Below are 57,671 nucleotides of genomic sequence, written 5' to 3'. Positions count from 1 at the left end.
GCAGGCGCCCGACCTGACGCAGGCGCATCTCTCTCACTGGTCGGCCGCCGATCTGGCAAGCTATCTGAAGAGCGGTTCGCTGCCGGGCAAAGCCGTGGCGGCGGGCGAAATGGGCACCGCTGTCGAGAACTCTTTTTCCCGCCTGACCGACAGCGACCGAGCCTCAATAGCGCGCTATCTGATGACGCTGGGCCAGCCAGCCGCCGCGACGACCGTGCCGCGCGCTGCCCCGGCGCGCGCGCTGACACCCGTTGAAACCGGGCCCGCCGCCACGCTTCACGAAGCGATCGGCGGCGAGCGCATGAGCGGCGCACAGCTCTACAACGCGGCCTGCGCCAGCTGTCACGGCGCGGAAGGCGAAGGCAGCCGTGATACGCCGCCGACGTTTCCCAGGCTGACCGGCACCTCGGCGGTGATGAACCCTAATCCTGCCAACCTGATTATGACCGTGGCTGAGGGCGTCGACCGCACCACCGCGGCGGGCCACGCCTTTATGCCCGCCTTCTCCAGCCAGATGAGCCGCGCCGAGCTGACGCGCCTGCTGGATTATGTCTCAACGCAGTTCGGCGTCGCCGACCAGCACATCAGCGAAGAGCAGGTGACGCAAACCTTGCGGCATCCTCGTCATTCCCCCTGGCTGCAGCGCGCGCCCTGGATAGCAGCAGGCGCGATCCTGCTGCTCTGCCTGGCGCTGTGGCGCTATCGTTCCCATAAAAGGAGTCAACATGAAAATCGCCCTCTGTAGCACCCTCTGCGCGCTGGCCGCCTTGCTGAGCGCCACGGCCGGCGCCACGCAGACGCAAACCATCCTCGACGCGGGCGATGCGCAGCGCATTATCGCCCGCGCGCAGCAGCAGGCGCAGACGCTGAACGCGCAGGTCTGCGTCGCGGTGCTGGATCAGTCCGGTCAGCTGCTGGCGTTTACGCGTATGGATAACGCGCCGCCGGGCTGTATCGACTCCTCGATTAAAAAAGGACGGGCGGCAGCGCTCTATCGCACCGCTACCGACAAGTACATGGCGCGCGCCAACGGCGACGAGCCGGCGATCGCCACGCTGCCCAACGTGGTGCCGCTGGGTGGCGGCGCGGTGGTGAAAATCGCCGATCGCGTGGTGGGCGCGGTGGGTGTAAGCGGCACGGCAAACCCGGATGAGATCGCGATTGCCGCCGCGGGCAGCGACGCGCTGGCGCATCCTTAAGCTGCCTCGACGCCAGCCCGCCTGTGAAGGAGCCTGCAAGGCGGGCTGGCGCAGCGACATAAGGAAACCGCGCCCAGGGCGGTTAAAAAAATTCAAAAGGCAAACAGACGCTAAAATTGATAAGCTTGCTCGGCGCAGGGAGACTAACGGAAAGGTTGTCGGGCTAATGGCTTTGGCCAGCGCATAATAAAACAAGAGTGGCGTTTCAGCCTGACTTATAGATCCACCTCTAAAGATATGATGACAATATGAGCACAAACCACGACGACAAGCTGGCCAATATTCTGATGGGCGAAGCTATTATGGCGCTGTTAGAGCAGGGATCGCCGGTTTACGCTGAACAGGTAAAGGCAAAGTTACTGGCGATGGCGGCCTCAGAGCGCAGCGCCATTAGAAAACAGGCCTGCCTGCGCGCCATCGACGAGCTGCCCGGCGCCGACCCGCGTAACGCCGCGCCCGAAAGTGACAGCACCGTTCACTGACGCCGCAAGCCGTCAGGTCTACATTTTTTCCGCCACGAAGCGCGCCGCACCTTCATACTCTTTCTTTAATCGCGCATCTGCCGACTGCGCGGCATGCTGTTTCAGCTGCGCGCTGAGCGCGGCCAGTTCAAGGGGACGACCCGCCTGAAGCATTAACGCGGCCACCTGTCCGATGGCGGCGTGAATATCGTCCAGACTCTCTGTTTTTTCAGTGATCACAACGTCATCTTCCCTACGGGTCATTATGGCACTCTGTTCGTCATGTCCGGTGGATCAGGGGGTCGCCTTAATCAGCTTCTGCCGCAAGGTCGCGACTCTGCCGGTCAAATCGGACAGCTCCTCAATCGGCGTATCCATCACGGAAATCATATCCGCCGGCACGCCAGCGGCCGCGGTTTTAAGTTCTTGCCCCGCCTGCGTCAGGGTGATCAACACTCTGCGTTCGTCGTGGCCGACATCGCGGCGGCGCTCGATCAGCCCCGACTGCTCCAGCCGTTTCAGCAGCTGGCTGAGGGTGCCTGAATCAAGATGAACGCGCGCGCCCAGTGCCGACACGGTGACATTGTCGGTCTCCCACAGCGCCAGCAGCACCAGGTACTGAGGATAGGTCAGCCCCAGCGGTTTCAGCCGCGACTGGTAGAGTTTGGTCATCGCCAGCGACGCGGAGTAGAGTGCGAAACAGAGAAACTGATCCACTGTTACGGGCGCATTGCCTTCCTCGGCCCCGCCGCAGGTTTGCGGTAATTCTTCGTTCATGATGTCGCCATCTAATCTGGTTTCTGGAGAACGACGCAAAACGTGACGCGGCGCAATCCGTTTCGGCGGTGATAATATTGAATCAAATTAAATTGATGTCAACCTAATAGCGGGGAAAAGTCTGCGCTTGCAGCGGCAAGGGGCGATGCAGTGCGCACCGCCCCGCTGGTTTAGTCGATAAGCTTATCCAGCGACAGAGGCAGATCGCGCACGCGTTTGCCGGTGGCGTGATAGACCGCGTTGCTGATAGCCGCCGCCATGCCCACAATACCCAGCTCGCCGACCGCTTTACCACCCATCAGGGTGGCGTGGTGGTCAGGCTCGCCAACGTCGATGGTGACGATCTCCGGCACGTCGGCGTTTACCGCGATCAGGTAGTCAGCCAGGTTGTTGTTGATCACCCGCGCGTTGCGCGGATCGATCACCCCGCCCTCCAGCAGCGCCTGGCCCAGCCCCATCACCATGCCGCCGATCCACTGGCTGCGCGCCAGCTGCGGATTATAGAGGCGGCCGCTGTCAAAGGCGGAGACCATTCGCTTGACCCGCACGGTGCCGAAATCTTCGTCTACCCGCACTTCGACGAACTGCGCGCCCCAACTGTGGGCGGAAAACGCCTCTGGCCGCGTCATCTTCGACATCGAATGCACCGCCTCATCGCGATCCTCTTCGCTCTCATCCTGAGAGAAGGTGCCGGAGAGCACTGACAGGGTCAGCGAATCGTTCAGCTTCACCAGCTGGTCGTAGCGGACCGCGCGTTCGGGCTGATTTTTCACCACGACCGCGCCGTCGCGCAGCACCAGGCCGTCGCGCGCCGCCTGAAACAGCGGCGAACCGGGCGATTCGGTCGCCAGGGTAAAGAGCTTCTCGCGCATCGCCTCCGCCGTTTTGTGCACCGCCGCGGTGAGGTTGCCCGCCAGCTGCGAGCCGCCCGCCACGCCGGCGCGCGGCAGATCGGTGTCACCCAGCTCAACGCGAATGCTTCTGGAGGGGATCTGCAACACCTCGGCGGCGGTCTGCGCCAGAATGGTATAGGTGCCGGTGCCGATATCCGCGCCGGCGCTCTGCACCACCAGGCTGCCGTCACTGTGGAAAATCAGTTTCGCCTCAGCAGGCGAACGGCTGACCGGATAGGTGGCGGTCGCCATGCCCCAGCCGATCAGCTCGCGCCCTTCCCGCATCGAGCGTGGCGCCATGCTGCGTTTCTCCCAGCCAAACGCCTCGGCGGCGGCGGCGTAGGCCTCTTTCAGACGGCGCGTGCTCCAGGGCGCATTGAGCTGATAGTCGTGATCGGCCCAGTTGCGCAGGCGAAACTCCAGCGGGTCGATGCCTAGCTCACAGGCCATTTCGTCCATCGCCACCTCCAGCCCGAAGGCGCTCGGGTTTTCTCCCGGCGCGCGCATCCAGCCCGGCGTCACGGTGTTGATCGCCGCGACGTAGTGGCGCGAATAGACGTTCGGCACGGCGTAGAGCCGCCCCGTTACTTTATTGGTGCCCTCGGCGAAGGTATCGATCAAGGAGGTATCGCTCAGGCCGTCGTGGATAATCGCCAGGATTTTGCCGTCGCGCGTGGCGCCCATCTCCAGATTCTGGATGGTGGCCGGACGGCCGCCTAAGCCGGTGAAGGTCTGCGGGCGCGTCAGGGAGACTTTAATCGGCCGCCCCAGCGCGCGCGACGCGACGCAGGCAAGCGCCACGTGGGTATAAGGCACCGGCTTAGAGCCGAAGCCGCCGCCCACGTAGGGGGAAATAATGCGCACCTGGCCGACGTCGATGCCCAGCCACTCGGCGATCTCGGTCTGCGCGCCCATTACCCACTGGCTCGGCTCCCAGACCGTCATCTTCTCATCCTGCCAGCTGGCGATGCAGGCGTGCGGCTCCATCGGCACGTTATACTCGCGCGGCGTGGCGTAGCGCCCTTTAATTTTCACCTCTGCCTGCGCCATCGCCTGATGCGCGTCGCCGAGGTCGATATTAGTGGCGCTGTTCTCTTTGCGCTCGGCGCGCGGATCGTCCGGATAAATCAGCGCTTCGTCAGTCTCATATTCGGTCTCCACCAGGCTGGCGGCCCAGGTCGCTTGCTCAAAGGTTTCCGCCACCACCAGCCCGATGTTCTGGCCGTTATGGATGATCCTTTCATCCTGAATCGGCGTATAGGTAGACTGCGCCGCGCCGCCGTCGGCAATGCGGGTAGGTTTGTTGATCTTCAGGCTGTTGAGATGGGTGTAGACCGCCAGCACGCCCGGCGCCTGACGCGCCTTTTCCGTCTCCATGCGGATAATGCGGCCGCTGGCGACGGTGGACTGGATCACCACGCCGTGCACCACATTTTCCGGCTGGTGCTCCACAGCATAGGTGGCCTGTCCGGTCACCTTAACCGTGCCGTCGCCGCGCTCGCGCTTTTCGCCCAGCGCCTGATAACTTTTTTCTGCCGTATCCATTCACTGTCCTCTCTGTTCGGCCGGTTAAGCCATTCCGCCCGCTTTCATCAGCGCGCGAGCGATGGCGCGCGGCGCCAGCAGTTTTTTATGCTGATTTTGCGGCAGCAGCTCGGCGTCCTGCACCACCAGCTCGGCGGCGCGTCGCAGGATTGCCTCGTCGAACGGCTGGCCTCGCAGCGCCCCTTCCACGTGGCGCGCGCGCCAGGGTTTGGTGGCCACGCCGCCGACGGCGATGCGCAGATCGCGGATGCGATCCCCATCCAGCTCGATGCCGACGGCCGCGCTGGCGGCGGCGAACTCGTATGAGCTGCGGTCGCGCACTTTCAGATAATGGGAATGGTGCAGCGCAGGGGTAAGCGGCAGCTCCACCGCGACGATCATCTCATCCGCCGCCAGGTCATGCTCCAGATGCGGCGTCTGGCCTGGCAGCAGGTAGAACTCGTCAATGGGAATGCGGCGCTCGCGCTGCGCGGCGTTGCGCACGATCACCACCGCATCGAACGCGGTCAGCGCCACGGCCAGATCACCAGGATAGACCGCAATGCAGCTCTCGCTGGTGCCGAGAATGGCATGGTTGCCGTTGACGCCGTCGCGCGCGGCGCAGCCTGAGCCGGGCTGACGTTTATTACAGGCGGAGAAGGTGTGCGGATCGCGAAAATAGACGCAGCGGGTGCGCTGCAGCAGGTTGCCGCCAATGGACGCCATATTGCGCAGCTGAGGCGAGGCCGCCTGCCACAGGCTGTCGTAGATGGCGGGCGCGACGCGGCGGCATTCAGGGTGATTCTCCACCTCGCTCATGCGCGCCAGCGCGCCGATGCGCAGCGTCTCCTTGCTAAAGGCGATCTCGCGCATCTCTGTCAGCGCGTTGATGTCAATCAGCGCCGCGGGCTGTTCGACGTCGCACTTCATTAGATCGATCTGGGTGGTGCCGCCCGCCAGAAACCGGCTGCTGTCGCGCTGTTTCTGGCGCAGCGCCTCCTCCGCGCTGCCTGCGGCGACATAGTCGAAAGGATTCATGTCGCCTCCTTGCTGAGATCGGCCGCCGCCTGCTGAATGGCGTCGACGATGTTGGGATAGGCGCCGCAGCGGCAGAGATTGCCGCTCATATATTCGCGGATTTCGTCCGCGGAGCCGGCGTGGCCTTCGTCGATGCAGGCCACGGCGGACATAATCTGTCCCGGCGTGCAGTAGCCGCACTGAAAGGCGTCATGCTCCAGAAAGCGCGCCTGCACCGGATGCAGCGAGCCGTCCGGCTGCGCCAGCCCTTCGATGGTGGTGACCGACTGGCCGTTGGCCTGCGCCGCCAGCGTCAGGCAGCTCAGCACGCGTTTTCCGTTGATATGCACCGTACAGGCGCCGCACTGACCCTGGTCGCACCCTTTCTTGGTGCCGGTGAGCGTCAGATGCTCACGCAGCGCGTCAAGAAGCGTGACGCGGGGATCGACCAGCAGCGTATGCGGCTGCCCGTTGATCTCCAGTTGCAAACGTAAATTTTCAGACATAGCTCTTTTCCAGTATTTAACGGGGTTTAAAAGGGGACGTCATGCACGTTATGAGGGGATGAATTGTGGTGTGCAGTCGATTAAGTCTAGACGGCTAAGCGAAAGCGGGGTTGTCTGTTTCTGGAAATATGTTGCCTGTTTGTCGCGACAGGCGATTTTAGCGGCGGTTTGACGCCCGGTTTATTTTAACGATGCCTATAAATGGTCGGTAATTGATTCATTTTCATTCAGCAAGGCGATCATTTCCGCCACGCGCGCGTCCTGGTTTCCTTTTTGCCACGCCATGCTCAGCGGCAGTCCTTTAATAGCGGGCGGCAAGGTCAGCTGAATAAAGCGGACATTTTCGCTATTCATATCTTTATATAACGACGGCACGATGGCGACGCCCAGACCGGCGCCGACCAGACTTAAAATCGTCTGTTTTTCTTCGGCGAACTGCGCGATATGCGGCGTTAATCCCGCCTGTCTGAACAGACTCATCGTCAGCTCATGGCTGTGCGGACGAGCGCGACGCTCGGCCACGATCATCGGCTCATGCCTGAAATCCTCCACCGTCACCGCCGCATGACGCGCCAGCGCGTGGCTGACCGGCACCGCCAGCACGCAGCTTTCCTGAGCGATAAAGCGCACCTCGAGCGACGCGTCGAGACTGTGCGGCGCGCGAATAAAAATAAGGTCCAGCCAGCCCGACTTCAGTTTGGGAAGTAAATTAATGGTTTTGTCTTCGATAATATGAATATCCATCTGCGGGTGGCGCGGCACAAATAAGTTGAGCAGGGCGGGCACAATGCCGCGAGCGGCGCTGTCGATGGCGCCAATACGCAGCGTGCGGCGATCGTCTTTCAATCCGCCTTTAAAGCGTCGCGCCAGCGCATCGAATTGTTCGATTAACCGGCTCGCCTCTTCAAAAAAAATGGCGCCCTCTGCCGTTAATGCCACATTGCGCGTCGAGCGGTTGAGCAGGCGAATTCCCAGCTCCTCTTCCAGCAGCCGAATAAAGCGAGAAAGTGACGCAGGCATCATTTCCATTTTTTGCGCTGCCCGGCCGAAATGGAGCTCCTGACCGACCGCAACAAAACAACGTAGCTGATTTATATCCACTTTCTTCGCGCCTCTGCATTATTCAAATAGTTTATATAATCCAGCCGTAATGATCTGACCAGGCAAATCCGCATACTGAACCCGATTACAAAAAAATAACACCCTACACCAATCGGAGCATCTCACTATGACTAATCACCTCGAAAAAAGGGTGATGCGTAAAGTTACGCTGCGCATCGTGCCCTTTATCATGCTGCTCTACTTCATCGCCTTTCTCGATCGCGTCAATATTGGTTTTGCCGCGCTCACCATGAATCAGGATCTCGGTTTTTCGCCGCTGGTATTTGGCATCGGCGCGGGCATCTTTTTTCTCGGTTATTTTTTATTTGAAGTCCCCTCCAATTTAATTCTGCATAAAGTCGGCGCCCGTATCTGGATCGCCCGAGTGATGATCAGCTGGGGCATTGTTTCCGGCTGTATGGCGCTGGTACAGGGCACCAACAGTTTTTACGCGCTGCGCTTTCTGCTCGGCGTTGCGGAGGCGGGCTTTTTCCCCGGCATTATTCTCTATCTCAGCTACTGGTTTCCGGCGGCGAAGCGCGCGCAGGTGACCGCCATTTTTATGGCGGCGGCGCCGCTCTCCACCGCGCTCGGATCGCCGGTGTCCGCCGCGCTGCTGCAGATGCATGGCCTGCTCGGCTTTGCCGGCTGGCAGTGGATGTTCGTGCTGGAGGCGATCCCCGCGCTGCTGTTCGGCGTTGTGGTGCTGTTCTGGCTGACCGATCGTCCGGCGAAAGCGACATGGCTGACCGAGGAGGAGCGCGACTGGCTCAGCGCCACGCTACAGGCGGAAGAGGCGTCGCGCGCGGGGGCTGAGCACCACAGCAGCGCCTGGCGCGGGCTGGCGGATAAGCGCGTGCTGGCGCTGGCGCTGGTCTACTTCGGCACGTCGGCGGGCCTCTACACCCTTGGCATCTGGTCGCCGCAGATTATTCACAGCTTCGGCGCTTCGTCGCTGGAAACCGGTTTTCTCAACGCCTTCCCGGCGGTACTCGGGGTGATCGGCATGATCCTCTGGGCGCGCCATTCGGATCGCACCCGCGAACGCAGCTGGCACGTGATCGCCGCCTGTTTGCTGGCCGCCGCCGGGCTGGTGCTGGCGGGCCAGGTCACCACGCTGCTGGCGGTCATCCTCGCCCTGACGCTGGTCACCGTCGGCATCAGCGCGTCGAAACCGCCGCTGTGGAGCATGCCGACGCTGTTTCTGAGCGGGCCAGCCGCCGCGGCCGGCATCGCCGTCATCAACTCCATCGGCAACCTCGGCGGCTTTGTCGGCCCGCTGATGATCGGCGTTATCCGGCAGCAAACCGGCAGCTACGCCTGGGGACTCTATTTCGTCGCAGCGCTGCTGGCGCTGTCGGCACTGATTGTTCTTCTGCTCGCCGGCCAGGCAAAAAAGCCGCGTCCAGCAGAGATGCCCTATCCACATAGCCATTAATAATTCAGGAGAAACACCATGCGACACTACGCTATCGCCGCCATTCCCGCCGACGGCATCGGCCCGGAAGTGATCTCAGCCGGCATCGAGGTGCTTAAGGCGCTGACGCGGCAGGATCCGCAGCTGAAACTGACCTTTGAAACCTTTGACTGGGGGTCGGATTACTACAAGCAGCACGGCGTGATGATGCCGGAAACGGGCTTGCAAACGCTGAAAAATTTCGACGCGATCTACTTCGGCGCGGTCGGCGCGCCTGACGTGCCGGACCATATTACGCTCTGGGGATTGCGCCTGCCGATTTGTCAGGGTTTTGACCAGTACGCCAACGTGCGTCCAACGAAGATTCTGCCGGGCATTACGCCGCCGCTGCGCAACTGCGGGCCAGGGGATCTCGACTGGGTGATCGTGCGCGAGAACTCGGAAGGGGAATATTCCGGCAACGGCGGCCGCGCTCATCGCGGACTGCCGGAAGAGGTCGGCACGGAAGTGGCGATTTTTACCCGCGTCGGCGTCACGCGCATCATGCGCTATGCCTTCCGTCTGGCGCAGTCGCGTCCGCGCAAGCTGCTGACGGTAGTCACCAAATCCAACGCCCAGCGTCACGGCATGGTGATGTGGGACGAAATTGCCGCAGAGGTGGCGCAGGAGTTCCCTGACGTGAGCTGGGATAAAATGCTGGTCGACGCCATGACGCATCGTATGACGCTGCATCCGCAGAGTCTGGATACCATCGTCGCCACCAACCTCCACGCCGATATTCTTTCCGACCTTGCCGGCGCGCTGGCGGGCAGCCTGGGTGTTGCGCCGACCGCCAATATCGATCCCGAGCGGCGCTTTCCCTCTATGTTCGAGCCGATTCACGGCTCGGCGTTCGATATTACCGGCAAAGGCATCGCCAATCCGGTGGCGAGCTTCTGGACCGCGGCGCAGATGCTGGAGCACCTCGGCGAGCATGACGCCGCCGCGCTGATCATGGAGGGCGTGGAGTCGGTCTGCGTGCGCGGCATTTTGACGCCGGACGTCGGCGGCACGGCCAACACCGCCGAGGTGACGCGCGCCGTGGTGGCCTTTATCGAAGCGAAAGCGGCCGTCGCGGCCACGGCCTGACGCTAAACGTAAAAAAGGGAACCGGCCTGAGCGGCCGCTTCCCTTTCAGGCGATCTCCTCGACGCGGTACTCGCGGGCGATCGCCTGGGTTTGCTGGCCCCAGAGCGAGGCTTTGGTTCTCGCCTGATGAAGGTCAAACGCCTGCTGGCTGGCAAACAGCTCCTCAACCGTCCAGATAAGCGGATCGTCCGTCTCGTTGACCTCAAAAGAGAGGCATCCGCTCTCTTCCCTGGTGAGCCTGATATGTTCAGGCAGATAGCGGCGCACCTGTTCGGTCTCTTCCGCGTTGTGACACAGTAAACGGCCCGTGAGCTTAATCATTCCTTACCCTCAAATCGAAGATCCTGTGCTCAAAGTTATCTGATAAATCTTTAACCCGATAGATTTTTCAGCCTCCATTTTCGCGTCGTAGTCAGGTACGTAAATGCAGGCTTTTTCCTTCTTCTATACCTGGTAGCACGTCTACCGTCGCGCTGGCCGAGCGGCGGAGAATACTGAAACGTACCAGTGAGAGCCGACAGAAAGCCAGGCTGAAAGGTATCCGCTTTGGCCACAGGTGCACCATCGACAGAAGCAATGTACTGACGCTTCATCAGCAGAGCCACGGTGCGGCGGCAATACCCCGGCAGCCCGACCTTGCTTGCCTCACTGTCCGCAGAAATCCTGGGCGAAGCATAATGATTTGACGCTTTCCCTGTCCGTCATCAAGGTTTGTATAAATAAAAGTGCGTTACCCTGCGGCCTCTTTACTTTCAGACCCGACAGGAAGTCAGCATGATAATCAGCCCGCCGTTTGTCCGTCCCCGCAACGCCGGAGAAACTGACGCATCGTGGGTCAGCAGAATGATGCCCGTGGATATTAACCGGGATTTTCCGATCAACCGGCACGCGTCATGGCACGGCGGTGTGCATGTTCTTCACACCGACCGTCGCGAAGAAGGCTATGACCCCATAGAGTTTGTCCGGGCGATTGCAGACGGGGAAGTGGTTTCTTTTCGTTCTCCGTCCTCCACAGATAAACGCGATACGTTCCCGCTGAATTATGATGGCAGAACCGATGACGGCTATGTCCTGCTAAAGCATCAGACCGATATCGGGGAAAACTGCAGCGTTGTATATTACTCCCTGTACATGCATCTCATGGACCGACTGGACCCGGCCATCAGGGCTGGAGCAAAAGTCTGGCGCAAGGACCGCATCGGGCAAAGTGGCATGGTTAGCGAAACCAGTGGCTTTCATTTTCAGGTGTTCTGTGACGACGAGAACATGCTGAAGCTGACCGGGCGCACAACCCCCGAGCTGGATATCTCCCGTGACGGCAGAACCGACACCGTTTACGGCGACATCCATTTTTATCTGCCGCCTGGTACATGCTTTTACGCATCTGTGCCTGACGCGGCCTCACCGCACACAGACCACCTGAATGCCGTTCATACCAGTACGGAACCGCTGTTTGTCAGCATGACTTTCGGAAAGGGTGACTGCACGATGGTCACCCGCAGGCAGAACGCCATCACGGAGGTACTTTTCGACACGGTGGGAGAGCCACTAATCAATACTGATGCCAGCCCGGCAGACAATTCCATTGCCGAGACATATCTGAAATATGAATACAACCTGTACCGGACAGCTAAACGTCTGTACCCGCAGAATCCGTCTGCCGGGTTCGAGCTGCTCCGCTTCGGCCGGGTCATCAGCACCGGACATGAAACCCTGATGCCTGCTGATGCCCCCCTGTGGCGTACCGTCAGCTTTCCCGGCGGAACGGGCATGGTCAACCTGGCCTCTACCGACATCAAAAAATTCAGCGATGCCGACTTTCCGCACTGGACGGGGTGGCGAATGGTGGACGATGACACGGACAACAACAGCCAGTGTAACTCTCCCCTTATTGCCGGATTACGGGAAAACGGGGGCCTCAGCAACCTGAGCAGCCGCCTGGTCTGCCATTTCCCGATCGAATGGAATGCCGCCACCTTTGACCAGCGCTATGCCTGGCTCAGAACCGGTACCGCCGATGTCCCGCCCATGTCTGAAGAGGACTACGGCCGGCTGAAAAGCCATGCATCAGCGCTGTGCTTTGACACGGGCGCACCTGGCACCGGCAGGCTGTGGCATTTCCACCCTGTGGCTTTTATCACCCATTTTCGCAAGTGCTGCTGGCTCAGTAAATCTGAGCTGAAGCAGCTTGTTCCCCGGAACGCCTTAAGAACGGCCGGGCGAAATGATTACCGCTGGGAGCCCATCACCTGGCGGGACGGCGCAGGCAGCGTTGCGGACAACATCCGCACGCATATAAACAGGACAATGCAGAAACACCTGATAACCACCCCGCTGCGCATTGCCTGTTTTCTGGGGAACGGCATTCAGGAAACGGGCTGGCTCGGGTCGATGGAGGAAGGATACCGCTACACGGAAACAGACCCACGCACGCATCAGGTCATTCGACGCTACAACATCTGGTACTATCCGTGGTACGGGCGCGGCCTGTTACAGCTGACTAACCCTGAAAACTACTTTAATTATTTCAGCTTCAGGGGACGAATCTGCCCGGAAAATATCAGGACCTCCCTGATAAATGAATACAGCCGCCTGTATTCGCATCGGAACATTCGTTATACCGAAAATCATCTGTCTGATGCGGAAAATGATGTTCCTGAGGACATTATCCGGTGGCGGAATAACGTCAGCAGCGACCTGCACGAGGCGGCCAGCAGTGCCAGTTTTTATTGGGTTTCAATGAATATGGCGCATTATGCTGATGCGGAGCACGTACTGGAGCGTTGCAGTGTCATTCCCCGGCGCAGCGGGATAAAGATATACTACCGCAGCCCGGCTTTCTGGCGGGCCAGCGCCGCCGTTAACCTGCCAAACCAAGTTAACAACACTGAATATCAAGGGCTAAATGGTTTTGATACCCGCTGCTGCGTCTACGGCAGCGCGATAGCCGTCCTCACCGAGCAGAAATTCCCGGACAGACATAATAACCCTGTTAACGAAAAACCCGAATCAGACCAGCTAAGGAGAGGCTGATGAAAAAAATATTACTGCTGGCATTAATTCCTTTTTTTTCCTCAGGGAAAATAACACCGGGGATTACTACACCGGATCAATTCAATGAAAAATCATTTAATCAAATTATATCAAGTAATTATCTAGCAAGTACATCAGGATGCAAGGTGATTTCATTAAAAATGTTTCACCCTCCTGAACGTAAAGAATATCCACAATCTGATGCCTGGCTCTGTCTGTATGCTGTAGATGTGCTTCATGACGGATACGGACCAAATAGATCGCTTGCTGAAAGAGTTTATTTTGATAAAAAAGCAGGAATTTGGAAAAAGAAAAAATACAACCGAAATAGAGAAGAAAACCAACGATCACTGAAAGTTTATGGCATCAAAAGCTTGAGCGAATTGAAGCCTTTGGATCTGTATAATATCCAGTCCGTCAATGCCAAGGGTTATGCGGTTATTGACAGCAATATTCCATTATGGGAAAAAAAGGAAGGGGTGAAGAAGAAAGTATCATTCTGCCTGATACAGAAGAAGAGCTATTTTGCTTTGTGTGGTTCAGGATCGATGATCGACCTGGTAGACGGAAAAGAAGTCGATTTCACGCCCTACATGCTCAAATCCCTTGAAACGGTCGAGATTGGGTTACCTGAAAAATAAAATAATTGAGGGTAACTGGAATTCCTCACAAGCCTAATTTAGAAGCCTATGAAAAGCCAGAGTTCTCATAAGAAAAAGCATTTAAAAAGTTGTTTCTTAGTTTACCACAATCACTCAGTCTGCGTTTTCGTTCTATTGACCCTAGACCCCGAGTTCAGGCCTGCTTTACCAGAAAGAAAGATCCATCTATGAGTCAGACCAGCTAAGGAGAGCTTGATGAAAAAATTATTACTGCTGATGGCAATCCCTTTTTGTTCCTCTGGAAAAATTATACCGGAAATTAACACTCCAGACAGCTTCAGTAAATTATCTTTCGACCAGTTAACATTACACAGAGGCAACTACCTGGCAGATGCAGTTGACTGCAAAATAATTTCACTAAAATTGTTTCACCCAGCCGATAATAATAAATACCCACCATCTACATCCTGGCTTTGTCTTTTCGCTGTGGATGCTTTCAGCAACGGATACGGACCGGGGCAGGTCCTTCCTGAAAAGATTTATTTTGATAAAAAAACAGGATTGTGGAAAAAGAAAAGTTATACCCTGAACAGGGAAAGCAAACAGCGTTCCCTTGAATTTTATGGCATCAAAAGCCTGAGTGAGTTACAGCCTCTGGACCTGTATAATATCCAGTCCGTCAACGCCTGTGGCTATGCTGTAGTAAACCGTAATATTCCCCTGCGGGAAAAACAGAAAGGGGTAAAGAAAAAACTGTCATTTTGCCTGATACAAAACCAGAGCTATTCTGCTTTCTGCGGTTTTGGTTCAATAGTTAACCTCATCGACGGGAAAGAAGTCGATTTCACACCCTATATGCTCAAATCCCTTGAAACCGTCGAGATGGGGTTACCTGAAAAATCAAATGATCAACAGTAAATAAAATTTCTCACAAGAATAATTCATAACCATATGAAAATATGGGGCTTTATAAGTAAGAGAATCTAAAAAATCTTTGCTTGTCTTAGCTTACCAAAATCACTTAATTTGCATTTTTGTTCTATTAAGCGTTAGACCCCGATATCAGGCCTGCTTTATCGGAAAGTAATAACAATCTATGAGTCAAACCAACTAAGGAGAGGTTGATGAAAAAGTTATTATTGATGGCGACAATCCCTTTTTTTTCTTCTGGAAAAATAACGCCAGAGATTGCCACTCCAGACAATTTCAGTGATCTAGCTTTTCAACAACAAACGTTACATCAATATGACTACCTGGCGGATATGGCAGGCTGCGGAATTGTTTTATTAAAAATGTTCTACCCATCTGAACATAATAAATATCCGCCATCAGGTCCCAGCCTATGGCTTTGTCTGTTCTCTGTTGATGTCATCAGCAACGGATACGGACCGGGACAAGTCCTGCCTGAATGGATCTACCTTGATAAAAAAACAGGGCTGTGGAAAAAGAAAAAGTACGCCCTGAGCAGGGAAAAAACACAGCGTTCTTTGGAATTTTATGGCATCAAAAACTTGAGTGAATTGCAACCTCTGGATCTATATAATATCCAGTCCGTCAACGCCCGTGGCTATGCGGTAATAAACCGAAACATTCCCATGCAGGAACAGCACAAAGGGGTAAAGAAAAAATTGTCATTCTGTTTGATACAAGACAAAAGCTATTATGCTTTCTGTGGTTCAAGATCGATGCTCAAATTCATCGATGGAAAAGAAGTCGATTTCACACCCTATATGCTCAAATCCCTTGAAACGGTCGAGATGGGGTTACCTGAAAAATAAAATGATTGACGAGGAATGGAATTAATGACAAGCCTAATTTAGAAACCTGTGAAAAGTCAGGTTCTCATAAAAAAAAGGATCTAATAAGGATTTTTTTGCTTATCTTTCCTTACCATATTCTCTTAGCGTGAATTTCGTTCTAACGAACGTCAGCCCCCAGGTATTGCAGAGCAATCTATTTATTACAGCCCACGCCTGATATCCTTACTGAAATAATGAATATCAGGCGTGGCGTGGTGCCAGGTGCAAACAGCAGCCCGTTTGCCTGGAATAAATTTGAGACTTGCCTCACGAAAAACAGCGCAAAGCAAGTCTCACATGCAGCGCCTGACTTCAAAGAGCGGCGTTAACATCAGGGCGCGAATATCGCGCGCACGCAGCCATCTTCCTTATGCTTAAACATCTCATAGCCGAGCGGCGCCTCTTCCAGCGAAAAGCGATGCGTCGCCATAAAGGCGGGATTTAGCTCGTTTTTCGCCACATGCTCCAGCAGCCGATGCATGTAGCGCTGGCCGTGCTGCTGCGCGGTGCGGATGGTCAGGCTTTTGTTAATCATCAGCCCAAGCGGAAATTTGTCCATTACGCCGTAGACGCCCAGGATAGCGATATTGCCGCCTTTGCGGCAGGCGTAAAGCGCCTGACGCAGCGCGGCGCCGACGTCGGTTTCCAGGTGCAGCAGCTGTTTGGTTTTGTCGTACACCTGGCTCAGCCCCTCGCCGCGCGCCTCCATACCGACGGCATCGATGCAGCTGTCTGGACCGCGTCCGCCCGTTAGCTCCAGCAGCGCCTCATTGATATCCATCTGGGTGTAGTCGAGCGTCAGGCTGCCGGCGTAGTCGCGCGCCATCGCCAGCCGTTCGGGATAGCGATCGATGCCGATCACCTGATGCGCGCCCATCAGCCAGGCGCTCTGCTGCGCCATTAAACCGACGCCGCCGCAGCCCCAGACCACTACCGTGTCGCCCGGATGAATATTGCAAAAATCGGCGCCCATATAGCCTGTCGGCGCGGCGTCGGAGAGAAACAGCGCCTGCTCGTCGGTGACCCCTTCCGGCACCACAAAGCAGTCGTTGTCGGCAAAGGGCACGCGCACATATTCGGCATGGGATCCGGCATAGCCACCAAAGGCGTGGCTATAGGCGTAGATGCCGGCGGTCGCATGGCCGAGCACCGTTTCGCCCTTCTCCCACTGCGGGTTAGTGTTGTCGCAGCAGGAAGGAAGCTGATGCTGGCAGTACCAGCAGGAGCCGCAGGAGATAAACGAGGGTACCACGACGCGGTCGCCGCGACGGATCTGCTTCACCGCGCTGCCGACTTCGACCACTTCGCCCATAAACTCATGGCCGAGGATGTCGCCCTCGCGCATGCTTGGGATCAGACCATCGATAACGTGCAGGTCGGAGCCGCAGGTGGTGGTCAGGATCACTCGAATAATCGCGTCATGGGGATTCAGCAGGCCGGGATCGGCCACCGTTTCGACGCTGAGATCGTTTACGCCATTCCAGCAGAGTGCGCGCATCTATTTCTCCTTATCCTGACGGTCGGCATGGCGACCAGCGGGCTGGCCGTCAAGCGTAGGGATCTCGCCAGTTTCGGCGAGACTTTTAAAACGGTGCAGCGCTTTGCTGACGATCTCTTTCGGCAGCAGGTCGAAAAAGGTGGTGACCTTTTTGCCCAGCGCGCCGCCCGGCGGGGTAAAGCGCAGCGTCAGCGCCAGTTCGGTGCCCCACTCGCCCGGCGCCGGGCGCATCAGCAGTTCGCCTTCGTTAGGGATATCCGCGCCATCCAGCGACTGCCAGGCGATAATCTCGCCCGGCTGCGCCTCAACGATGCGGCTTTCCCATGAATAGTGCTTGCCGAGTGGGCCGTCGACCTGCCACAGCGCGTCGCTTTTGTTAACCGGCGTCACGGTGGCAAAGTGGCTCATGATGCGAGGCAAGGTGTCAGGCTCCAGCCAGAGCGCAAAAAGCTCGGCGGCGGGACGCCCAACGGATATCCAGCGGCGCAGCGTTACAACTTCCGTCGCGGTTTCAGGTTGCGATTGTTTAGCCAAATGATCCCCCTGTAAGGCGCTAACAGGCTATCAACGTAGTTTGAGTTAAGTTCAGAGGGTGAGATATTGCGAGCGGAACCGCAGGCAGAAAAGCCGCACGTCGGGGGCGAAAAAAAGCCGGGACAGCGCCCGGCGTCGGTTAATGCTGGCTGTTTTGCCAGTGGCGCTCGCAGTGTTCGCGCGCTTCGGCGGGCAGATCGCGCAGTTCCGGCAGGCTATCGCCAGAGCCGTAATCCATCGCCACGGCGACCTCTTTTTGCTCATCCCGGGCCGCAAAGGTGAGCCTGTCGTCCAGCTTCTCCCAGTCACCGTCGTGCTGGCGATAGATCAGCGCGTAGGTCGGTGTTTTTTCATCGTCGCCGTAAATCTCATATTTTTGCACCGGCGCATCCTCAGGTCCGAACTCCAGCGTGTCGATCAGTATTGCATCTGCCATCTTGTTCTCCTTTGTCGGTAAGGAGTAAGGGTAGTTCAAAGATCGGCGCGCGGCGGAGGTTACACCTCCAGCCCGGCGCGAAACTGGCCCCATTTCAGCACTGAATTCACGCCGACCGACAGGAAAGGCTCGCGCGGCGTGAGGTTCGGACCCGGCGAGGCGGTGAGGAAATCGATCAGCTCATTGCGCTCGCCCGCAATCATATCGGCCAGCAGTTTGCCGGTGGCGGTGCCGCGCGTAATGCCCAGACCGTTGCAGCAGAGCGCGCCGTAGACGTTGGGCGCCAGCTTGCCGAAGAAACCTTCATGGTTTTCCGACAGGCAGATGGCGCCGCTCCAGGTGTATTCAAAATCGACCTGCGGCAGCATCGGAAAACGGCGCTCAAAGGATTTGCGGTGATTTTCGATAAACTGCCGCAAATGTTTTTCACGCGGACGGCCGTCCGGCTGAAAACTAAAGCTGTTGCGCACCAGAATGCGGTTATCGACGGTGCGCCGAATGGTGCTGCCGAACGGATGCGCCGGGATCACGCCCCAGACCGGTTTGCCACCCAGCGCCGCCTGCTCCGCTTCGGTGAGCGGGCGCGTCAGACTGCCATAGAGAAATGTTGGCAGCAGGCGGCGCTGCAGAAACCCAAAGTGGGAGGCGAAGCCGTTATTGGCAAGGATCAGCGTATCGACCGTAATCGCGCCTCGCTCATGCATCAGCGTAATGGTATTGCCGTAGTCCACCGAGGTGATCGGCGTATTTTCATAAAGCGTGACGTTGGCGGGCAAGTTATCCGCCAGCCCCTTCACCAGCGCCGAAGGCTGCAGCAGGAGCGTGCCGGGAATAAACAGCGCCTGTTTGTAGTAGGAGGTGCCGATGTGATCGGGCAGATCCTTGCCGGCGATCATTTCGGCGTCGCGGCCGATTTTCGCCAGCCCGCGGCGATAGGCTTCCAGAATTGCAATCCCCTGCTCACCGACCGCCGCCTGGTATTTGCCGGAGGCCGACATCTGACACTGGATGTTGTTCTCCTGCACGATCTGACGCAGATAATCCTGCCCCAGCGTATTCAGCCTGAGCACCCGATTCGCGATGGTGACGTCGCCGATATAATCTTTCGCGCCGATATCGTGAGGAACGTCAATGGCAAAACCCGCGTTGCGCCCGGCAGAGCCATATCCCACCTCCTGCGCTTCGATCAGCACCACCTCGTCGTCAGGGAAGTTGAGTGCCAGCTGACGCGCCGCCGCCAGCCCGGTCAGACCGGCGCCGACGATCCCCCAGCGCGCTTTTTTCTGGCCCACATGCTCAGGGCGCGGGGTTCGCGCCGGACTGGTGTGAAACCATCCCGGCATGGAATCGTCAGCGGGTAAAGAAGTGATCTTTTGCAATTCCGTTACTCCAGTACATTTGCGTAGGGCTGTTCGCCAGCGAGACCCGACGAACCCGTTTATTTCGGCTAACAGGGTTAAGCCGCCAAACCACGTAAACAGAGATGAGAAGATGAAAACGTTTTGTATTTTTTATGTATACACTATGTATAAAATATGAAGCGCAGAGGGTGTTCGTCAACGGCCTGACGAGCCATTTGCGTTCGGTATCGCAAAATTGAAAAAAAGTGTTCAGCGGGGCAAAAAAGGAGGAGAAAGCAAGGCGAACAAGGTCGGTTACGCGCCCTTTTCGCACGGCGAGCGTGAACCGGCCGGCAGCGAAAACTGCCAGCTAAACGTTGATAAATTCCTTAAAAATTTAAACCAGATGGTCCGCTTTCAACCCCTGCGGTGCGATAAAAATTTCCATATTTTCCCGCGACAGCTCCCAGTGCTGGAAAACCAGATCCACCACCGCCTGTTCGTCATGCGCTTCTATTGCCGCGATAAAGGCGTCGTGGTGATCGGCCGCGAGCTGCAGTCGGTGCTCCATATCGCCGTTCTGCGGACGGTAAAAGGTGTGGCCGATACGACAGTGATCGATCAGCAGCCGTCCCAGGCTGGGCTGCAGGTAGGGATTAGCGGCCATCTCGCCCATGATTTCATGGAAACGGTTATTTTCCAGCACCAGCACGGCGGCATCATGCGTCTGCACCGCTTTGCGAAAACGCTTTTGCGTCTCTTTCAGCGCCTTGAGCTGCGCGGGTTTATAGTTCTGCACCGCGAGACGCCCGGTGGCGGCATAGATCATCGGTGCCACCAGAAAAAAGTTGCGCAGCGAGGCATGGTTCATGGGGATCACGCGCACGCCGCGCTTCTCGACGATTTCAAGGTAGCCTTCGCCCGCCAGGCGCTGGAAAACTTCGCGCACCGGCGTACGCGACAGCCCATACTGTGCCGTCAGGCTCGACTCATCCAGCACTTCATCTGGATCAAGCTCCATCGTGAGAATGAGCCGTTTTAAATCTTCATACAGCGCCGTTTTTCCCGATCTCAATGCCGCCTCCCGGACCATGACTGATAACAGACAAAACGCCACGAACAGCATCCGCGGCAACGCGCACTAACCTACAGAAAAAGCGGGGTAACAGCAAAAATAATCATGGTCGATTTTTTATGAAAAACGGGGCTAAAACGAAAATTTAGCTGTTTATTTTCAGTATATTACACAAGAAACCCGTAACATCTTTTTTGGCGATTTTCAGGCTGAAAATCGCTGATTTTCAGGGCTGCATGCTGCTGGCGGTCTGGTAAATCAGCTGCAGCATCGGTTCGGGATCGCGGTCGGGATGATGGCGAAGAATTTCGCTACGCAGCCAGCTGATCTCTTCGCTGGCGGCACGCTGAAACGTCACGTTGTCACGCGCCCGCTTAAGCCACTTCATAATGAACGCATTTTTTTGCCGGTTGGAGCCAATTCGTCCCTGCTTTCGCGACAGACCCACCGCGACCAGCAGGCAGAAGTAAAAATGCACGCGGACATCGACATGATGTAACGCGGCGAAAGGAAACTGTTGATTCGCTGACATAGTGATAATCACCCCATCAGGCTGCCTGCCGCGCAGGCCAGGCAGCTTTTATCGCTCGTTCAGGCGTCCTGCGCCGGAACGTCAATCCACAGCGTCTTCAGCTCGGTATATTGATCGAGCGCGAAAACCGATTTATCGCGACCGCCGAAGCCGGACTGCTTGTAGCCGCCGAACGGCGTGGTCGCGTCGCCCTCGCCGAAGCAGTTCACCGTCACGGTGCCGGCCCGCACCGCGCGCGACACGCGGATCGCCCGGTTAAGGCTGCCGGTATAGACCGAGCCCGCCAGGCCGTAGTCGGTGTCGTTCGCCAGCGCGATCGCTTCTGCTTCGGTTTTAAAGCTGGTCACGCACAGGATCGGTCCGAAGATCTCTTCGCGGAACAGCGCGCTTTCTGGCGTCACGTTGTCGATAATCGTCGGCTGTACGTAAGCGCCCTGCTCGGTGCCGCCGCCCTGCAAAATGCGCAGCCCTTCGCTGCGCGCCGTCTGCAGATAGCCGCTCACCTTGCTGAAATGTTCGGCGCTGACCATCGCGCCCAGCCGATTTTTCGGATCGAGCGGATTGCCCATCGGCCATTCCGCCAGCTGCTCGGCCATGAGCCCCAACAGACGCTCTTTCACCTCTTCCTGCACCAGCAGGCGCGAAGTGGCCGAGCAGTTCTCACCCATATTCCAGAATGCGCCGTTCAACACGTTCGCCGCCACGCTGGCGAGATCCTCGGCGTCGTTAAACACCACCGCCGGGTTTTTGCCGCCGCACTCCAGCACCACCTTCTTCAGGTTAGAGTCTGCGGCGTAGCGCAGAAAACGTCGGCCGGTGGCGGTTGAGCCGGTAAAGCTCACCATATCAATGTCTGCATGCAGGCCAATCGGCTCGCCGACTGCCTGGCCGGTGCCGGTGACAATATTCAGCACGCCGGCCGGCAGCCCGGCTTCGACGGCGAGCGCCGCCACGCGCAGCGCGGTGAGCGAGGTCTGCTCGGCGGGTTTAACTATTACCGAGCAGCCGGTCGCCAGCGCCGGCGCGATTTTCCAGGCGAGCATCAGCAGCGGGAAATTCCACGGCAGCACGCAGCCCACAACGCCAATCGGTTCGCGCACCACCAGCGCCAGCGCGCCATTGCCGGTCGGCGCGCTGTGATCGTACAGTTTGTCGATCGCCTCTGCGTGCCACTTCAGCACGTGGATGGTCTCCGGCACGTCTACCGCCAGACATTCGCTGACCGGCTTGCCGCTGTCGAGGCTTTCCAGCACCGCCAGCGATTCCAGCTCGCGTTCCATCAGCGCCGCCAGCTTCAGCAGCACGGCTTTGCGTTCGCCGGGATGCGCCAGTCGCCAGCTGCCCGCCTCAAAGGCGGCGCGCGCGCCCTCAACGGCGGCGTTAACGTCGCGGATATCACAGGCGGCAATCTGCGTCAGCGGCTCGCCGGTCGCAGGGTTAACCGTGGTCAGCCTGTCGCCCGATGCCGCCGCGCAGAAGCGTCCGTTGATAAAAGCATTATTCGGCAGGGCGAGTGCGGCGGCGATACGCTCGGCGTCGCTCAGGGTTGCTATATGACTCATGCCCACTCCTTACGATGCGGTGACCGCAGCCACGTTACGCTTCACGCTCTCAATAACCGCTTTAAGCTGCGCCTGCTCTTCTTCTTCCAGCGCCTGCAGCGGCGCGCGTACCGGACCCGCCTTCAGCCCGGCCAGCTCTGAACCGTACTTAATCGACTGCACAAACTTGCCGCCGTCGAGGAAATTCATCAGCGGCATCAGCGCTGCCATGATTTTGCGCCCTTTAGCGAAGTCTTTTTCCACCACGCAGGCTTCATAAAGCGCCACGTGCTCGCGCGGAATAAAGTTCGAGCCGGCGCAGACCCAGCTGCGCGCGCCCCATGCGAAGAACTCCAGCGCTTGATCGTCCCAGCCGCAGGAGAGCGCAATCTGCGGGAACTGGCACGCCAGCAGATGCAGGTTGTTAAAGTCGCCGGAACTCTCTTTAATTGCCACCACATTGGCGGAGCGCGTCACTTCGCGGAAGTAGGTTTCGCCCATGCTGATCCCCATACGGCCCGGATAGTTGTAGAGCATGATCGGCAGCTGCGCGGCTTTGTCGATGGTCAGGGCGTGATGGGCGTTTTCCTGTTCGGTCGGCAGCGCGTAAGGCGGCGAGGTGACCAGAATGGCGTCTGCTTTATGGTCGCGTGCATGGGTAGCAAACGTCACCGCGTCTTCAGTACGGATGGCGCCGGTGCCGACGATCAGCGGCAGACGCTGACTAATCACTTTACTTGCATGCTCCACCAGCGCCAGACGCTCTTCAGCGCTCTGGGCGTAGTATTCGCCGGTTGAGCCGCCAATGATAATGCCGTGCACGCGCGCCTCAATCAGCGACTCCAGCACGTCGGCAAACGCCGCGAAATCGATGCTGCCGTCGGCGGCGTAAGGGGTAATAGCCGGGGTATAGATGCCTTCAAATGTCAACACAGTAGCCTCCAGGGTACTATTCAGGTCCGCATACAACCTTGACGGGTTGCGATGATTAACAATTTGCATAGGCAGGAGAGGCAGGTCAATCGGAGGCAAAAATTTGCATACATAAAAAATACAAAGGAAATACGCATAGGTAGGACATTTTTACGCAACATGAATATTTTAATCATAAAAAACAACTGATTAAATTAAATTTACTCGCGTAATATTTTTCTAAATGAATTCAGATAACGATCACATTCCCGTATTCTGACCCGCTGAGACATATTTACAGCCGTGGTCAGGAGGCATAGGTTTGTTGCTAGTTTTAACCTGAATTTAACAGGCTACCGGTTGCATCGATAAGCGGGCCTGGCTGACACAGAGGAAGCGGGTGATGACCCAGAAGAAAGCGACGCTCATAGGCCTGATCGCCATAGTGCTGTGGAGCGCGATTGTTGGACTGATAAAAAGCGTGAGCGAGGGGTTCGGCGCGGTAGGCGGTGCCGCGCTGATCTACAGCTGCAGCGCCATCCTGCTGCTGTTTACCCTGGGCTTTCCTCGTCTGCGCGCTTTTCCCCGGCGCTACCTGGTGGTCGGCAGCCTCTTATTCGTCCTTTACGAACTTTGCCTGTCGCTGTCGCTCGGCTTTACCCATAACGGCCGGCAGGCGATTGAGGTCGGAATGGTGAACTATCTCTGGCCGAGCATGACCATCGTGCTGGCGGTTATCGTCAACCGGCAAAAAACCAGCCCGCTGATTATTCCCGGCGTATTGCTGGCCGTGGCAGGAATATGTCGTGTGCTCGGGGGCGACCACGCGTTTTCAGTCAGCGAAATCGGCAACAATATTATGGATAACCCGCTGAGCTACGGGCTGGCATTTAGCGGCGCGGTCATCTGGTCGATATATTGCGTGGTGACAAAAAAAATCGCCAACGGCTGTAACGGCATTACGCTGTTTTTTATATTAACCGCGCTGACCCTGTGGGCCAAATTCCTGCTGTCGCCGCAGCCGCCCTTCGCCGTTTCGCCGCTGGTGCTGCTCAATCTGGCGCTGGCTGCGATGGCGATGGGTTTCGGCTACGCCGCCTGGAACACCGGCATTCTGCACGGCAACGTTAACCTGCTGGCGGCCGCTTCCTACTTTATTCCGATTATCTCTTCCGTGCTGGCCGCCTTTATCCTGAGTTCGCACCTGACGGTGGCGTTCTGGCAGGGCACAGCGATGGTGAGTCTGGGTTCGCTGATCTGCTGGTGGTCAACCCGCTCGCCCGAGAGTAAAAAAGTGACGCGCGAGGCGTCGTAACCCTGACGTGAGAGGGCGCTGCCCTCCTCTTTTTAAATAACAATAAAAATATAAATAACCGCTTACCCTGCGCCGGAGGAAATACTCTATGACGTTACCAAACTGACAGATTGATTTTATCGGCAACCGAATAGCCTGCCGGATAATTTTTTATTAACTATCTCACATCTTATATTAATTCCGACTCCTGACGCATTTAACGGGGCTGGTACCCTGCGGCCGTTTTTCGGCTTAGCCCGCCGTGAATGCGTTGGTGAAAAGAGAGGAGCCTGTGATGTCTAATCACATTTCTGTTGAAGATGTACCGCTTAGCCGTTTCCATCGTCTGCTTACCGTACGTTCCGGCGGCGGTTCGTTCGTTGATGGCTATGTGCTGAGCATTATCGGCATCGCCATGACGAAGGTCTCGCCTGCGCTTGGCCTGAGCGCCTTTTGGGAAGGACTTATCGCTGCATCCGCCCTGATCGGCATCTTCTTCGGCGGCTTTATTGGCGGCGCGCTGACCGACCGGCTCGGCAGACGCGTGCTCTATTTCGTTGGCCCGACGCTGTTTATCCTCTGCTCGCTGGCGCAGTACTGGGTGCAGAGCGGCGAAATGCTGTTTGCCCTGCGCTTTCTTAACGGCGTGGCGGTAGGCATCGAATATCCGGTCGCTACCGCTTTCCTGGTGGAGTTTCTACCGAAACGCTATCGCGGCCCCTGTCTGGCGACGCTGACCATCCTCTGGTTTGCCGGCGCGGCAGCGGCCTACCTTACCGGCGAAGCCATTCTGAATATGGGCGGACCGGACGCCTGGCGCCTGACGCTGGCGAGCACCGCCGTGATCGGCGCGCTGCTGTTTCTGGTGCGTCTCGGCACGCCGGAATCCCCGCGCTGGCTGATGAGCAAAGGTCGGGAACACGAGGCGGAAGCGATAATTAAGCGCGTCTATGGCCGCGACTTCGGGCTGCATAATCTGCCGCAGCAGGCGGAGTGTCAGAACCTGTCGTTCGGCAGCCTGCTGCACTCGGGTTACGGCAAGCGTATGGCCTTTGTCACCATATTCTGGACCTGCTCGGTGATCCCGGTGTTCGCCGTCTACGCCTTTGCCCCGCGCGTGCTGGAAGCGCTGCACCTTAGCGGCAACTGGGCCTCCTACGGTTCGATCGCCATTACGCTGCTGTTTGTCGTCGGCTGCATTATCGCCACCCGGCTGGTGAATTCGCTGGGACGCCGCAAACTGCTGCTGCACAGCTTTCTCTGGTCGGGCCTGGCGCTGCTGCTGCTGGGACTGCTGCGCGACGGGCCGTCGATGGTGATCCTGCTGATGTTTGGCGCCTACGCCCTGTTTATCGGCGGCGCGCAGGTGCTGCAGCTGGTTTATCCAAACGAGATCTTCCCGACGGAAATCCGGGCGGCTGCGGTCGGGGTCGGCACTTCAATGTCGCGCGTCGGCGCCGCCGTCGGCACCTGGCTGGTTCCGATATCGCTGCAAACTATCGGCATCGGCTACACCATGTATATTGCGGCGGGCATTACCTTTTTCGGCCTGCTGGTCTCCTGGTTCCTGGCGCCGGAAACGGCGGCGCGCAACCTGGAAGACGCCGCATCGCTGGATGCGCCGCAGCCCAGGGTAGGCGGCAACCTGTCGAAGCGCAGCTCCTGGTGACACCACCGGGGCGGATGCCGCCCCGGCTTACTCTTTAATCAGCCGCTCAACGTCGCGTCGGCGCTTACGGAACGAACTCGGCGTTTCGCCGTACTGTTTACGAAACCACGCGATAAGATGAGACGCGTCGGCGAAACCGGTGGCGGCGGCAATAGCGTTCAGGCTGTTGCTGGAGTCCGCCATCAGCTTACGCGCCTGCTCCAGCCGCATGCGCCGCCAGTAGACCGCGGCGGAATAGCCGGTACATTTGGCGAAGATCAGGTTGAGCTGGCGGAACGTCACTCCGGCGAACTGCGCCACTTCCGCCAGCGGCGTGGGCGAGTCGAGATGGTGCTTCATAAACTCGATCACCTTACTCACCAGCTCGTTCTCATAGACATCCGGCTCGTTGACGCTGCGCTGCGGTTTTTTTACCGGCGCGGCAGGCTCCTCCACCAGCAGATACTTAAGCACCTTCTGCGAGCGCACCAGCCCGCAGTGCTGGCGGATGATATCCGCCGCCAGATCGATGGCGGTGCCGCCGGGACAGGTAATGATGCCGCCATCTTTGATGTAGGTTTTATCGATGACCGGAATCGCTTTGGGAAAACGCAGCCGAAACTCGTCGCGGGTGGTGAAATGGATGGCGCAGTGGCGACCGTCCAGCAGGCCGGCGTTGCCCGCCACAAAGGCGCCGCTGCACAGCGTGATGATGGGCACGCCGCGCCCGTGCAGCTCGCGCAGCGCCTGTAGCAGCCACGGCGGTGACTGACGCGTCTCCTCCAGCAGCCCGCCCGCCACCACAAAATAGTCCCAGCGGCGGCTGAAATCGAGATCGGCGGTCGGCGCCACCGGCAGGCCGCAGCTGGCGGTCACTGGCTGGTTGTCGCAGGTCATCCACTGCCAGCGGCAGAAGATCTGCCGGCTGAAAAAGGATTCATCCGCCGCGAAGCGCAGCGACTCCACCAGGCCCGCCACGGACGCCAGCGTAAAGCGGTTCATCAGCAGAAAACCGACGGTGAGATCGGGTTTCGGCTCGGCGTTTATCTCAGGGTTCGTCTGCTGTGGCATGGTTTTCAGGTTCCTGCACGCCGCCCAGCTTGCTCAGCAAGCGTTTCAGGTCGGCAATATCCTGCTTATCGAGGCGAGCGGCGATCATCTTTTCCGCGCTTTTCGCCTGCTCAGTCATCCGGTTCAGCATCGCTTCGCCTTGCGCCGTCATCGACACCTGTTTGCGGCGACGGTTGGCGGGATCGATCTCCACGCTGATCAATCCGCTTTTGCTCATCCGGTCGATCAGGTAGGTGCCGGTGGCTTTATCAAAGCCGGCGCGGCTGCCCAGCGTCTGCTGATCGCAGCGGCTCTCCTCTGCCAGCACTACCAGAATGGCGTACTGCACGGCGGAGAGCCCGGTATCGACGCACTGGCTCCAGCAGGTGGTCGAGTGCTGGCCGGCGCGGCGCACCAGATGCATTAAGGAACAATCGCCGTGCGGCCACAAGGGGGCGGCGTGAATGAAGTCGGCATTTTGTGACATCGGCTGGCTTGACTCCCGGTAACGGCAAAATTATAGTTTAAACACGAACAGTTTGATTACAAACTATTACTGTCCGATTCGGTAATGAGACCTCTGCTGGCGGCGCGCCTGTTGGCAAAGGTAGACGTTCCACAGTGTACAGGAGTTTTCGTCTCGTCCCCTCTGTCCCGGTTTAAAGGAAAATCTGATGCACTATTTCGGCGATTTAAGAAGCTATATCGATGCCCTCGACGCCATGGGCGACATTCTGCATGTCGAGCGCCAGGTCGACGGCGATTTCGAGCCGAGTGCGATAACGCGCCGCAGTTATGAAAAGCAGTCACCCGCGCCGCTGTTCCACCGGATTGCAGGCGTCGCCGCGGGATTTCGGCTGTTCGGCGCGCCGGCCGCGCTCTCTTCACGTCGCGATATGCCCTATGCGCGCGTCGCCATGTCGCTCGGGCTGCCGCCGGCATCCACCGGGCCGGAAATCATCGAGGCGCTCTATGCCGCCCGCCTGAAGCCCGGGATCCCGCCGGTCCGCGTCGCCTCCGACGCGGCGCCCTGTCATCAGCATATTTTACGCGGCGACGCGGCGACGCTAGACCGCTTTCCCATCCCGTTCGCCCATGACCAGGATGGCGGCCGCTATGCCAACACCTGGGGAACGCTGATTGTGAAAACGCCCGACGGTGAATGGGTGAACTGGTCTATCGCGCGCGTAATGAAAGTGGACGGCAAGCGGATGGTCGGCTTGATTGTGCCGAGCCAGCATATCGGCCAGATCTGGACGCAGTGGGTGGCGCGCGGCGAACCAATGCCCTATGCGCTGGTGCAGGGCCCGGCGCCGGCTATCTCCTGCGTCTCCGGCATTCCGATCCCGGCGCACGCCGATGAAGCGGACTATATCGGCACCCTGGCGGGCGAGCCGGTGCCGGTGGTAAAAGCGGTAAGCGTCGATCTGGACGTGCCGGCGACCGCTGAGATTGTGATCGAAGGCCATGTCTCGATCAAACGCGACTGCCCGGAAGGGCCTTACGGCGAATATGGCGGCTACCTCGGCGAAGGCTCCTCGCTTCAGCCCACCTTTCACGTTGAGGTTATTACCCATCGTCAGGCTCCCATCTGGCCGATGTCGGTGACCGGACGGCCGACGGATGAGTCGCATACGCTGTGGGCTATCGGCCTGGCGGCCGACGCGCTGACCCATCTACGCCAGGCCGATCTGCCGGTCAAAACCGCCTGGATCCCAGAAGACTCTACGGTGCACTGGCTGCTGGTGGTCATGCCGCAAACCTGGCGCGAGCAGCTGCCAGGCGTCAGCAGCGAACAGCTGGCGCAGCGTATCGGCGAGATACTGTTTAAAACCGATGCGATGGTGTTTATTCCGAAGGTGTATGTCGTTGATGATGACTTCGATCCCACTAACCTGCGTGAAGTGGTCTGGGCGCTCTCCACGCGCGTGCATCCGGTCGATCGCCGGGCGGTATTCGAGGATCAGCGCGTGATCCGCCTGCCGCAGTGTTACGACGAAGCGGAGTACGTTGCCGGCAAAGGCGCGAAAGTCGTCTTCGACGCCTTGCAGGCCGCGCGCCATCGCCACGCCTCCTTTGATCAGGGCTATCCCGAGGATGTGCGCCAGCGCGTGCTGGCGAACGAATAGCCACGCAAAAAGGCCCCCTCCGCGCGCGTCACGCCGCGGTGGGTGGTGCCTGCCGTGCGCGAAAGGTTAAAAAAAATGGTTAAAGTAATATTTTTCCTAATCCGGTTCGCATAATAGACCCGATTATTCCTTCGCAGCCTGCTAAGCGTCATAAATTCATCTCATCGAAATGGTAATATAAGCGTCAGCGTTTCCGCCGGTTACCATTGAGATCGTCAGTAAATGTATTATTTTTCGAGAAAAGTCAGCCTCTTTATGTTCGCATGGGGTTTGGCTGGGCTCTTTTTTTCACTTTTTATTATTTATAAAATTCACGCGCGCGTTATGCTGGACACGGCAGAGTGCCTGATCAGGAAAACGCCCGATGGCTACGGCAACTGGTTTTCGCATCTGGCACAGCTGGTTTACAGAGTGATATTTGAAACCTGTAGTCACGATTATCGCTAGGAGTATTAACGATTAGAGTCGTTAGTGGAAAATAAAGCGCAACAAAGAGTGCCATTTGATAAGTATCAGCCAGACCAGATAGCCCGCTGAACAATAGAGGATCAAAAACAGAAGCAGGCCCGTCAGCTTGTGAGAGAATCGCATTTGCATTGTTTCCAGCTTAACCAAAAATAGCTCCCTCAAAATGACAGTTTTCATCCATTGTGCATTTAGCAAAACATGCTTTAACCTGGGGATAGTATGCGCCATTAAGCCTAAATAGCGGCTCAACATCGGCCATTGCGGCAGCCGCTGCCGCAGGCGGCCGGAATCGGTTGATCTATATCAATTTTCTCTGCGGGTGCAGCTGGCTTGCGCGATCGTCAGCGAGGCATAACGGACTCCCCGTTTCGCTTTTAGTGGCTATTTCCCTTCGCTGTGTCCGCCCCGATGCAGGCTACGTCTGCTGTTAACATTGTTATAACGTCGGCGGAGAGTTATTTTACTTTTTCCGCCTGTTATTGCGGCAAAAACAGATCGGTTTAAATAAGGTTTAGAATGAAAAGCGTAAAAAGGACGATGTGGTTTCTGCGCGCCACGACGAATAAACCATACCTTGAGTAACCTTCCTTTATTAGCGCCCATACGCTGGGCGCTTTTTTTATTTCGCTTTTACCTGCAAAAAAAACAGGCCCACCTGTCAGATATGGGTTGATAATTCATTTAAGCGAACCGTGATGTAATACGTTTATAAAGGCACCCAACCTTTATTCTCACAAACATGGTTAATTTTTGCTAATTGATTAGCAACGCTCCTTGCAAGGAGCGTTTTCTTTTTTAACGGCTCAGGAACTGCGTATCGCGCTGAGCGTCTCTGCCTTGCGCGCCTTTATTCTCCAGACCACCCACAACAGTCCGAACCAGAACGGCATGGCGCACAGCGCGGCCAGCGTATCGGGGTCGAACACCATAATAACCACCGAAAAGGCGAAAAACAGCAGGCTAAGCCAGCTCATCACGATACCCGCCGGCATTTTAAAGCGAGATTGCGCATGCAGTTCGGGACGCTGTTTGCGGTAAGCCAGATAGGCCACCAGGATCATGCCCCAGCTGTAGATCACCAGGATCGCTGCCAGCGTTGAGACGATGGTAAACAGCGTCATCACGTTTGGCACCAGGAAGAGCAGCAGCGTGCCGCTCAGCATGCAGAAGCAGGAGAAGAGCAGGCTGCGCACCGGAATGCGCGTGGTGCGCGACAGAATGCGAAACTGCCAGTGAGCGTGCTTCTCTACCGACAGGCCGTAGAGCATGCGGGTGCTGGAGTAGACGCCGCTGTTGGCGGAAGACATGGCGGAGGTCAGCGCCACAAAGTTAATGATCGCGGCGGCGGCGGGCAGCCCGGCCTTGTCAAACAGCGTGACAAACGGGCTGACGTCTGGCGAAATCGCCGCCCAGGAGGTCACGGCGATAATCACGATCATCGAGAGCATATAGAAGATGATAATGCGCAGCGGAATGGCGTTGATCGCCTTTGGCAAGATTTTCTCCGGGTCGCGGGTTTCGGCGGTCATGGTGCCGAGCAGCTCGATACCGGTGTAGGAGAATATGGCAATCTGAAAACCAGCCAGAAACCCCGTCACCCCATGGGGTAAAAACACCGCCGAGTCGGTGAGGTGATGCAGCGAAGCCTGCACCCCGTCCGGCGAGGTCCAGCCGGTGGCGACCATCCAGATCCCGGTAAAAATCAGTGCGACAATGGTGATCACCTTGATCAGCGCGAACCAGAACTCCGCCTCGCCGAACATTTTGACCGACAGCAGATTGAACATGCAGAGAATGCCGAGGGTGATCAGCGCCGGTATCCAGGCGGACATCTCAGGAAACCAGTACTGCATATAGCCACCGCACACCACCACGTCGGCGATGCAGGTGACGACCCAGCTCAGCCAGTAGGACCAGCCCAGGTAAAAGCTCGCTTTCGGCCCCAGATAATCCGCCACGAAATCGGCGAAGGAGCGGTAGTCGAGTTTCGATAACAGCACCTCGCCCATGGCGCGCATCACCATATACATAAAAAACCCGACCAGCGCATAGATGATCAGGATAGAGGTGCCCGCCACGGCGATATTCTTTCCGGCGCCCATAAACAACCCGGTGCCGATCGCGCCGCCCAGCGCGATCATCTGGATATGGCGCTCGCTCAGCCCCCGCTCCAGCTGTGAGGATGAAGAGGTTGCTGACGGCGCATGCGGTTCTTTAACGGTCATGGCAATTCCTTCAGTGTTGAGGCGAAAGGTCCGGTTTCAGCAGCAGACCGGCGCGTAAACCCGGCGCAACGCTGGCGTTGGGAAACAGGATCCAGGGTGCGACGTCGTCTACGCGCCAGCTTTTGTCGTGCTCGCAGGCGATCTCAAAGCCCGCCGGAAGCTGGGTGAAATTCTCTACCGAGGGATCGAGATTGAGCCTGAAGCTGCTGCTGGTTTTAATGATGCTCTGCGCCACGGTAAAGAAACGCATCGGCGGCTGTTTTCTGGCGGGCAGCGCGCTGCCCGCCAGCAGCGCGCGGATCGCGCTGTCGACGGCGGCGAAGCAGCTAAGCGGGTTTTGCCCGAACGGCCGCGCTTTGCCCAGCTCAAGCGTGCAGCTCTGCGCACCGAAGGCGTCGCTCAGGTAGTGACTGAAGGTACCGCCCGGCGCGGTATGCTGCACCACCGCGTCCAGCTCGCAGGCCGCCAGCAGCGTGTAAAACGCTGCGCCGTAGCGGTGCTGATGGAAAGGGATCAGGGCGAACTGCGGAAAGCGCGAGCCGCGGATCGCCGTATGCATATCCAGGTGCACGCGCGGCAGGTCGCCTTCCGCTTCCACTCGCTGAAAAAAGGCGGCGGTCGCCTGCTCCAGCCGCGCCGCGCGACGGCTCTCGTTGCCCGGCACGGCATGGCGATGCCGGCCGCCAAACAGCCGGTTCATATCGCTGTGCAGATAGCGCTTCCCGGCGCGCAGCGCGGGCGGATTGCCAAACACCAGCAGCAGCGCCTGGCTGAGCGGCTGTTCGCCCGCCATCAGCGACGCCAGCAGCGCGGCCAGCATCTCCACCGGCGCGGTTTCATTGCCGTGGATGCCGGCGGAGATCACCACCGCCCCCGTGGGATGCGCAGGCAGCAGCTGTAGCACTCCCTCCTCCAGCCAGCTCGCCTCAAGCGCGGCAGGAAAGCGCGCGTCGCGCAGCCGGCAGCTCAGCAGCGCCTCGATAATCGCCTCGCTCTTCTCAGCGCTGAAAGTCATAGATGCTCCCCAGCGTCAGGATCTGCGTCAGCTCGTCCAGCGCCTGGCGAACCTCACGCAGCAGCTGCGGATCGGCCAGATCGCGGCTGTGCAGCCGGTCACGATAGTGCTTTTCCACCCAGCGCGTCAGCTGCTGATAGCGCGCGTCGTTCATCAGGCTGCCGCTGTTGACGGCGGCGCGCTCCGCCTCGTTCAGCACCACGCGCAGCCGCAGGCAGGCGGGCCCGCCGCCGTTGCGCATGCTTTCGCGCAGGTCGAACAGCTGGATCTCGTCGATGGGCGAGCCAGGCCGCGTCGTCATCTCGTTCAGATAGCGCCAGACGTTTTCGCGCTGGCGGCACTCCTCCGGCACCACAATCATCATTTTTCCGTCTGGCTTACTCAGCAGCTGGCTGTTGAACAGATAGGAGGCGACGGCATCCTGCAGCGAGACCCGATCCTGCGGCACTTCAACACTCTCAAACGGCAGGCCCAGCGCGGCGCTTTTTTCGCGCAGCTGCGCCAGTAGACGATCCTGATCGACAAACGCGCTCTGATGGTGAAACAGCACATGGCGGTTGCTGACCGCGATCACATCGTTGTGAAACACGCCGCTGTCGATGGCGGCGGGGTTCTGCTGAGCGAACAGGGTGTAGTCGGGATGAAGCTGATGCAGGCGCGCCACCGCTTCGCTCGCCTCTCGCGTCTGACGCGCCGGATAGCGCTGCGGCGCGACGCCGCCGCCGAAGGCGCGACGGCCATAGACGAACAGCTGAATACCCTGTCGATCGTAGTCGCCGCAAAAACGGTTGTGGTTAGCCGCACCCTCATCGCCGAAATCGCCCTGCTGCGGCAGTGCGTGGTGATGGCTGAAGTGAGCGTCGTTGTTGAAGGTGGCACGCAGGATCGCCGAGGTCACCGGCGCTTCAAGCGAGCGGTGCAGCTTGTTGTTGAGATTCGCCACGGTGAAATGCACCCGGCCATCGGCGCTGTCCGCCGAAGGCGATACCGTCGCCGCGTTCGCCGTCCACATCGACGAGGCGGAGCTGAGCGCGGAGAGCAGATGCGGCGACGTCGCCGCCGCGCGCGCCAGCACCTGGGTGTCGCTGCCGCTAAAGCCGAGCGCGCGCAGCGCGTCAATGTTGGGGCGCGGCTGCGGCGGCAAAATCCCCTGCACAAATCCGCGATCCGCCAGCGCTTTCATTTTCGCTAATCCCTGCAGCGCCGCCTTGCGCGGGTTCGACAAACCGTCGCGGTTGTGCAGCGAGGCCTCGTTTCCCACCGACAGCCCTGCATAGTGATGCGTCGGGCCGACCAGCCCGTCAAAGTTTGCTTCATAGCCAGACATAGAAACCTCAGTATCAGAAAGGAAGGCCCGGAGCCGGCGTGGCGGGCAGCGTCAGCACGTCGCTGGTGAGCGAGGCCATCGGCCAGGCGCAGTAGTCAGCGGCATACCAGGCGGAGGGACGGTGATTGCCGGAGGCGCCGACGCCGCCAAAAGGCGCGCTGCTGGAGGCGCCGGTCAGCGGGCGGTTCCAGTTGACGATCCCGGCGCGCGCCGCCTCGGTCAGCTGTTCAAACAGCGTGGCGTCCGGCGAGACCAGCCCGACCGCCAGGCCGTAGCGCGTCTTGTTCGCCAGCCGGATCGCCTCGTCGAAGTCGCTATAGCGCATCACGCTCAGCAGCGGGCCGAAGTACTCTTCGTCCGGCACCTCAATGCCGGAAATATCGATAATGCCGGGCGTCAGACGGGTCGCCTGCGCCTCGGGCTGGCGCATCTCCAGCAGACTTTTTCCTCCCAGCGCCAGCAGCCTCTGCTGCGCCTCCAGCATCGCCTGCGCCGCCTGCAGCGAAATCACACCGCCCATAAAGGGCGGCGGCTCAGCATTCCACTGGCCGACGCGGATCTGCGCGCTCGCTTCCACCAGCCGCGCCAGCAGCGCGTCGCCCTGCGCGCCGCGTTTCACCAGCAGGCGACGAGCGCAGGTGCAGCGCTGGCCAGCCGAGATAAAAGCGGACTGGATAACCAGCTGCACGGCGGCGTCGAGGTCGCTATAGCCGTCGACAATCAGCGCGTTGTTGCCGCCCATCTCCAGCGCCAGCATCTTCTCCGGCTGACCGGCAAGGTAGCGGTGGAAGTGAAAGCCCGCCGCCGCGCTGCCGGTAAACAGCACGCCGTCGATCTGCGTATTTTCCAGCAGCGCTTTGCCTGTCTCCTTCCCGCCCTGCACCAGATTCAGCACGCCATCCGGCAAGCCAGCCTGCTGCCAGAGGCGCAGGGTCAGCTCCGCCGTGGCGGGCGTTAGCTCGCTCGGTTTGAATACCAGCGTATTGCCCGCGATCAGGGCGGGAATAATATGTCCGTTCGGCAGATGTCCGGGAAAGTTATAGGGGCCGAACACCGCCATCACACCGTGCGGCTTGTGGCGCAGCTGCGCTTTGCCATCGGGCATCGCCACTTCGCTGAAGCCGGTGCGCTGCGCCCAGGCCTGCTGCGAGATCGCCGCTTTGCCGATCATCGCCTGAACTTCGGTGCGGGTTTCCCACAGCGGCTTGCTGGTCTCCTGCGAGATCAGCGCGGCCAGCTGCTCTTTTGCCTCTGTCAGGCAGGCGGCGAAGCGCGTGACGATCGCCATACGCGCCTCTGCCGACAGACGCGCCCAGCGGGGAAACGCCTCGCGCGCCGCGTCGCACGCCAGCCTGACGTCATTGTCGTCGGCGCTTTGCGCCTGCCAGAGGATCTGCTGGTCGTCAGGGGAATATTTGGTCAGGCGCGGGCCGTTGCCCTGGCGCCACGCGCCGGCGATAAAGTGTGCTGCATGGCTCATAACGCATTCTCTTCAGGATTAAGGGAAACCAGACGCAGCCTGTCAGCCTCGCCGACCTGCAGCGCGCGGCGCTGGGCGTCGTTAAGCAACAGGGAACGGCCGTCGGCGGCGGGCTGCACCAGCACCGCGCGGAAATGTTCGAAATCGTCGCGGGCGACGATGCAGGGCGCGCGGCATTCAGCCAGCGCTTCGCCGGCGCGTCCGGCCGTAACGATGCGGCTGTCACGAATGGCGCGAATGGCGTCGGTTTCCGCCTCCAGCACCGGGCCAGCGTCGAAAATATCCACAGAGCCGCGCCAGCTAAAACCCTCTTTTTCCAGGATCGCTCTGGCGGGCGCGGTGCGCGGATGCACTTCGCCGATTGCGCGCTGCGCCGCGGCGGGCAGCAGCGAGATATAGATCGGCCATGAGGGCATCAGTTCGGCGATAAAGGTTTTCATGCCGGTGCCGGTCAGGCGATCGGCTTCGGAAAAAGGGATCTCAAAAAAGTGGTGCCCCAGCGCGTCCCAGAACGGCGAGGTGCCCTGCTCATCCACCACGCCACGCATCTCGGCAAAGAGATGGGAGGAGAAGAGCTGGCGGTGCGCGGCGATAAACAGCAGCCGCGCTTTCGACAGCAGCAGACCGTTACGGTTGACCTGATAGTCCGGGTCGAGAAACAGGGTACAGAGTTCGCTGTGGCCGGTGTGGTCATAGCTGAGGTGCAGCAGCTCCTGATTCTTATAGACGCCGATCTCGCGGGAAGCGCGCACGCTGCGCTGAATACGGAAGTTATAGAAGGGTTCATTCAGCCCGACCGCCACTTCAATCGCGCTGATGCCGACCACGCGCGCCTTTAGCGGATCCTCCAGCACAAAGAGAAAACCCTGTTGCGCACGCGGCAGCCGTCCCGCAAAGGTGTCGATACTGGTGCGGATACGCGCGCGCAGGCGCGCCTCGTCATGGGGCAGCGAGGTCATTCCCACGCCGGCGCGCGCCGCGAGCCGCAGGATGTCGGGCAGATCGGATTCTTGTACCGGACGAAACAGCACAGGCGTTCTCCTCTGTTAGCCAACGAAACGGACGATGGCGCGCTCAAGCCGCGCAAACGCCGTCTCCAGGTCGCTGTAGGAAATGTTGAGCGCCGGCGCGAAGCGCAGCACGTCCGGCCCGGCGATCAAGGCGATCACGCCCTCTTCCGCCGCCAGGTTGGTCAGGGTTTTGGCTTTGCCACGGTAGGGCGCCGCCAGCTCGGCACCGATCAGCAGGCCTGCGCCGCGGATATCGCTGAACACCCCATACTGCGTGGTCAGCGCGGCTAACCGCGCCACGATCCAGCTGTGACGCGCTTTCACCCCTTCCAGCAGCGCGCTGTCGAGCTGCGCCAGCACGCTGCTGGCGACGGTGGCGGCCAGCGGATTACCGCCGAAGGTGGTGCCGTGCGTGCCGGGTTGAAACGCCTGCGCCCAGGCGTCGCGCGTCAGCATCGCGCCGATGGGGAAGCCGCCGCCCAGCCCTTTGGCGCTGGTTAAAATATCTGGCTCAACGCCGTAGTGCTGATAGGCGTAAAGCGAACCGGTGCGCCCGGCGCCGGTCTGCACCTCGTCAAAGATCAGCGTGGCGTGATAGCGGTCGCAGAGCTGACGCAGTCCCTGCAGGAAAGCGGGATCGGCTGGACGGACGCCGCCCTCGCCGATAATCGGCTCGACGATCACGGCGCAGGTGCGTTCAGAGATATGGTCGCTGACCGCCTGTAAATCGTTATAGGGCAAATGGGTGATATCGCCGGGCAGCGGCGCATAGTCCGCCGAGTATTTTGGCTGGCCGCCGACCGTCACGGTAAACAGCGTGCGGCCGTGGAAAGCGTTTTGAAAGGCGATGATTTCGCTTTTGCCTTTGCCGTGGCGATCGGCGGCGACTTTGCGCGCCAGCTTCAGCGCCGCCTCGTTGGCTTCCGCGCCGGAGTTGCAGAAGAAGACCTTGTCGGCAAAAGTAGACTCCACCAGGGTTTTCGCCAGCTGCAGCACCGGTTCGTTGGTGTAGCCGTTGCCGATATGCCACAGTCGGTCGATCTGCGCCTTCAGCGCTTCGGCCAGGTGGGGGTTGGCATGCCCCAGCGCGTTAACCGCAATGCCGCCAGCCAGATCGATATAGGTTTTGCCCTGCTGATCCCAGACCTGCGAACCGCTGGCTTTTACCGGAATAAACGGCGCAGGTGAAAAACAGGGCACCATATATTTATCGAAATCGTCACGATGAGGACGTGCAGACATTGTCATTTCTCCTGAAATGAAAAAGGGAATATCGGCGCAACAGATCGTCGTATTTATCGGCGAAGTTAATCCGCGCGATTAATTAATGCGTCGCGATCGATGTTGGCCATGAAATAGATAGTCATGCCGATTTTGCGTGAATGTAGATTAAATAAACCTGTCTCTTCCGTTTAAGTGAGAGTGATACTGGCCGCCCCCTGTAACAAAGTCAACACATCACGGATTCATTCTATTCACTTTTTGACCCCTTTCAAAGATCTGAAAAAATTGATAAAAATCTGCTTTATGCACTTTGACTGCATATTAAATGCATAAAAATGCACTACAAGAGGCGGTGAAAAGTTGATTAATTATTCATATGCGTATCGCCCTGATGCGTCGTTTTGTTTTTTTCAGGCTGGCGAAAAATAGACACGACGGAAATTAATGTTAGCTTTACTGCCGTTAATCCAACCGGGATTTACCTTATTGTCCCTACACATTAAACGACTCACTGTCGATAAGGTTTTTTATGGAAAAGTTATCTTACGCGTCAGAAAGCAGCGCCTCCGCCTGGACCACTTATTTGCGACAAATCGATCGCGTGGCGCCCTATTTAGGCGAACTGGCGCGCTGGACAGATACGTTACGCCATCCCAAACGCGCATTAATTGTCGATATTCCGCTGCAGATGGATGACGGCACCATTCGTCATTTTGAAGGCTATCGGGTGCAGCACAACCTGTCGCGCGGACCGGGCAAAGGCGGTATTCGCTACCATCCCGACGTCGACCTCAATGAGGTAATGGCGCTTTCCGCATGGATGACCATTAAATGCGCCGCGGTCAATCTGCCCTATGGCGGCGCCAAGGGCGGGATCCGGGTTGATCCTTTCTCGCTGTCGGAAGGCGAGCTGGAGCGTCTGACGCGCCGCTACACCAGCGAGATCGGCATTATCATCGGGCCGCAGAAAGATATCCCCGCGCCGGACGTTGGCACCAACGGCAAAGTCATGGCCTGGATCATGGATACCTATTCGATGAATCAGGGCACCACCGTGACCGGCGTCGTGACCGGCAAGCCGGTGCATCTTGGCGGCTCGCTGGGACGTGAGAAAGCGACGGGCCGCGGCGTCTTTATCACCGGCCGGGAAGTGGCGCAGCGCGCGGGGATCGGCATTGAGGGCAGCCGCGTCGCCGTGCAGGGCTTCGGCAACGTCGGCAGCGAAGCCGCTCGTCTGTTTGCCGAAGCGGGCGCGCGCGTGGTGGCAATCCAGGATCACAGCGCGACGCTCTACAATGAAGCGGGAATCGATCTGGCGGCGCTCGGCGACTGGCAAACCCGTCATCGTAAAATCGCGGGTTTTGCCGGGGCACAGGAAATCGACAGCGAGGCGTTCTGGGAGGTGCCGATGGATATTCTTATTCCTGCGGCGCTGGAGGGGCAAATCACGCTGGAACGCGCGCAAAAACTACGCTGTCGCCTGGTGCTGGAGGGCGCAAACGGCCCGACCTATCCGGAAGCGGACGACAGGCTGGCGGAAAGAGGCGTGATTGTGGTGCCGGATGTGGTCTGTAACGCCGGCGGCGTAACGGTAAGCTATTTCGAATGGGTGCAGGATATGGCGAGCTTCTTCTGGAGCGAAGAGGAGATCAATCTGCGCATGGATCGCATCATGACGGAGGCGATGAGCAGCGTCTGGGATAAGGCCAGCGAGAAGGCCTGCTCGCTGCGCACCGCCGCCTATATTGTCGCCTGTGAGCGTATTCTGATGGCGCGTCAGGATCGCGGCATCTATCCCGGTTAACGGGACTGCCTCGCCGCAGCGGACATTACCGCTGCGGCCGGGCCACGCACAGGCAAAGCGTCAGCGTTAAAAAGCATTAACGTGCGTTTAATATCGGATGCCTGTAGCTATTCACTTAATTTAATACGTTAATGAAAACGCTAATACACTGACGCATCCCCAAAACCCGGTGCATAGCAATAGCACTAACCACCATATCTCTTTTTGGCCATAACCGAACTGATGGCTTTTCATTGAATGCCCCCGTGGCTGAAGAAAATAACGCTGCGATGCCGTTAAATTTAAACCTGAGCAGCTAAATTTTTTATCAACGTGTTGCAGCCTGCTAAAGAGATATTTGATCAAAATCAAAGGTTACACCTGCCTGTAACTTTCTGACCAGGATAGAGGTTTCATTTAACTATTTTGCTTTACACTATCTGGCCACCTGGCGCTAATCCAGCGCGGTTGTTTTTCGCGACGCCGTCGCAGCTGCTGTCACCCACGAGAAATATCATGAGTCAGATTCCGCCCCTACATCGCTCTCGCCTGGAGCGCGCAATGCACGCCGTTATATTTGAGGTGGTCGCCAACATTCTGGTATTTATTATTTTGATGCGGTTCACCGCCGCTGCGCCTGCGCAGTCCGGCGTATTAACGCTGGTCTCTTCAGCGGTCGCGATGGGGTGGAATTACCTGTTTAACTGGCTGTTTGACGCTTTGCAGGCGCGACTCGGCTTCCGAAAGGGGCTGGTGGCGCGCTGCCTTCATGCGCTGGCGTTTGAGGCGGGTCTGCTGCTGGTGCTTATTCCCTTTGCCGCCTGGTGGCTGGCGATTACGCTGTCTGACGCGCTCAGGCTGGAGTGCGGGCTGGTGCTGTTCTTTCTCGCCTACGCGCTGGCGTTTAACCTGCTGTGGGATAGCGTGCGCGACTATTGCTTCAGGAAATCGGGCTAAAAAAGCAGGAGCAGCGCTTTTTCAACAGCTGTCAGGTTGCCGAAAATTGCCAGAAATCACTAAACCGGCCTTCAACCAGCGACGCTTATCAGGTTCTCTGTGACAATTTCCGTTAGATAATCACTTCCAGATTGTTAGAAACTGGTTAGCGTTAAAAATATTCCGCCAGCGGCGCCTTATACGAAAGCGTTTGCATTACAGCATGTTAATTATTCTGCGGGCGTTATTCCTGCCTCCGCCCAAACTCTTTTCCCCTAAACTTCCTTTTCTCGCCGGGGTTGATCTCTCTCGCCGCACTATTTATAACGTTCAGGGCAAAAGGTATTTCTCTATCTCTGCGCCGCCTTTAGTCAGGGAAATAACCCTGCTCATTCAGGGATAAAGGTGAACTATTAATTTTTTCATGGCGCAAGCCATTTTATTTCAGGGACATTCCCACCAGGAAAATAACTAATGACTAAATCTGACTATCTGATGACCTTCAGACGCTGTCCTTCTACCGATATTCTGGATATTGTCACCAGCTATATGCGGAAGAAAATACCCTCGACCGATCTCTCTTCCTTTGAAGGCGCTTACGATCACCGCAAGGCGGAACTGATCATGAATAGAATTTACACCGTTATACCGCAGGAGATTTGGCGGCTGGTGAACTGATTTTCACATCGTCTGAACAGAGAGAGCAGGCTGGCGCCTGCTCGTTGCTCAGGGTCAGGCTTGTCCGCCTGCCGCTTTCTCCAGCACGATGACGTCGGAACGCTCAATCAGCGGCTTAATGGCGTCAAACAGCGTGACGATATGCGCGGCGCGAATATGCTGATCCAGCAGCGCTTGTGACTGCCACTCTTCCGTCCAGACAAAGCGACGCGGATTGTCGGTATCGCGGTTCAGCTGATAGCTGATGCAGCCCTCTTCTTGCAGCGTGGTGTCGATAACGCCGCGAAACAGCGCTTCCAGCTCGCTTTCGCTGCCGGGTTTGGCGATAAAAATGGCGACCACGGGTACGGTCATAGCTCTCTCCTTGATAAACGGGGTGGGATCAGATTATTGCAGCGCTGCCGCGAGAGATCCAACCGGGCTCTCTCGCGACAGGCCGTCGCCGTTGAGATAACGGCCTGCGCCATCTTGCCCCAGGCGTCGGCGACAGCGTTAGGCCTCAGTGGCGGAACGGCGCGGCTAATCAGGTCGCACGGCAGCGAGCGGTCCCTGGGTAATCGTTTGAAGGCAGGAAAAGAGCAGGCTGGCTGAGTAGCCGACCCAAACAAAAAAACCGCCTTAACGGCGGTTTTTTTGTGCTGGCCAGGTTAGCGGCCTTGCCAGCAGGGCTGCGTTACCAACGTAACGCCAGCACAACCTAGTGCCGATATAGTGTTCCGCTTTATATCGGGTGTCAAGTTTCTGTTGTGGCCAAACAGTATACAATTCCGGCGGGTCTTCCCGCCGCCTTAGCAAGCGGGCACCGGGTTCAGGGAAGGATGTCCAACGGCCGTAAACGCCAGCACAACCTAGTGCTTGCATTCGCGGCGCTATCTCCGGTGGTGGTGTCGTGAAGCGGTCTTTGCATGGACCGCACAATGAAACGGTACATCTGTATTGTAATCGTTGTATCTGGTGCGTTGCTGTCATCAGGAAAGGGAAACTGGGAAATTTCCGGTAACTCCATATCTGTTGTCATCAACACAGCAGGCAAGTAAGCCAGGCGACCGCCCCCTTTGGGGCGGTTTCCTTTTCCCTGGCGGAGTTTATCCTCGTCCTGCTTTTTTCGCCCCGGCCGCGGCCACCAGACCCTCAAGCCAGTCCTGATGACCATTGATCATCGGGTTAGGTTTCGCGCTTGCCAGCTCTCGGGCTGGCTGCCCGTTCTGAGCTTCCTGCGTCAGGATGCGCACACGGTTTTCTGAGAGATCTTCCACCAGCCAGGCGTGCAGCACATCCAGACGATCCGCTGCGCCCTCTTCTCCCGCCCAGCCGTGCCAGGAGACGCGTCCCGGCTCGCCGTGCGTCGGCGCCGCGAATTCGGTTACGCGCGACTCCACCGGAAAGCCAAAGGTCTCGAAGTAGAAGCGCACACCCTGCTCCAGCTCCGGCCCTTTGTTGTCGTAAAAGCGCGCGTTGGCCGAGTTAGCGTAGTAGCTGGGCCACAGCGACGGCGTGACCAGCAGCGGCCAGATATCCTGCGCGCTGAGTCCGGCGACAATGACTTCGTTTGAGCAAAAGTTATCGGTAAAGCCCGGAATAAATTCCTCGGGCCAGTTGATTGCATTGAGTTTCATTAGGGGTTCCTGAATATTTACCATTCAACGACGATTTTGCCGAAATGCCCGCCGCTGCGCTGCAAAGCAAACGCCTCGGCGAGGGAGGTTAGCCCGCTGAAGCGCTCGCCGATCGCCGGGCGCAAACCTGTCTGATTCAGCGCGGCGACGAACGCCTGCTGCTGGCGGCGACTGCCGACGATCAGACCCTGAATTTTTGCCTGCTTAGCCATCAGCAGCGATGTCGGGACCACCCCTTCACGACCGGTCAGCACGCCGATCAGGGCGATATGTCCGCCAACGGCGACCGCCTCGATCGACTGCGCCAGCGTGCCAGGCCCACCGACCTCGATCACCACATCCGCGCCCTTGCCGTGGGTCAGCGCCTGCACCGCCTTGCCCCAGTCGGGCTGAGTGCGGTAGTTAATGGTTTCATCCGCGCCCAGCGCGCGCGCCTGCGCCAGCTTCTCGTCAGAAGAGGAGGTGATAATGACGCGCGCACCCATCGCTTTGGCAATCTGCAACGCGGTGATCGAGACGCCGCCCGTGCCCAGCGCCAGCACGGTGTCACCCGCCTTAATCTGGGCATCACCTGTCAGCGCGCGCCAGGCGGTCAGGCCAGACGTGGTGATGGTCGCCGCCTCGGCGTGGCTCCAGCCTGCTGGCGCCAGGGTAAAGGCGCTGGCGGGACGCACCACCACCTCGGCGGCAAAACCGTCAGCGCCATCGCCCGGCGTGCGGGTAAAGTCCGCCACCTCGCTGTAAGGCAGGCCATCTGCCCACTGCGGAAAAAAGCACGACACTACCGCATCGCCGACCTGAAATTCGCTGACGCCCTCGCCTACCGCTTCAACAACGCCTGCGCCGTCCGCCATCATAATGCGCTGCGACGCGGCAGGAATAGCGCCCTCTGCCACCAGCAAATCGTGGTAGTTGAGCGACGTCGCGTGGATCGCTACACGGATTTCGCCACGGCCCGGTTCGCCGGGATCGGCCAGCGTGGTTAACGTCAGATTATCCAGTCCACCCGGCGCGGTTAAGGTTAAAGCCTGCATGATTCACCTCTTGAATAGGTTGTGTGCGAAACGTACAGCATAGTCGCGGCTGTATGTTGCGACAGGCACAGCATCTCACTGGCATGAATATAAGAGAAATGAGCAAAGATGATTTTAGATATCAGAGAAGGTGATATCAGGGCGAGCGCCCTGATATGCGCGGCAGGCAGAAAGCGTTATCCCTTTTTCGCATGGTCGCGATGATAGAGCGCCCATTGCTCGATGAGTTCGCCGGAAGGAAGCGTGCAGTAGCCGGTGACGCCCGCCTCTGTTCTGACTTCTGAAAGCTTGCCGCCGGAATGCAGACACCAGTCGGCTGCGGGATTGTGCATGTTCAACCGCGGTGAGGAGGCGTGCTGTGCGCAGGCGGCCAGCAGCAGGCTGGCCGCGATCACGGCGGTATTAGCGATATGAGGGTTCATTTTCATCGGTCAGCTCCGGTTAGGTCTTTATTCAGTTTAGCCTGGGATATTTATCTGACAGGGTAAAAACAGGCGCGTTACGTTTCTCATTAATCGACAACGATGCGCTATTTTTAAAACACCTTATCACATCGTAATTTTATTAATGACACCTGTAACGGTTAATAAACACTAATGACTTTATTGCGTTTATTGCCACTCTGGCCGCAAAAAAACCACTCCAAAAAAGAATCGCATGTAAAATCAAGCAACATGACAACCTAAGATGCAGCCTAAGCTGCTGAATCAAGTAGCCAATTCAGATAAACAATTATAACAAAAAAGCAACGCTATTAATTTAGCTTCCTTTACATCATTTATTTTCCGGCGGCATAATTCCTCTGCAATTCCATCCTGCAAATAAAAAATAAGTTAGCCGGAGATAATCATTCAAGAATCGCACCGGCAATAAAACACGTTTAACACTCTTCATTTACACACAGCACAATTACGCCTTGGGGAAAATAACCGCTATGAATAACGCTTTTAAGCTGAGTAGACTCGCAAAAGTCGTCATTATGACGCTTGGGGTAAGCGCCACGCCCATTATGACCTGTGCGGCGGTGATCGGCAGCCAGTCCGGCGATGTGATCACCCTGACAGACGGCACGACGCTTAATGGAGACGCCAGGTACGCCGCCACGATGTACGGCATTCTCATTCCGCTACCCTATACGCCGAAAATCGACCTGGGCACCGGCAGCATTCTCAACATAACCGATCCCACCGGCAGCGTTAACAGCATCCTCATCTTCGGCGCCAACGGCTCGCTTAACGCCGACAGACTGACCATTAATGCGACCGGCAAGCACGCCTCGGCTCTTGAGGTATTTGGCGCAAACAATAGCCTTAACCTGGGTACCGGTTCGTCAGCCATCGTGGTCAGCAGCGCTGACGGTTACGCTTCTGGCATGATGATTCGCCAGAGTTCGCTGCTGGCCGATAACCTGCACATTTCGATAACGGGTAATCACGGGGTTGGCCTCAATATCTCAGGCTATGGCAGCACGGCGAATATCGGCTACGGCAGCCTGATTGAAACCAACGGCGTCGACGCGCACGGCGTCAGGGTCGATAACCTGGTTGGCGAGGCAAACGGTAAGCACGCTAGCCTGGTGGCCGACGCGCTCAGCGTGATAACCCTTGCCGACCACTCTACTGCCGTCAACATGCAGGTTAATAGCCGGGCCGATCTGGGCAGCCATTCGCAGCTGCTTACCAGCGGCATCAATTCGCCGGGCATCTGGAGCGTTGGCGGCAACCTGACCGCCGATGCGCTGACGATCAAAACAACTGGCCTCAAGTCGCCGGCGATAGAAGGTCGCGAGAACAGCATCACCACCCTTGGCCCGGGCTCGGTTGTCGTCACCGCAAACGCTGGCGCGCTGGTGGCGATGGATGACAACGTCACCCTAAATTTTCTGGGAAGCGAAGACAACCGCAACAGCATCAGCACCACCGGGCTTTATGGCGCCTCCGCACAGTCTGCCGGCTCGACCATTCTTCTTCGCAACAGCGATATCACGGTTGACCACGTGCGCGGCATGGGCCTGCAGTCCTATGAGGGCGGCGTGATTAACGGCGATGGGCTGACCATCACCACCTCAACGGATGCTTACGGCGTCTATGCCTTTAGCAACGGCGCAGTGAATTTAACCGGCGAGACGGTGATCGATGTGGGGTCGCCGCAGGGCGTTGCCCTGGCAACCCCCTATGTTGCAGGCGCGCCCGGCATCATTACCGCCACGGGCAAGATGGATATCACCGGAGGCGTTATCTCCGTCGGCGGCTTAATCGATCTCGATTTTGCCCCGGCGTCGCGCTGGTACGGTAGCGCCCTTATCGACAGCAAGGATCAGGGTCACCTTAACGTGAGGCTGAGCGACAGCGAATGGCGCGTCGCCGCCAGCTCAACCCTCGATAATTTGCAGCTTGACCGCGCGCAGGTGGATCTTTCCGCCGCCGCGGATAACGCGCCAGGCACGACGCTCACCGTGGCGAACCTGAGCGGCAGCGGCGATTTTACGCTGCGAACCGACCTCGTCGGCGACGGTGACGGCGTCAATAATCTCAGCGACAAAATCATGGTGACGGGCAGCAGCGCCGGTAGCTATGGGCTGACGATCAAAAACCGCGGCAGCGCCGTGACCCGCGGCGATGAAGTTCTGACAGTGGTAGAAACCCCGGACGGCGCCGCCACCTTTACCAGCAATGCAGACGTTGAGCTGGGCGGCTATGTCTATCGCGTTAACAAGCAGGGCACCAACTGGGTGCTTGCTTCGGCCAATATCGCCCCTGAAGAAGAGGTGGTTCCCGCGCCGGTTCCCGACGATAAAGCGCCGGAGGTCACGCCCGTGGATCCGGTGACGCCGCCTGATAAAGAGGATGCCGCGCCGATCGAACCGGTGACGCCACCTGATGAAGCGGAGGTTACGCCGATCGAACCGGCGACGCCACCTGATGAAGCGGAGGTCACGCCGATCGAACCGGCGACGCCACCTGATGAAGCGGAGGTCACACCCGTCGAACCGGTGACGCCGTCTGATAAAGAGGAAGTCGCGCCCCCTCCTCCCCAGGAGGAGGCACCCGCGGAACAGCCCGCCGTGACGCCGCCCAGTAACAGCAAACCGACCCCGGTAATCAGCACCAGCGCCAGCGCCGGGGCGAATTTCCTGAATATCGGCTATCTGATGAACTACGCCGAAACGCAGACGTTGCTGCAGCGTATGGGCGACGTACGCCAGGGCCAGCGCGCCGGCAATGTCTGGCTGCGCGGCACAGGCGGCCGCTTTGACGGCTTTGCCAGCGGCAAGCTCAGCCAGTTCAGTCTGAATTACAGCGGCTATCAGTTTGGGGTGGATAAACGGCTGGCCGACGAGATGCCGGTCTATCTGGGCTTTTTTATGGGCGCAAGCCACGGCTCGTCCGGCTACCAGGGCGGCAGCGGCACGATGCAGTCAACCTATTTCGGCCTCTATACCACCTGGATCAGCGACGCCGGGTTCTATCTCGACAGCGTCACCAAAATCAACCGCCTGAGAAATCAGTTCAGCGTGCTGGATACCCAGGGCAACCGCGTCTCGGGCAAGGGCGTTTCCTCCGGCATCAGCGCCTCGCTAGAGGCGGGAAAGCGCTTCAGCCTCTCCGGCCGCGACGGCCTCTTTCTGGAGCCGCAGCTGCAGTTTACCCTGGCGCACCAGGATAACGCCGCCGTTCACGCCTCAAACGGGCTCGACATCAAGCTGTCGGACTACCGCTCGTTACAGGCGCGCGCCAGCGTGCTGGCGGGGTATGCGATTAGCCAGCCGGGCTACAGGCTGAACGCCTATCTCAAAACGGGCGCGATGCGCGAGTATGCGGGCCACGCCGCCTACGCGCTGAACGGCTCGCGCGAAAAACTCTCTTTCCAGGGCACCGGCTGGAATAACGGCGTCGGCGTCAGCACGCAGCTGCGCGACCACACCCTGTTTATGGAAGCGGATATCACAGACGGTAGCCGCTTCGATCAGCGCCTGCTCAACGCCGGCTACCGTTTTAGTTTTTAACTGGCGGCCAACACCAGGAAGTGGCTGTTTACCTCAACAAAAGGAGTATGAAATGAAAAAATCAGCGTTAGTTATTCTGGCTTTGCTCTGTTCCTCCCCGGCGCTGGCGCGCCAGGAGGTGACGGTCGCGGAAGCGAAAAAAATGCGTGACGATCGCCATGTGGTGCTGACCGGCACCATCACCGGCTGCGCGGATGACGACCACTACTGGCTGCAGGATGCAACCGGACGCATTCGTATTGACGTGGATGATGACGACGACGACCATTACCTGATCGGTAAAAAGGTACGGGTTTCGGGGGAAGTCGATCGCGACGACGGACACAGCGAGATTGACGTCGACCATGTCACTGTTCTGAAGTGATGCAGAAACAAGCCAGCGCGTGCGCTGGCTTTTTTTTATTATTTCTCCCGGAACGCCTCCTGCACGCGGAGCAACGGCCGCAGCAGATACTGCAGCAGGCTCTTCTCGCCGGTGCGAATATCGACCGTGGCGGTCATGCCGGGGATCACCCGCAGCGCCTGGCTGCCGCTTTTCACCAGCGTGTTATTTTCCGTCAGCACCATTACGCGATAGTAGGTGTCGTCGACGCCAGGCCGCCGCGCGGCTTTGCTCTCATCATCTTTCAGCGCGCCAGGGCTAATGCTCTGCACATGCCCTTTTAGTCCGCCATAGATGGAGTAGTCGTAGGCGGAGATTTTCACTATCGCCTCCTGACCCGGCGCAAGAAAGGCGACGTCGGACGGGCGAATGCGCGTTTCCACCAGCAGCTGATCGTCAAGCGGCGTCACTTCCATAATCGCGGCGCCGGGCTGGATCACGCCGCCCACCGTATTGATTTTGATGCTGTTCACGATGCCGCGCACCGGGGTGCGCACCTCGGTGCGCTCCAGGGTGTCATGACGGCCCAGCGCCGTTTCCTGCAGGCTGGCCATCTCAACGTCGACTTTTGACAGCTCATCGTTCGCCTCGCTGCGATAGCGGTTTTGCCGCTCGGTGATCTGCAGTTCGGTGTCGTTCGCCTGACGCTCCAGCTTCAGCACTTCGCTGCGCGACAACAGCGCTTTGGCGGAGAGTTCCCGCGCCATCGCCAGCTCTTTTTGCAGCAGGGTTTTTGACTTCATGTAACCGGCAATCGACTGGTCCAGCGCGCGTTTACGCAGCTTCCACGCGTCAGTTTCGCGCGCCACCAGTTCCGGCTCCGCTATCACTTCCGGCGGGAACGCGAGCGGCTGGCCGGTCGCTTCTGCCTCAAGGCGCGCCGCCTGCGCCTTTAGCGCCAGCAGCCGGTTGGCGCTTTCGCGAAAAGAGGCCTGCGCGCGCGTCGGGTCGATTTTCGCCACCACCTGGCCCTTCTCGACCGTGTCCCCTTCGTGCACCAGCAGCGCCTGCAAAATGCCGCCTTCCAGACTCTGCAGCACCTGCTCGCGCGAGCTGGGCACCACTTTGGCCGAGCCGGTGGTGACCTCTTCGATATTGAAGTTCGCCGCCCAGAGCAGCACCAGCGCCATCAGCGCCACGCCGCCCCAGACAATATAGAGCCAGCCTTCCCAGCGATCCTGACGCGCCGCCAACACGATCTCGCTGGCACCGTTTTCCAGCAGATGTTTCGTCTGGTGTGAAATATCGCTCATGCTGCCACCTCATCAGACGGGCGCGGGCGTTCTGCGCTAATCTCCACGCCGGCGGGCCGGGCGGCGGCGCGCAGCACCGATGCCGCCGGAATTTTCCCACTGTTCAGCAGGGCGAGGATCTCTTCTCGTGGACCATCCGCCACCTTGACGCCGTCATCCATCACGATGATGCGATCGACATATTTCAGTACTGCGGGCCGGTGGGTCACGATAATCACCGTGCGATCCGCCATCGCGGGCACCAGCGCCTGCAGGATCTGCCGCTCAGATGCCATATCCATGCCGGAGGTCGGCTCGTCCAGCAGCAGCACGTCCGGCTGCGAAAGCACCGCGCGCGCGAGGGCTATCGCCTGCTTTTGACCACCGGAAAAATTCTCGCCGCGCTCGCTCACCGGCATGCCGAACCCCATCGGATGCGCGGCGACGATATCGCTGACGCCGGTAATTTTCGCGACTTTCAGCATCTCCTCGTCGCTGGCGTAAGGCGCGCCCATCACCAGATTGTCGCGCAGGGTGCCGAACATAAAGCGCGGCTCCTGATTCATCAGCGCAATGCGCGTGCGCAGCTCGCCCGGCTCGACCTGACTAATATCGACGCCGGCGACAGAGAGGGTGCCGGAGGTGGGCGCATAGAGCCCGACCAGCAGGCGCAGCAGCGAGGATTTGCCGCTGCCCATTTTGCCCAGAATGGCGACGCGCTCGCCCTGGCGGAAGCGTACGTTCAGCTTCTCCACCACGGCGGGCAGATCCTCTTTGTAGCGGAACGTCACGTCCTGACACTCGATATCCATCTGCCTGCCGGGCGGCAGCTGCACATAGACTTTTTCTTTATCGCGCTCGCTCGGCGCCGCCATCACCTTATTGAGGATGGTCAGCGACGTTTTCGCCTGCTGGATACGCAAGCCCAGCGCCGCCAGCGTGGCGATCGGCATAATGGCGCGTCCCATCAGCGTCATGGTGGCAATAATGCCGCCCATCGATATTTCGCCGTCGCCCACCAGGTAGGCGCCCCAGACCAGCAGGATCACCGTGCCGAACTGCTGCGTGGTCTGGATGATGCTGGAGCCCATGGTGGCGAGAAAGCGCGACTTCATATTGACCGAGGCCAGCTTCACGCTGGCGATGTCGTGCTTAGCGGCGACAAGGTTTTCCGCGCGCAGCACCTTGATGGTTTCGAGGTTGTCGAGCGACTCAATCACCAGCCCGTATCGGTTGCTGCCAATGTTCATCGACTCTTCAGCCTGGCGCTTTAAGGGAAGCTGCATCAGCAGCACCATCGTCACGATAATCAGCAGGATCAGGATCACGCACCACATCAGCGGCCCGGCCACCATATGAATGACCAGTAAAAACAGCAGCACAAAGGGCAGATCGGCGACGGTGGTCAGCGCGGCGGAGGTGGTCAGTTCGCGCACGCTGTCAAAGCTCTGCATGATATTGCCGAAGGCGCCGCTCGACTGCGCGCGGTTCGCCATTTTGCCCTGCAGCACATGACGAAATAGCTGCGCGCCGAGCACCAGGTCGATCTTTTTGCCGGCGCGATCGGTGATCCAGGCGCGCCCCAGACGCGCCGCCAGCTCGAACAGCAGCGCCAGCGTGACGCCGATCGCCATGGTCCAGAGCGTGACGTAGGTCTGGTTGGGCAGCACCCGGTTATAGACCGTCATGGTGAAGATCGACATCGCCAGCACCAGCAGATTGATCACCACAGAGAGCGCGGCGGCCTCATAGATGTAGCGCTTAAACCCCCAGAGGGTGTGCCAGAACCAGTGCCCCTCGCCGACGCGCACCAGGTCATCGGCGCGGCGATCGAGGCAGGAGGTCGGGCGCAGCAGCAGCAGCTCGCCCGGGTAGTGCTGCGCCAGCGTGGCGAACGCCACCTCTACCGGCCGTTCGCCCAGTGCCGGATCGATAATGGCGCAGCGCTCTTCGCTGCAGCGCGTCAGCACGCAGTAGCCGGTTTCGAGCCGCATTACCGCAGGCAGCACGAAGCTTTTGATGTCGGCGAGGTCGATCTGCTGCCACGCCGCGCTGACGCCGCGGCTGTGCAGCGCGCGCAGCGCCCACTGATTTTGCCCGGCGGCGTCATGCGGCGGGAAGGCCGGCATATTGGCCCCAAGGGTGTTGAGGCTGATGCGCACGTCAAACAGGCGCAGCGCGCGCTGTAATGCGGTCAGCAGCGACGCCTGCATACCCGGCGGCGGACTGGCGGCCGCCGGCGCTTTGTGGGCGTTGAGTTCGGAGCCCGCAGGCTCAAGATGAATGTCAGTCACGGTTTTTTTCCTCTGGACGGCTTATCCCTGCAGGCGCGGCGGCAAACGCGCGGCGCTGTACAGACGGCATGTTTAACGGGCGTTAGCGCACGTCCTCAATCGGACTGGCCGGCAGGGATCCTACGCGCTGCGCCAGCTCGCTGGTTTTGCCGAGCGCGGCGACGATCTGCCATTGCGCCGCGAGGTATTGCATCTGCTGTTCGTGGTATGAGGCCAGGCTGGAGTAATAGTCGGTCGCGAAGGAGATCAGATCGGTCAACGGACGCTGACCGGCGAAGAACTGCACCTCGCCCGCTTTCCAGGTTTTCAGCGCCGATTCCGACTGGCGGTGCAGCGCGTCGATTTGCCGCTCGCGCAGCGGCAGCGAGATCCAGAGCTGATCAAGCTGCTGCTGTAAGGCGCGCAGCGTCGCGTCCTGATCCGCCTCAGCGGCGATCAGACGTTGCGTTTCGGCCTTTGTAGCGGCGCGTCCAGCGCCGCCGTCCCACAGGTTGATATCGCTGCTGAGCTGCACCGTGACCGCCTTAAAGGGCTCCATTTCACCGTTGCGTTTCGGGCTGTCCAGGCTGAGCTGGACAGCCCACTTTGGGCGATTCCACTTCGACGCCAGTTCAACGGCGGCTTTTGCCTCTTCTTTGACAAAATGGGAGAGCTTCCAGCTGGGATTATCCATCAGCACCTGCTGCGCCTGTTGCAGCGACGCGGGCAGCAGGCGCGCTTTTTTCAGGTCGGGCAAAGCGTGGTCCAGGCTGACTTTCTGATTGAGCAGCGTGCCGAGCTGCGCCTGCGCCTGCTGGCAGCTGGTGTTGTACATTTCGCGGCTGGCGACCACGGCGTTCAGTCGGGTCGCCACCTGATTGATCTCCGACGCGCGGCCGGCGTCGATGCGGGCGATGCTCTGCACCCGTCCCAGCAGATCCTGCAGTGCCACAATCTCTTTATCCAGCACCAGAACCACGCGGGCATTGGTAACGGCGGTGGTGAACAGCGACAAGACCTGCTGATTTAACTCTTCCCGCGTGACGTTAATTTGCGCCTGCTGTTTAGACCAGGCCGCCTCTTTTCCTGCCACGCTGGCATCGGTGCGGCCGTGGTCATAGAGTAATTTACTGACAGAGACGTGCGGCGACAGCAGGTTATTTTCATAGCCCGGCTGGCCGGAATAGCCAACCGCGCTGATGCCGGTGCTGACCTGTAATCCATCGGCGGCTTTCGCCTGCTCAATATCATAATATGCGCCGGTGCCGGATGAAGTGGCCGAGCGAACCGCTGGATGATCCGCCGTCATGCGGATCATTTCGAGAAATTCGGTCGCATGAGCATTTAATAATGGATTGAATAACACCAGCCCCATTATTAAACGACGCAACGAACCGCTCGCCTTTACTGCAAATTGTGTTTTTTTCATGGTTAACTCTAAATAACAAGTGAAATGAGCTGGCTATTATTTTCAGTCGCGTGAATCGGTTAGCGACAGGTTATGTTTTAATCGCCAGAGTCTCATTTTCCAACGTTAATTCTGCAATATGTATATATTTAGTTTTTTATGTTGCTTAAGTTTATATATTTATAACTTTACTCTGAATGATCTCTTTCCCGATTTTGCATAAAAGGCCCTGCCGTGCGCGCTATCTGGATTGCGCAGGTGTGAAAAAGGGCGGTGACAGACGCCACCGCCCACTCGTAGCGTTAAATAACGTTCATGCCCTGTTGAATTAACAGCCTGACCGTATTGTCATCGTTATTCACATAGACATCGTACTGAACGCCGTTTTCTGTTTGAGCGCTTGAGACACTCCACTCCGATTTGCCGATATTTACGGTATCAATCGTCTTATTCAGGTTTTCACTCTCCACATCGCCGGTAATACGCAATGTATTCGCCTGCTCACCATTTTCGCTGGTCAGGTCGAGGACATCGCTGGCGCTGATAATTAACGTCTGCGCCGTATTATTGCCCATATGGATCGCTTCAATGCCGCTGACTTTGGCCGATACCGCGCCTATATCAAAATCGTTATTTGAGTCCCACACCAGCGTGTCATAACCCGATCCACCGTTAATACTGGTGAAGCTGGTGCTGTTGATCACAATGGTGTCGTCGCCCTCTTTGGCATCTACGGAGCTGGCGCCGCGCGCATCCAGAATATCGCTGCCGTCCGTACCGTTAAGATCGTACTGCGCAGGCTGATACGCGATATGGGTCGCGCCCGTTTCCGCGGTGAGCCCCAGGGTTTCGTTCAGATCTACCAGACGGCCTTTGATTGCCGAGCCGTCCCCGTCGCCTACTCCCTTGTCGGTCCAGGTAACGTAGAGCTGCCCGCCCGCCAGGAAGGTGGCGTCAACCTCCACCTGCTCGCCGTAGGTCAGCTGGTTGATCTGCATCTGCTGCCCAACCTTGTTGCCCGCCGCGTCGAAGTACTGGGCGTAGATCCCGCTGGTGCCCGCCCCCGGCGCGGTGTCCGTCGCCGACAGGAACACCGCCACGAAGCTGCCGTCCGCCTGACTTACCACGCGCGCCATGTGCTGATCCCCGGCGGTCGCGGTGTTGATCAGGAACTCGTCGGTCAGCGCCGTGCCGCCCGCCGCGTAGATGCGGCCCCACACCCCGTAGCCGCTCTGATCCGGCCCGCTGGTGTCGTTGGAGTCCCAGGTCACCACGTAGTTGCCGTTGTCCAGCGCGCTCACCGCCGATGAGGCCTGATTGCCGGTCAGGGTCTGGTTCGCCACGAAGCTGCTGCTGACGAGGTGAGCTGACGGATCGTAAACCGACACGCCCACGTCATAGCCGGTCGCCTTGATGGCGTAGGTCACCGCCACCTGGCCGTTCTCCAGCACCGCCACCGACGGCAGCGGCTCCCACTCGGCGATCAGGGCGTTGGCGTTCAGCCCGGTGGTGGCCAGCACCGTCTCCCCCGTCACCGGCGTGCCGTCCGCGTCGTACTGCCGGCCGTAGACCACCCAGCTGCCGCTCAGGCTCGCCTCCCACACCACCAGGTAGCCCCCGTCCTCCAGCGCCGCAATCACCGGTACCCGCATCTTGCTCGCCGCCGTGCTGCTGTCGACGCTGTACTCTGCCCCGCTCGCCGCCAGCCCGCTGACGTTCCCCGCCGCGTCGTAGCTGTACGTCAGCCCCTGGCCCTTGATGTGCGCGCCCGAGTCGGTGCTCCACACCACCTGCACCGTTCCGTCCGCCAGCACCGCCACCTGCGGCGTCAGCTGGTCCCCCGCCGTGGTGCTGTTCACCGTGAACTCCGCCCCCACCGGCTCGCCCTTCGCGTCCAGCAGCTGCGCCCGGATGCAGCTCCCCGACCCGTCGCCGCTCGCCGACTGCCACACCACCACCGCCCCGCCGTCCGGCAGGCTCGCCACCGACGACACCGTCTGGTCCCCGGCCGTGGTGCTGTTCACCGCGTACTCCGAGTAGAACGCCGCGTCCACGTCGATGACGATGCCCTCGATGCCGGTGCCCGACCCGTCCACGTTGTCCGACTGCCAGGTGACGTAGACGCCCCCGTCCGCCGTCAGCGCCGCGTCCAGGATGTGGGTCGCGTCCACCGAGTCTCCGCCGCTGCCCTGGTTGCCGCTGGTGGTGGTGTTCACCAGGAACTCCCGGCCCACCCGGTTGTCATTCGCGTCGAAGCGCTGGGCGTAGATGGCCGAGCCGCTTCCGTCCCCGCCCTCCGAGCCCCAGATGAGCAGGTAGCCTCCGTCCTCCAGCGCCACCCCTACCGGCTTGTACTGCTTGCCGCTGGTGTAGCTGTTGACGATAAAGTCTCCGCTGCCCGCCAGGGTCAGCGCCCCGGTCGTCGCGTCCACCCGGTAGTGCACCGCCCGGATGTCCGAGCCGTTCGCTCCGCTGTCGCTGCTGTCCCAGAACACCACCACGCTGCCGTCGCTCAGGGTGATAACGTCCGGGTAGTTCTGCGCGCTGTCCGTGGTGGTGTTTATCTGCACGCTTCCGCCCAGCGGGGTGCCGTCCGCCGCGAACACCTGGCCCACCACGCCCGTGCTGCTGGTGTCGCCCGGCCCGCTCGCCGCGTTCCACACCGTGATGTACATCCCGGCGTGCGCCGCGTCGGTGAACGCCGCCATCTCCGGCCCGCCCGACGCGCCCATGCTGCTGCCGGTCGCCACCGTCACCTCGGCGCTGGTCGGGTTATTGTCCGCGTCGTAGCTGCGCTGCACGATGCTGGTGCCCTGGCTCTCCCAGCTGATAACGTAGCCCCCGTCCGCCGTGGCCATCGCTCCCGGCCGGTTCTGCGCCCCGCTGTAGGTGGTGTTCACCTGGAACTCGTCCGTCACCGCCTGGCCGTCCGACCCGTAGCGGCGCGCCATCACCCCGTCGTTGTCCTTGTCCAGCCCGTTGTTGTAGGACTCGTAGACGATGAGGAAGCCCCCGTCCGCCAGGGCGATGACCTGCGGGCTGTCCTGGTTGTTGCTGGTGCGCTGGTTAACCTGCTGCTCGGTGCCGATTTTGTGCACCCCGTCCGCCTCGTAGAGCTGCATGTAGACCTCGGTGCCCGAGACCCCCGCGCCCTGCCAGGTGACCACGATGCGCCCGTCCGCCAGCCGGACGGTGGAGGGGTTGAGCTGGTCCCCCGCCGTGGTGCTGTTCACCTGGGCGCTCTCGTTCAGCAGATCGTAGCTCGCCAGCGCCGATCCCTGGAACGCCAGCGCCTCGCCCTGGTTGCCCGCGGGATCGATGGCGTAGATCTGGCCCGATTCACCCGCCGCGATTGGGTTGGGCGCAATCACCCAGTTGCCCTGCTGATCGGCGGTGGTGCGATATTCGCTGCCGTTTTTATCGATGACGACCACAATCACGCCCGGCTCGGTCACGCCGCTCAGCGACTCCTCTGAGTTTTTAGAGATACCGACGTTAGGCGCGGTGATATCCAGGATAAAGTTCCAGCTGTCGCTGAGCGCCGAGACGTTGCCCGCCGCATCGGTGGCCGTTGCGGTGATGCCGTGCGTGCCTTCCAGCAGATTAGTGGTTGGCGTGTAGCTCCAGCTACCATCCACGTCATCGGCTTTTACCGTCGCCAGCAGCACGCCGTTGTCATAGAGGGTGACCAGCGCGCCTTTTTCCGCCGTGCCGCTGAAGGTCGGCGCCGGATCGTCGGTGACGTTGCCCGCCACGGAAGCGGTGAACTGCACCGTGCCGACATCATCCTGCAGCTGCTGGATCACCACTGGCTCAGGCGGCGTGGTATCGATGTTCAGGCTAAAGGTCGCCTCGCTGCGGTTGCCCGCCGCGCTGGTCACCTCGGCCGTGAAGCTGTGCTCCCCGTCCGCCAGCTCCGCCAGCTGGAAGGTCCATATGCCCTGGGCGTCTGCGGTGCTGCTGCCCAGCACCGTCCCCGCCGCGTCGCGCACCGTCACCACCGCGTCTGGCGACGTCGTGCCCTGCAGCTCCGGCGTCGCGTCGTCCGTCAGCCCGCCGTTGGCCACCGGGCCGGTGATGCTGCCCACGTTGTCGTTCGCCTGGTCGATGGTCAGCGCCACGCTGCTG

General features: G+C 58.9%; 48 protein-coding genes (1 of these 48 running past the window's edge). 17 read left to right on the top strand and 31 right to left on the bottom strand.

Annotated features, from left to right (window positions below):
- The 3 genes from B2J69_RS11730 to B2J69_RS11720 all read left to right on the top strand — a co-directional run.
- Positions 1–745, top strand: partial view of a cytochrome c gene (locus B2J69_RS11730; protein ID WP_081139470.1) — the 3' portion only. The gene continues 632 nt to the left of window position 1, outside the view; 745 of the gene's 1,377 nt are visible here — the last part of the coding sequence; the start codon falls outside the window, past its left edge; the stop codon is at positions 743–745.
- The gene (locus B2J69_RS11725; RefSeq protein WP_081139469.1) at positions 726–1,199 is read left to right on the top strand and encodes a GlcG/HbpS family heme-binding protein; all 474 of its coding nucleotides are present in this window, start codon (positions 726–728) and stop codon (positions 1,197–1,199) included. Before B2J69_RS11730 ends, B2J69_RS11725 begins: the two co-directional genes overlap by 20 nt.
- A 248-nt stretch (positions 1,200–1,447) precedes the next feature.
- Positions 1,448–1,681: a hypothetical protein gene (locus B2J69_RS11720; RefSeq protein WP_081139468.1), complete on the top strand. Its 234-nt coding sequence runs from the start codon at positions 1,448–1,450 to the stop codon at positions 1,679–1,681.
- Between the two features lie 18 nt (positions 1,682–1,699).
- Here the strand turns inward: B2J69_RS11720 and B2J69_RS11715 are convergent, their stop codons facing one another.
- From B2J69_RS11715 to B2J69_RS11690, 6 genes are all read right to left on the bottom strand, one after another.
- Entirely contained in the window at positions 1,700–1,900 is a 201-nt protein-coding gene (locus B2J69_RS11715) for a hypothetical protein (RefSeq protein WP_081139467.1), read from the bottom strand.
- A 54-nt stretch (positions 1,901–1,954) separates the two neighbouring features.
- Positions 1,955–2,437 carry a MarR family winged helix-turn-helix transcriptional regulator gene (locus B2J69_RS11710; RefSeq protein WP_081139466.1) on the bottom strand — a complete coding sequence of 161 codons (483 nt, stop codon included), beginning with the start codon at positions 2,435–2,437 and terminating at the stop codon, positions 1,955–1,957.
- Between the two features lie 170 nt (positions 2,438–2,607).
- Positions 2,608–4,875, bottom strand: coding sequence for a xanthine dehydrogenase family protein molybdopterin-binding subunit (locus tag B2J69_RS11705; protein WP_081139465.1), 2,268 nt, complete (start codon positions 4,873–4,875; stop codon positions 2,608–2,610).
- Positions 4,876–4,899: 24 nt separating this feature from the next.
- Positions 4,900–5,892, bottom strand: a complete 993-nt coding sequence (locus B2J69_RS11700; RefSeq protein WP_081139464.1) for an FAD binding domain-containing protein — start codon at positions 5,890–5,892, stop codon at positions 4,900–4,902.
- Complete coding sequence (locus B2J69_RS11695; RefSeq protein ID WP_081139463.1) at positions 5,889–6,377, bottom strand: (2Fe-2S)-binding protein; 489 nt, start codon at positions 6,375–6,377, stop codon at positions 5,889–5,891. The genes B2J69_RS11700 and B2J69_RS11695 overlap by 4 nt, the downstream gene beginning before the upstream one ends.
- Positions 6,378–6,572: 195 nt before the next feature.
- Positions 6,573–7,478, bottom strand: coding sequence for a LysR family transcriptional regulator (locus B2J69_RS11690; RefSeq protein WP_081139462.1), 906 nt, complete (start codon positions 7,476–7,478; stop codon positions 6,573–6,575).
- 127 nt (positions 7,479–7,605) lie between these two features.
- Here B2J69_RS11690 and B2J69_RS11685 point away from each other — a divergent pair, with 127 nt between their 5' ends.
- Together B2J69_RS11685 and B2J69_RS11680 are read left to right on the top strand one after the other, a co-directional pair.
- A complete protein-coding gene (locus tag B2J69_RS11685; protein WP_081139461.1) occupies positions 7,606–8,916 on the top strand; it encodes an MFS transporter in 1,311 nt (436 codons plus the stop codon).
- Between the two features lie 18 nt (positions 8,917–8,934).
- Positions 8,935–10,023 (top strand): tartrate dehydrogenase, encoded by a 1,089-nt coding sequence (locus B2J69_RS11680; RefSeq protein WP_081139460.1) that lies wholly within the window; start codon positions 8,935–8,937, stop codon positions 10,021–10,023.
- Positions 10,024–10,068: 45 nt separating this feature from the next.
- On the opposite strand, the gene B2J69_RS11675 is transcribed toward B2J69_RS11680, so the two are convergent.
- Positions 10,069–10,344, bottom strand: a complete 276-nt coding sequence (locus B2J69_RS11675) for a putative quinol monooxygenase (protein WP_081139459.1) — start codon at positions 10,342–10,344, stop codon at positions 10,069–10,071.
- Between the two features lie 453 nt (positions 10,345–10,797).
- Between B2J69_RS11675 and B2J69_RS11665 the strand changes: the two genes are divergently transcribed.
- From B2J69_RS11665 to B2J69_RS11650, 4 genes are all read left to right on the top strand, one after another.
- Entirely contained in the window at positions 10,798–13,056 is a 2,259-nt protein-coding gene (locus B2J69_RS11665) for a M23 family metallopeptidase (protein WP_167376575.1), read from the top strand.
- Positions 13,056–13,697: a hypothetical protein gene (locus B2J69_RS11660; RefSeq protein WP_081139458.1), complete on the top strand. Its 642-nt coding sequence runs from the start codon at positions 13,056–13,058 to the stop codon at positions 13,695–13,697. Before B2J69_RS11665 ends, B2J69_RS11660 begins: the two co-directional genes overlap by 1 nt.
- A 216-nt stretch (positions 13,698–13,913) precedes the next feature.
- Positions 13,914–14,576, top strand: coding sequence for a hypothetical protein (locus B2J69_RS11655; RefSeq protein WP_081139457.1), 663 nt, complete (start codon positions 13,914–13,916; stop codon positions 14,574–14,576).
- Positions 14,577–14,782: 206 nt separating this feature from the next.
- Positions 14,783–15,436, top strand: coding sequence for a hypothetical protein (locus B2J69_RS11650; RefSeq protein WP_081139456.1), 654 nt, complete (start codon positions 14,783–14,785; stop codon positions 15,434–15,436).
- A 352-nt stretch (positions 15,437–15,788) separates the two neighbouring features.
- On the opposite strand, the gene B2J69_RS11645 is transcribed toward B2J69_RS11650, so the two are convergent.
- The 8 genes from B2J69_RS11645 to B2J69_RS11610 form a co-directional block, all read right to left on the bottom strand.
- Positions 15,789–16,955 (bottom strand): zinc-dependent alcohol dehydrogenase, encoded by a 1,167-nt coding sequence (locus B2J69_RS11645; RefSeq protein ID WP_081139455.1) that lies wholly within the window; start codon positions 16,953–16,955, stop codon positions 15,789–15,791.
- Positions 16,956–17,489: an SRPBCC family protein gene (locus B2J69_RS11640; protein WP_081139454.1), complete on the bottom strand. Its 534-nt coding sequence runs from the start codon at positions 17,487–17,489 to the stop codon at positions 16,956–16,958.
- 139 nt (positions 17,490–17,628) lie between these two features.
- Complete coding sequence (locus B2J69_RS11635) at positions 17,629–17,925, bottom strand: hypothetical protein (protein ID WP_081139453.1); 297 nt, start codon at positions 17,923–17,925, stop codon at positions 17,629–17,631.
- Positions 17,926–17,984: 59 nt separating this feature from the next.
- Positions 17,985–19,304: an NAD(P)/FAD-dependent oxidoreductase gene (locus tag B2J69_RS11630; RefSeq protein ID WP_081139452.1), complete on the bottom strand. Its 1,320-nt coding sequence runs from the start codon at positions 19,302–19,304 to the stop codon at positions 17,985–17,987.
- Positions 19,305–19,662: 358 nt separating this feature from the next.
- The gene (locus B2J69_RS11625; protein WP_174580898.1) at positions 19,663–20,358 is read right to left on the bottom strand and encodes a GntR family transcriptional regulator; all 696 of its coding nucleotides are present in this window, start codon (positions 20,356–20,358) and stop codon (positions 19,663–19,665) included.
- A 208-nt stretch (positions 20,359–20,566) separates the two neighbouring features.
- Positions 20,567–20,872, bottom strand: coding sequence for a hypothetical protein (locus B2J69_RS11620; RefSeq protein WP_081139672.1), 306 nt, complete (start codon positions 20,870–20,872; stop codon positions 20,567–20,569).
- Between the two features lie 59 nt (positions 20,873–20,931).
- Positions 20,932–22,434 carry an aldehyde dehydrogenase gene (locus B2J69_RS11615; protein WP_081139450.1) on the bottom strand — a complete coding sequence of 501 codons (1,503 nt, stop codon included), beginning with the start codon at positions 22,432–22,434 and terminating at the stop codon, positions 20,932–20,934.
- 9 nt (positions 22,435–22,443) lie between these two features.
- Positions 22,444–23,346 carry a dihydrodipicolinate synthase family protein gene (locus B2J69_RS11610; protein ID WP_201789476.1) on the bottom strand — a complete coding sequence of 301 codons (903 nt, stop codon included), beginning with the start codon at positions 23,344–23,346 and terminating at the stop codon, positions 22,444–22,446.
- 382 nt (positions 23,347–23,728) lie between these two features.
- On the opposite strand from B2J69_RS11610, the gene yddG reads away from it, so the two are divergent.
- Positions 23,729–24,640 carry an aromatic amino acid DMT transporter YddG gene (gene yddG / locus B2J69_RS11605; RefSeq protein ID WP_081139448.1) on the top strand — a complete coding sequence of 304 codons (912 nt, stop codon included), beginning with the start codon at positions 23,729–23,731 and terminating at the stop codon, positions 24,638–24,640.
- Between the two features lie 274 nt (positions 24,641–24,914).
- Positions 24,915–26,288: an MFS transporter gene (locus B2J69_RS11600; protein ID WP_081139447.1), complete on the top strand. Its 1,374-nt coding sequence runs from the start codon at positions 24,915–24,917 to the stop codon at positions 26,286–26,288.
- A 27-nt stretch (positions 26,289–26,315) separates the two neighbouring features.
- Here B2J69_RS11600 and B2J69_RS11595 read toward each other — a convergent pair whose 3' ends face one another.
- The gene (locus B2J69_RS11595) at positions 26,316–27,338 is read right to left on the bottom strand and encodes a GlxA family transcriptional regulator (RefSeq protein WP_081139446.1); all 1,023 of its coding nucleotides are present in this window, start codon (positions 27,336–27,338) and stop codon (positions 26,316–26,318) included.
- On the bottom strand, positions 27,316–27,741 hold the full coding sequence (locus tag B2J69_RS11590; RefSeq protein ID WP_236722713.1) for a MarR family winged helix-turn-helix transcriptional regulator: 426 nt from the start codon (positions 27,739–27,741) through the stop codon (positions 27,316–27,318). The genes B2J69_RS11595 and B2J69_RS11590 overlap by 23 nt, the downstream gene beginning before the upstream one ends.
- Before the next feature lie 250 nt (positions 27,742–27,991).
- On the opposite strand from B2J69_RS11590, the gene B2J69_RS11585 reads away from it, so the two are divergent.
- On the top strand, positions 27,992–29,446 hold the full coding sequence (locus B2J69_RS11585; protein ID WP_081139444.1) for a UbiD family decarboxylase: 1,455 nt from the start codon (positions 27,992–27,994) through the stop codon (positions 29,444–29,446).
- A gap of 1,271 nt (positions 29,447–30,717) precedes the next feature.
- Here the strand turns inward: B2J69_RS11585 and B2J69_RS11575 are convergent.
- From B2J69_RS11575 to B2J69_RS11550, 6 genes are read right to left on the bottom strand one after another with little or no spacing between them, the layout of a single operon-like run.
- Positions 30,718–32,139 (bottom strand): amino acid permease, encoded by a 1,422-nt coding sequence (locus B2J69_RS11575; protein ID WP_081139442.1) that lies wholly within the window; start codon positions 32,137–32,139, stop codon positions 30,718–30,720.
- 10 nt (positions 32,140–32,149) lie between these two features.
- Positions 32,150–33,154, bottom strand: a complete 1,005-nt coding sequence (gene astE, locus B2J69_RS11570; RefSeq protein ID WP_081139441.1) for a succinylglutamate desuccinylase — start codon at positions 33,152–33,154, stop codon at positions 32,150–32,152.
- The gene (gene astB, locus B2J69_RS11565; RefSeq protein WP_081139440.1) at positions 33,138–34,481 is read right to left on the bottom strand and encodes an N-succinylarginine dihydrolase; all 1,344 of its coding nucleotides are present in this window, start codon (positions 34,479–34,481) and stop codon (positions 33,138–33,140) included. The genes astE and astB overlap by 17 nt, the downstream gene beginning before the upstream one ends.
- Positions 34,482–34,494: 13 nt before the next feature.
- Positions 34,495–35,961: a succinylglutamate-semialdehyde dehydrogenase gene (gene astD / locus B2J69_RS11560; RefSeq protein ID WP_081139439.1), complete on the bottom strand. Its 1,467-nt coding sequence runs from the start codon at positions 35,959–35,961 to the stop codon at positions 34,495–34,497.
- Positions 35,958–36,992 (bottom strand): arginine N-succinyltransferase, encoded by a 1,035-nt coding sequence (gene astA, locus B2J69_RS11555; protein ID WP_081139438.1) that lies wholly within the window; start codon positions 36,990–36,992, stop codon positions 35,958–35,960. The genes astD and astA overlap by 4 nt, the downstream gene beginning before the upstream one ends.
- Before the next feature lie 15 nt (positions 36,993–37,007).
- Positions 37,008–38,213, bottom strand: a complete 1,206-nt coding sequence (locus B2J69_RS11550) for a bifunctional succinylornithine transaminase/acetylornithine transaminase (RefSeq protein WP_081139437.1) — start codon at positions 38,211–38,213, stop codon at positions 37,008–37,010.
- Positions 38,214–38,724: 511 nt separating this feature from the next.
- Between B2J69_RS11550 and B2J69_RS11545 the strand changes: the two genes are divergently transcribed.
- From B2J69_RS11545 to B2J69_RS11535, 3 genes are all read left to right on the top strand, one after another.
- Complete coding sequence (locus B2J69_RS11545) at positions 38,725–39,999, top strand: Glu/Leu/Phe/Val family dehydrogenase (RefSeq protein WP_081139436.1); 1,275 nt, start codon at positions 38,725–38,727, stop codon at positions 39,997–39,999.
- A gap of 495 nt (positions 40,000–40,494) precedes the next feature.
- On the top strand, positions 40,495–40,935 hold the full coding sequence (locus tag B2J69_RS11540; protein ID WP_081139670.1) for a PACE efflux transporter: 441 nt from the start codon (positions 40,495–40,497) through the stop codon (positions 40,933–40,935).
- Positions 40,936–41,388: 453 nt separating this feature from the next.
- A complete protein-coding gene (locus B2J69_RS11535) occupies positions 41,389–41,592 on the top strand; it encodes an Hha/YmoA family nucleoid-associated regulatory protein (protein WP_081139435.1) in 204 nt (67 codons plus the stop codon).
- A gap of 54 nt (positions 41,593–41,646) precedes the next feature.
- On the opposite strand, the gene B2J69_RS11530 is transcribed toward B2J69_RS11535, so the two are convergent.
- From B2J69_RS11530 to B2J69_RS11515, 4 genes are all read right to left on the bottom strand, one after another.
- Positions 41,647–41,946: a putative quinol monooxygenase gene (locus B2J69_RS11530; RefSeq protein WP_081139434.1), complete on the bottom strand. Its 300-nt coding sequence runs from the start codon at positions 41,944–41,946 to the stop codon at positions 41,647–41,649.
- 731 nt (positions 41,947–42,677) lie between these two features.
- A complete protein-coding gene (locus tag B2J69_RS11525) occupies positions 42,678–43,208 on the bottom strand; it encodes an SRPBCC family protein (RefSeq protein WP_081139433.1) in 531 nt (176 codons plus the stop codon).
- A 17-nt stretch (positions 43,209–43,225) separates the two neighbouring features.
- A complete protein-coding gene (locus tag B2J69_RS11520; RefSeq protein WP_081139432.1) occupies positions 43,226–44,242 on the bottom strand; it encodes a zinc-dependent alcohol dehydrogenase family protein in 1,017 nt (338 codons plus the stop codon).
- Between the two features lie 176 nt (positions 44,243–44,418).
- The gene (locus B2J69_RS11515; protein WP_236722711.1) at positions 44,419–44,670 is read right to left on the bottom strand and encodes a putative hemolysin; all 252 of its coding nucleotides are present in this window, start codon (positions 44,668–44,670) and stop codon (positions 44,419–44,421) included.
- A 551-nt stretch (positions 44,671–45,221) separates the two neighbouring features.
- Here B2J69_RS11515 and B2J69_RS11510 point away from each other — a divergent pair.
- Together B2J69_RS11510 and B2J69_RS11505 are read left to right on the top strand one after the other, a co-directional pair.
- Positions 45,222–48,248 carry an autotransporter outer membrane beta-barrel domain-containing protein gene (locus B2J69_RS11510; RefSeq protein WP_158083431.1) on the top strand — a complete coding sequence of 1,009 codons (3,027 nt, stop codon included), beginning with the start codon at positions 45,222–45,224 and terminating at the stop codon, positions 48,246–48,248.
- A gap of 52 nt (positions 48,249–48,300) precedes the next feature.
- Positions 48,301–48,612 (top strand): NirD/YgiW/YdeI family stress tolerance protein, encoded by a 312-nt coding sequence (locus tag B2J69_RS11505; protein WP_081139430.1) that lies wholly within the window; start codon positions 48,301–48,303, stop codon positions 48,610–48,612.
- Positions 48,613–48,650: 38 nt separating this feature from the next.
- Here the strand turns inward: B2J69_RS11505 and B2J69_RS11500 are convergent, their stop codons facing one another.
- From B2J69_RS11500 to B2J69_RS11485, 4 genes are all read right to left on the bottom strand, one after another.
- On the bottom strand, positions 48,651–49,883 hold the full coding sequence (locus B2J69_RS11500) for an HlyD family type I secretion periplasmic adaptor subunit (protein WP_081139429.1): 1,233 nt from the start codon (positions 49,881–49,883) through the stop codon (positions 48,651–48,653).
- Positions 49,880–52,156, bottom strand: coding sequence for a type I secretion system permease/ATPase (locus tag B2J69_RS11495; protein WP_081139428.1), 2,277 nt, complete (start codon positions 52,154–52,156; stop codon positions 49,880–49,882). The genes B2J69_RS11500 and B2J69_RS11495 overlap by 4 nt, the downstream gene beginning before the upstream one ends.
- An 82-nt stretch (positions 52,157–52,238) precedes the next feature.
- Positions 52,239–53,525: a TolC family protein gene (locus B2J69_RS11490; protein WP_158083430.1), complete on the bottom strand. Its 1,287-nt coding sequence runs from the start codon at positions 53,523–53,525 to the stop codon at positions 52,239–52,241.
- A 320-nt stretch (positions 53,526–53,845) separates the two neighbouring features.
- Positions 53,846–57,671: Ig-like domain-containing protein (locus B2J69_RS11485; protein WP_143806278.1), on the bottom strand; the 3,826-nt coding region annotated here is incomplete at its 5' end.

Origin of the sequence: Pantoea latae (assembly GCF_002077695.1) — a bacterium.
GTDB lineage: Bacteria > Pseudomonadota > Gammaproteobacteria > Enterobacterales > Enterobacteriaceae > Pantoea > Pantoea latae.
This window is presented reverse-complemented; position numbering and strand designations above follow the sequence as displayed.

Bases quoted from the DNA above. Each gene is read 5' to 3' on its own strand.
- B2J69_RS11505 (WP_081139430.1), top strand. From the start codon at position 48,301: ATGAAAAAATCAGCGTTAGTTATTCTGGCTTTGCTCTGTTCCTCCCCG.
- B2J69_RS11705 (WP_081139465.1), bottom strand. From the start codon at position 4,875: ATGGATACGGCAGAAAAAAGTTATCAGGCGCTGGGCGAAAAGCGCGAG.
- B2J69_RS11520 (WP_081139432.1), bottom strand. From the start codon at position 44,242: ATGCAGGCTTTAACCTTAACCGCGCCGGGTGGACTGGATAATCTGACG.
- B2J69_RS11515 (WP_236722711.1), bottom strand. From the start codon at position 44,670: ATGAAAATGAACCCTCATATCGCTAATACCGCCGTGATCGCGGCCAGC.
- B2J69_RS11645 (WP_081139455.1), bottom strand. From the start codon at position 16,955: ATGCGCGCACTCTGCTGGAATGGCGTAAACGATCTCAGCGTCGAAACG.
- astB (WP_081139440.1), bottom strand. From the start codon at position 34,481: ATGTCTGGCTATGAAGCAAACTTTGACGGGCTGGTCGGCCCGACGCAT.
- B2J69_RS11665 (WP_167376575.1), top strand. From the start codon at position 10,798: ATGATAATCAGCCCGCCGTTTGTCCGTCCCCGCAACGCCGGAGAAACT.
- B2J69_RS11550 (WP_081139437.1), bottom strand. From the start codon at position 38,213: ATGTCTGCACGTCCTCATCGTGACGATTTCGATAAATATATGGTGCCC.
- B2J69_RS11545 (WP_081139436.1), top strand. From the start codon at position 38,725: ATGGAAAAGTTATCTTACGCGTCAGAAAGCAGCGCCTCCGCCTGGACC.
- B2J69_RS11725 (WP_081139469.1), top strand. From the start codon at position 726: ATGAAAATCGCCCTCTGTAGCACCCTCTGCGCGCTGGCCGCCTTGCTG.
- B2J69_RS11635 (WP_081139453.1), bottom strand. From the start codon at position 17,925: ATGGCAGATGCAATACTGATCGACACGCTGGAGTTCGGACCTGAGGAT.
- B2J69_RS11720 (WP_081139468.1), top strand. From the start codon at position 1,448: ATGAGCACAAACCACGACGACAAGCTGGCCAATATTCTGATGGGCGAA.
- B2J69_RS11685 (WP_081139461.1), top strand. From the start codon at position 7,606: ATGACTAATCACCTCGAAAAAAGGGTGATGCGTAAAGTTACGCTGCGC.
- B2J69_RS11575 (WP_081139442.1), bottom strand. From the start codon at position 32,139: ATGACCGTTAAAGAACCGCATGCGCCGTCAGCAACCTCTTCATCCTCA.
- astE (WP_081139441.1), bottom strand. From the start codon at position 33,154: ATGACTTTCAGCGCTGAGAAGAGCGAGGCGATTATCGAGGCGCTGCTG.
- B2J69_RS11695 (WP_081139463.1), bottom strand. From the start codon at position 6,377: ATGTCTGAAAATTTACGTTTGCAACTGGAGATCAACGGGCAGCCGCAT.
- B2J69_RS11660 (WP_081139458.1), top strand. From the start codon at position 13,056: ATGAAAAAAATATTACTGCTGGCATTAATTCCTTTTTTTTCCTCAGGG.
- B2J69_RS11525 (WP_081139433.1), bottom strand. From the start codon at position 43,208: ATGAAACTCAATGCAATCAACTGGCCCGAGGAATTTATTCCGGGCTTT.
- B2J69_RS11620 (WP_081139672.1), bottom strand. From the start codon at position 20,872: ATGTCAGCGAATCAACAGTTTCCTTTCGCCGCGTTACATCATGTCGAT.
- B2J69_RS11540 (WP_081139670.1), top strand. From the start codon at position 40,495: ATGAGTCAGATTCCGCCCCTACATCGCTCTCGCCTGGAGCGCGCAATG.
- B2J69_RS11530 (WP_081139434.1), bottom strand. From the start codon at position 41,946: ATGACCGTACCCGTGGTCGCCATTTTTATCGCCAAACCCGGCAGCGAA.
- B2J69_RS11590 (WP_236722713.1), bottom strand. From the start codon at position 27,741: ATGCATCTGGTGCGCCGCGCCGGCCAGCACTCGACCACCTGCTGGAGC.
- B2J69_RS11625 (WP_174580898.1), bottom strand. From the start codon at position 20,358: ATGGTCCGGGAGGCGGCATTGAGATCGGGAAAAACGGCGCTGTATGAA.
- B2J69_RS11655 (WP_081139457.1), top strand. From the start codon at position 13,914: ATGAAAAAATTATTACTGCTGATGGCAATCCCTTTTTGTTCCTCTGGA.
- B2J69_RS11600 (WP_081139447.1), top strand. From the start codon at position 24,915: ATGTCTAATCACATTTCTGTTGAAGATGTACCGCTTAGCCGTTTCCAT.
- B2J69_RS11500 (WP_081139429.1), bottom strand. From the start codon at position 49,883: ATGAGCGATATTTCACACCAGACGAAACATCTGCTGGAAAACGGTGCC.
- B2J69_RS11510 (WP_158083431.1), top strand. From the start codon at position 45,222: ATGACGCTTGGGGTAAGCGCCACGCCCATTATGACCTGTGCGGCGGTG.
- B2J69_RS11700 (WP_081139464.1), bottom strand. From the start codon at position 5,892: ATGAATCCTTTCGACTATGTCGCCGCAGGCAGCGCGGAGGAGGCGCTG.
- B2J69_RS11710 (WP_081139466.1), bottom strand. From the start codon at position 2,437: ATGAACGAAGAATTACCGCAAACCTGCGGCGGGGCCGAGGAAGGCAAT.
- yddG (WP_081139448.1), top strand. From the start codon at position 23,729: ATGACCCAGAAGAAAGCGACGCTCATAGGCCTGATCGCCATAGTGCTG.
- B2J69_RS11535 (WP_081139435.1), top strand. From the start codon at position 41,389: ATGACTAAATCTGACTATCTGATGACCTTCAGACGCTGTCCTTCTACC.
- B2J69_RS11675 (WP_081139459.1), bottom strand. From the start codon at position 10,344: ATGATTAAGCTCACGGGCCGTTTACTGTGTCACAACGCGGAAGAGACC.
- B2J69_RS11615 (WP_081139450.1), bottom strand. From the start codon at position 22,434: ATGAGTCATATAGCAACCCTGAGCGACGCCGAGCGTATCGCCGCCGCA.
- astD (WP_081139439.1), bottom strand. From the start codon at position 35,961: ATGAGCCATGCAGCACACTTTATCGCCGGCGCGTGGCGCCAGGGCAAC.
- B2J69_RS11650 (WP_081139456.1), top strand. From the start codon at position 14,783: ATGAAAAAGTTATTATTGATGGCGACAATCCCTTTTTTTTCTTCTGGA.
- B2J69_RS11585 (WP_081139444.1), top strand. From the start codon at position 27,992: ATGCACTATTTCGGCGATTTAAGAAGCTATATCGATGCCCTCGACGCC.
- B2J69_RS11595 (WP_081139446.1), bottom strand. From the start codon at position 27,338: ATGCCACAGCAGACGAACCCTGAGATAAACGCCGAGCCGAAACCCGAT.
- B2J69_RS11680 (WP_081139460.1), top strand. From the start codon at position 8,935: ATGCGACACTACGCTATCGCCGCCATTCCCGCCGACGGCATCGGCCCG.